The 57,671-nt window shown below is 43.4% G+C and carries 58 protein-coding genes and 2 tRNA genes (2 of these 60 running past the window's edge); 4 read left to right on the forward strand and 56 right to left on the reverse strand.

The window, feature by feature from the left end:
* The 13 genes from gltX to BLU58_RS09635 form a co-directional block, all read right to left on the reverse strand.
* A protein-coding gene (gltX, locus tag BLU58_RS09575) for a glutamate--tRNA ligase (protein ID WP_093291992.1) crosses the window boundary here: on the reverse strand, nt 1-1,014 show its 5' portion. Its footprint begins 447 nt before the window's first position; the window shows 1,014 of its 1,461 coding nt (coding positions 1-1,014); the start codon lies at nt 1,012-1,014; its stop codon lies beyond the left edge, outside the window.
* A 79-nt stretch (nt 1,015-1,093) separates the two neighbouring features.
* Entirely contained in the window at nt 1,094-1,570 is a 477-nt protein-coding gene (ispF, locus tag BLU58_RS09580; protein ID WP_093291993.1) for a 2-C-methyl-D-erythritol 2,4-cyclodiphosphate synthase, read from the reverse strand.
* Nucleotides 1,567-2,256, reverse strand: a complete 690-nt coding sequence (gene ispD / locus BLU58_RS09585) for a 2-C-methyl-D-erythritol 4-phosphate cytidylyltransferase (protein WP_176786594.1) — start codon at nt 2,254-2,256, stop codon at nt 1,567-1,569. Before ispD ends, ispF begins: the two co-directional genes overlap by 4 nt.
* An 80-nt stretch (nt 2,257-2,336) precedes the next feature.
* On the reverse strand, nt 2,337-3,431 hold the full coding sequence (locus BLU58_RS09590) for a PIN/TRAM domain-containing protein (RefSeq protein WP_093291995.1): 1,095 nt from the start codon (nt 3,429-3,431) through the stop codon (nt 2,337-2,339).
* 106 nt (nt 3,432-3,537) lie between these two features.
* Nucleotides 3,538-4,023 carry a CarD family transcriptional regulator gene (locus BLU58_RS09595; RefSeq protein WP_093291996.1) on the reverse strand — a complete coding sequence of 162 codons (486 nt, stop codon included), beginning with the start codon at nt 4,021-4,023 and terminating at the stop codon, nt 3,538-3,540.
* A gap of 236 nt (nt 4,024-4,259) precedes the next feature.
* On the reverse strand, nt 4,260-4,973 hold the full coding sequence (pssA, locus tag BLU58_RS09600; protein WP_093291997.1) for a CDP-diacylglycerol--serine O-phosphatidyltransferase: 714 nt from the start codon (nt 4,971-4,973) through the stop codon (nt 4,260-4,262).
* A gap of 83 nt (nt 4,974-5,056) precedes the next feature.
* Nucleotides 5,057-6,130, reverse strand: coding sequence for a DNA integrity scanning diadenylate cyclase DisA (gene disA, locus BLU58_RS09605; protein ID WP_093291998.1), 1,074 nt, complete (start codon nt 6,128-6,130; stop codon nt 5,057-5,059).
* Nucleotides 6,131-6,137: 7 nt separating this feature from the next.
* Entirely contained in the window at nt 6,138-7,511 is a 1,374-nt protein-coding gene (gene radA, locus BLU58_RS09610) for a DNA repair protein RadA (RefSeq protein WP_093292057.1), read from the reverse strand.
* 109 nt (nt 7,512-7,620) lie between these two features.
* Nucleotides 7,621-10,080: an ATP-dependent Clp protease ATP-binding subunit gene (locus BLU58_RS09615; protein ID WP_093291999.1), complete on the reverse strand. Its 2,460-nt coding sequence runs from the start codon at nt 10,078-10,080 to the stop codon at nt 7,621-7,623.
* A 16-nt stretch (nt 10,081-10,096) separates the two neighbouring features.
* A complete protein-coding gene (locus BLU58_RS09620) occupies nt 10,097-11,176 on the reverse strand; it encodes a protein arginine kinase (RefSeq protein ID WP_093292000.1) in 1,080 nt (359 codons plus the stop codon).
* A gap of 12 nt (nt 11,177-11,188) precedes the next feature.
* Nucleotides 11,189-11,722 carry a UvrB/UvrC motif-containing protein gene (locus tag BLU58_RS09625; protein WP_093292058.1) on the reverse strand — a complete coding sequence of 178 codons (534 nt, stop codon included), beginning with the start codon at nt 11,720-11,722 and terminating at the stop codon, nt 11,189-11,191.
* Between the two features lie 5 nt (nt 11,723-11,727).
* A complete protein-coding gene (locus BLU58_RS09630) occupies nt 11,728-12,198 on the reverse strand; it encodes a CtsR family transcriptional regulator (protein ID WP_072332925.1) in 471 nt (156 codons plus the stop codon).
* A 146-nt stretch (nt 12,199-12,344) separates the two neighbouring features.
* Nucleotides 12,345-13,052 carry an MgtC/SapB family protein gene (locus BLU58_RS09635; protein ID WP_093292001.1) on the reverse strand — a complete coding sequence of 236 codons (708 nt, stop codon included), beginning with the start codon at nt 13,050-13,052 and terminating at the stop codon, nt 12,345-12,347.
* Between the two features lie 164 nt (nt 13,053-13,216).
* On the opposite strand from BLU58_RS09635, the gene BLU58_RS09640 reads away from it, so the two are divergent.
* The 3 genes from BLU58_RS09640 (at nt 13,217) to BLU58_RS09650 (ending at nt 15,551) form a co-directional block, all read left to right on the forward strand.
* Nucleotides 13,217-14,038 (forward strand): sensor histidine kinase, encoded by an 822-nt coding sequence (locus BLU58_RS09640; RefSeq protein WP_176786595.1) that lies wholly within the window; start codon nt 13,217-13,219, stop codon nt 14,036-14,038.
* Nucleotide 14,039: 1 nt separating this feature from the next.
* Nucleotides 14,040-14,684, forward strand: a complete 645-nt coding sequence (locus BLU58_RS09645; protein ID WP_093292003.1) for a response regulator — start codon at nt 14,040-14,042, stop codon at nt 14,682-14,684.
* Nucleotides 14,685-14,801: 117 nt separating this feature from the next.
* A complete protein-coding gene (locus BLU58_RS09650; protein ID WP_093292004.1) occupies nt 14,802-15,551 on the forward strand; it encodes a FixH family protein in 750 nt (249 codons plus the stop codon).
* Between the two features lie 43 nt (nt 15,552-15,594).
* Here the strand turns inward: BLU58_RS09650 and BLU58_RS09655 are convergent, their stop codons facing one another.
* Nucleotides 15,595-16,698: a site-2 protease family protein gene (locus BLU58_RS09655; RefSeq protein ID WP_093292005.1), complete on the reverse strand. Its 1,104-nt coding sequence runs from the start codon at nt 16,696-16,698 to the stop codon at nt 15,595-15,597.
* Between the two features lie 109 nt (nt 16,699-16,807).
* Here BLU58_RS09655 and BLU58_RS09660 point away from each other — a divergent pair, with 109 nt between their 5' ends.
* Nucleotides 16,808-18,076 (forward strand): MFS transporter, encoded by a 1,269-nt coding sequence (locus BLU58_RS09660; protein ID WP_369813736.1) that lies wholly within the window; start codon nt 16,808-16,810, stop codon nt 18,074-18,076.
* Between the two features lie 41 nt (nt 18,077-18,117).
* Here the strand turns inward: BLU58_RS09660 and BLU58_RS09665 are convergent, their stop codons facing one another.
* The 42 genes from BLU58_RS09665 to metG all read right to left on the reverse strand — a co-directional run.
* Nucleotides 18,118-18,969, reverse strand: a complete 852-nt coding sequence (locus BLU58_RS09665) for a hypothetical protein (protein ID WP_093292007.1) — start codon at nt 18,967-18,969, stop codon at nt 18,118-18,120.
* A gap of 184 nt (nt 18,970-19,153) precedes the next feature.
* Nucleotides 19,154-20,677 carry an Hsp70 family protein gene (locus BLU58_RS09670; protein WP_093292008.1) on the reverse strand — a complete coding sequence of 508 codons (1,524 nt, stop codon included), beginning with the start codon at nt 20,675-20,677 and terminating at the stop codon, nt 19,154-19,156.
* Between the two features lie 35 nt (nt 20,678-20,712).
* Nucleotides 20,713-21,342 (reverse strand): nucleotide exchange factor GrpE, encoded by a 630-nt coding sequence (locus BLU58_RS09675; protein ID WP_072332951.1) that lies wholly within the window; start codon nt 21,340-21,342, stop codon nt 20,713-20,715.
* A 312-nt stretch (nt 21,343-21,654) separates the two neighbouring features.
* A complete protein-coding gene (lysS, locus tag BLU58_RS09680; protein WP_093292009.1) occupies nt 21,655-23,142 on the reverse strand; it encodes a lysine--tRNA ligase in 1,488 nt (495 codons plus the stop codon).
* A gap of 29 nt (nt 23,143-23,171) precedes the next feature.
* A complete protein-coding gene (gene dusB, locus BLU58_RS09685) occupies nt 23,172-24,176 on the reverse strand; it encodes a tRNA dihydrouridine synthase DusB (protein WP_093292010.1) in 1,005 nt (334 codons plus the stop codon).
* Nucleotides 24,154-24,702, reverse strand: a complete 549-nt coding sequence (gene folK / locus BLU58_RS09690) for a 2-amino-4-hydroxy-6-hydroxymethyldihydropteridine diphosphokinase (protein ID WP_093292011.1) — start codon at nt 24,700-24,702, stop codon at nt 24,154-24,156. Before folK ends, dusB begins: the two co-directional genes overlap by 23 nt.
* The gene (gene folB, locus BLU58_RS09695; protein ID WP_093292012.1) at nt 24,702-25,061 is read right to left on the reverse strand and encodes a dihydroneopterin aldolase; all 360 of its coding nucleotides are present in this window, start codon (nt 25,059-25,061) and stop codon (nt 24,702-24,704) included. The genes folK and folB overlap by 1 nt, the downstream gene beginning before the upstream one ends.
* 12 nt (nt 25,062-25,073) lie before the next feature.
* Nucleotides 25,074-25,898, reverse strand: coding sequence for a dihydropteroate synthase (folP, locus tag BLU58_RS09700; RefSeq protein ID WP_093292013.1), 825 nt, complete (start codon nt 25,896-25,898; stop codon nt 25,074-25,076).
* A gap of 12 nt (nt 25,899-25,910) precedes the next feature.
* A complete protein-coding gene (locus BLU58_RS09705) occupies nt 25,911-26,483 on the reverse strand; it encodes an anthranilate synthase component II (protein WP_093292014.1) in 573 nt (190 codons plus the stop codon).
* 170 nt (nt 26,484-26,653) lie between these two features.
* Nucleotides 26,654-27,577: a cysteine synthase A gene (cysK, locus tag BLU58_RS09710; RefSeq protein WP_093292015.1), complete on the reverse strand. Its 924-nt coding sequence runs from the start codon at nt 27,575-27,577 to the stop codon at nt 26,654-26,656.
* Between the two features lie 92 nt (nt 27,578-27,669).
* Nucleotides 27,670-28,551: an Hsp33 family molecular chaperone HslO gene (gene hslO / locus BLU58_RS09715; protein ID WP_093292016.1), complete on the reverse strand. Its 882-nt coding sequence runs from the start codon at nt 28,549-28,551 to the stop codon at nt 27,670-27,672.
* A gap of 73 nt (nt 28,552-28,624) precedes the next feature.
* Nucleotides 28,625-30,628: an ATP-dependent zinc metalloprotease FtsH gene (ftsH, locus tag BLU58_RS09720; RefSeq protein WP_093292017.1), complete on the reverse strand. Its 2,004-nt coding sequence runs from the start codon at nt 30,626-30,628 to the stop codon at nt 28,625-28,627.
* Nucleotides 30,629-30,713: 85 nt separating this feature from the next.
* Nucleotides 30,714-31,253 carry a hypoxanthine phosphoribosyltransferase gene (gene hpt / locus BLU58_RS09725; protein WP_072332985.1) on the reverse strand — a complete coding sequence of 180 codons (540 nt, stop codon included), beginning with the start codon at nt 31,251-31,253 and terminating at the stop codon, nt 30,714-30,716.
* Nucleotides 31,254-31,296: 43 nt separating this feature from the next.
* Nucleotides 31,297-32,724, reverse strand: a complete 1,428-nt coding sequence (gene tilS / locus BLU58_RS09730; RefSeq protein WP_093292018.1) for a tRNA lysidine(34) synthetase TilS — start codon at nt 32,722-32,724, stop codon at nt 31,297-31,299.
* Nucleotides 32,725-32,856: 132 nt separating this feature from the next.
* Nucleotides 32,857-35,319, reverse strand: coding sequence for a stage II sporulation protein E (gene spoIIE / locus BLU58_RS09735; RefSeq protein WP_093292019.1), 2,463 nt, complete (start codon nt 35,317-35,319; stop codon nt 32,857-32,859).
* 306 nt (nt 35,320-35,625) lie between these two features.
* On the reverse strand, nt 35,626-36,138 hold the full coding sequence (locus tag BLU58_RS09740; RefSeq protein WP_176786596.1) for a ribonuclease FAU-1 family protein: 513 nt from the start codon (nt 36,136-36,138) through the stop codon (nt 35,626-35,628).
* A gap of 107 nt (nt 36,139-36,245) precedes the next feature.
* Nucleotides 36,246-36,322: transfer RNA gene (locus BLU58_RS09745), tRNA-Met, on the reverse strand.
* A gap of 5 nt (nt 36,323-36,327) precedes the next feature.
* Nucleotides 36,328-36,402, reverse strand: a tRNA-Met gene (locus tag BLU58_RS09750).
* A 136-nt stretch (nt 36,403-36,538) separates the two neighbouring features.
* Nucleotides 36,539-36,925: an FtsB family cell division protein gene (locus tag BLU58_RS09755; protein ID WP_093292021.1), complete on the reverse strand. Its 387-nt coding sequence runs from the start codon at nt 36,923-36,925 to the stop codon at nt 36,539-36,541.
* Nucleotides 36,922-37,503, reverse strand: a complete 582-nt coding sequence (gene yabQ, locus BLU58_RS09760; protein WP_093292022.1) for a spore cortex biosynthesis protein YabQ — start codon at nt 37,501-37,503, stop codon at nt 36,922-36,924. Before yabQ ends, BLU58_RS09755 begins: the two co-directional genes overlap by 4 nt.
* Entirely contained in the window at nt 37,500-37,784 is a 285-nt protein-coding gene (yabP, locus tag BLU58_RS09765) for a sporulation protein YabP (RefSeq protein WP_093292023.1), read from the reverse strand. The genes yabQ and yabP overlap by 4 nt, the downstream gene beginning before the upstream one ends.
* 46 nt (nt 37,785-37,830) lie before the next feature.
* Nucleotides 37,831-38,127 (reverse strand): RNA-binding S4 domain-containing protein, encoded by a 297-nt coding sequence (locus BLU58_RS09770; RefSeq protein WP_093292024.1) that lies wholly within the window; start codon nt 38,125-38,127, stop codon nt 37,831-37,833.
* Between the two features lie 110 nt (nt 38,128-38,237).
* Nucleotides 38,238-39,698: a bifunctional methyltransferase/pyrophosphohydrolase YabN gene (gene mazG / locus BLU58_RS09775; protein ID WP_093292025.1), complete on the reverse strand. Its 1,461-nt coding sequence runs from the start codon at nt 39,696-39,698 to the stop codon at nt 38,238-38,240.
* 14 nt (nt 39,699-39,712) lie between these two features.
* Entirely contained in the window at nt 39,713-41,335 is a 1,623-nt protein-coding gene (locus BLU58_RS09780) for a putative polysaccharide biosynthesis protein (protein WP_093292026.1), read from the reverse strand.
* A 66-nt stretch (nt 41,336-41,401) separates the two neighbouring features.
* Entirely contained in the window at nt 41,402-41,944 is a 543-nt protein-coding gene (spoVT, locus tag BLU58_RS09785; RefSeq protein WP_093292027.1) for a stage V sporulation protein T, read from the reverse strand.
* A gap of 236 nt (nt 41,945-42,180) precedes the next feature.
* Nucleotides 42,181-43,146, reverse strand: coding sequence for a peptidylprolyl isomerase (locus BLU58_RS09790; protein ID WP_093292028.1), 966 nt, complete (start codon nt 43,144-43,146; stop codon nt 42,181-42,183).
* On the reverse strand, nt 43,124-46,672 hold the full coding sequence (gene mfd, locus BLU58_RS09795) for a transcription-repair coupling factor (protein ID WP_176786597.1): 3,549 nt from the start codon (nt 46,670-46,672) through the stop codon (nt 43,124-43,126). The genes BLU58_RS09790 and mfd overlap by 23 nt, the downstream gene beginning before the upstream one ends.
* A gap of 115 nt (nt 46,673-46,787) precedes the next feature.
* Complete coding sequence (locus BLU58_RS09800) at nt 46,788-47,018, reverse strand: anti-sigma-F factor Fin (protein ID WP_176786598.1); 231 nt, start codon at nt 47,016-47,018, stop codon at nt 46,788-46,790.
* Between the two features lie 68 nt (nt 47,019-47,086).
* The gene (gene pth / locus BLU58_RS09805) at nt 47,087-47,644 is read right to left on the reverse strand and encodes an aminoacyl-tRNA hydrolase (protein ID WP_093292031.1); all 558 of its coding nucleotides are present in this window, start codon (nt 47,642-47,644) and stop codon (nt 47,087-47,089) included.
* Nucleotides 47,645-47,714: 70 nt separating this feature from the next.
* On the reverse strand, nt 47,715-48,662 hold the full coding sequence (locus BLU58_RS09810; protein WP_093292032.1) for a ribose-phosphate diphosphokinase: 948 nt from the start codon (nt 48,660-48,662) through the stop codon (nt 47,715-47,717).
* A 25-nt stretch (nt 48,663-48,687) separates the two neighbouring features.
* A complete protein-coding gene (gene glmU / locus BLU58_RS09815; RefSeq protein WP_093292033.1) occupies nt 48,688-50,076 on the reverse strand; it encodes a bifunctional UDP-N-acetylglucosamine diphosphorylase/glucosamine-1-phosphate N-acetyltransferase GlmU in 1,389 nt (462 codons plus the stop codon).
* A 147-nt stretch (nt 50,077-50,223) separates the two neighbouring features.
* Entirely contained in the window at nt 50,224-50,526 is a 303-nt protein-coding gene (spoVG, locus tag BLU58_RS09820) for a septation regulator SpoVG (RefSeq protein ID WP_093292034.1), read from the reverse strand.
* A 128-nt stretch (nt 50,527-50,654) separates the two neighbouring features.
* Nucleotides 50,655-51,029, reverse strand: coding sequence for a RidA family protein (locus BLU58_RS09825; RefSeq protein ID WP_093292035.1), 375 nt, complete (start codon nt 51,027-51,029; stop codon nt 50,655-50,657).
* A gap of 30 nt (nt 51,030-51,059) precedes the next feature.
* Complete coding sequence (gene purR, locus BLU58_RS09830; protein WP_093292036.1) at nt 51,060-51,896, reverse strand: pur operon repressor; 837 nt, start codon at nt 51,894-51,896, stop codon at nt 51,060-51,062.
* A gap of 78 nt (nt 51,897-51,974) precedes the next feature.
* Nucleotides 51,975-52,832 carry a 4-(cytidine 5'-diphospho)-2-C-methyl-D-erythritol kinase gene (ispE, locus tag BLU58_RS09835; protein WP_093292037.1) on the reverse strand — a complete coding sequence of 286 codons (858 nt, stop codon included), beginning with the start codon at nt 52,830-52,832 and terminating at the stop codon, nt 51,975-51,977.
* Between the two features lie 168 nt (nt 52,833-53,000).
* On the reverse strand, nt 53,001-53,282 hold the full coding sequence (gene veg / locus BLU58_RS09840) for a biofilm formation stimulator Veg (protein WP_093292038.1): 282 nt from the start codon (nt 53,280-53,282) through the stop codon (nt 53,001-53,003).
* A 101-nt stretch (nt 53,283-53,383) separates the two neighbouring features.
* Nucleotides 53,384-53,857: a ribonuclease H-like YkuK family protein gene (locus BLU58_RS09845; RefSeq protein ID WP_072333053.1), complete on the reverse strand. Its 474-nt coding sequence runs from the start codon at nt 53,855-53,857 to the stop codon at nt 53,384-53,386.
* A 40-nt stretch (nt 53,858-53,897) separates the two neighbouring features.
* Nucleotides 53,898-54,776 (reverse strand): 16S rRNA (adenine(1518)-N(6)/adenine(1519)-N(6))-dimethyltransferase RsmA, encoded by an 879-nt coding sequence (rsmA, locus tag BLU58_RS09850; protein WP_093292039.1) that lies wholly within the window; start codon nt 54,774-54,776, stop codon nt 53,898-53,900.
* Entirely contained in the window at nt 54,766-55,311 is a 546-nt protein-coding gene (gene rnmV, locus BLU58_RS09855; RefSeq protein WP_093292059.1) for a ribonuclease M5, read from the reverse strand. The genes rsmA and rnmV overlap by 11 nt, the downstream gene beginning before the upstream one ends.
* 212 nt (nt 55,312-55,523) lie before the next feature.
* Nucleotides 55,524-56,297 (reverse strand): TatD family hydrolase, encoded by a 774-nt coding sequence (locus BLU58_RS09860; protein ID WP_093292040.1) that lies wholly within the window; start codon nt 56,295-56,297, stop codon nt 55,524-55,526.
* Nucleotides 56,298-56,340: 43 nt separating this feature from the next.
* Nucleotides 56,341-56,859, reverse strand: a complete 519-nt coding sequence (gene lepB / locus BLU58_RS09865; protein ID WP_176786599.1) for a signal peptidase I — start codon at nt 56,857-56,859, stop codon at nt 56,341-56,343.
* Nucleotides 56,860-56,885: 26 nt separating this feature from the next.
* Nucleotides 56,886-57,671 carry the final stretch of a methionine--tRNA ligase gene (metG, locus tag BLU58_RS09870; protein ID WP_093292042.1) on the reverse strand. It continues 1,212 nt past the right edge of the window, so only the last 786 of its 1,998 coding nucleotides appear in the window; the start codon falls outside the window, past its right edge; it ends in the stop codon at nt 56,886-56,888.

Below are 57,671 nucleotides of genomic sequence, written 5' to 3' on the forward strand. Positions count from 1 at the left end.
AAGATCCGTAATCCGTTCTAGGCTTGATTTCTTAATATAATAGTTATTCATCCACTTCAACTTAGCTGTATCAAATGTTGCAGGTGACTTCGATACTCTCTCTAAGGAGAAGAGGTCCGTTAATTCTTCCAGCGAAAAAATCTCTTCTTCCCCTTCAGGAGACCATCCCAGTAAGGCCAAGAAGTTCACAATTGCTTCCGGTAGGTAACCAAGATCACGATATTGGCTAATAAATTGGACGATCGACTCATCACGCTTACTCATTTTTTTCCCTTCATGATTAAGAATCAATGGGATATGGGCAAACTTCGGTGCTTCAAATCCGAGCGCCTGAGCGACACATAGCTGACGAGGCGTATTCGAAATATGTTCCTCCCCACGGATTACATGGGTGATGTTCATAAGCGCATCATCAATCACAACTGCGAAATTGTAAGTAGGACGACCATCTGGACGAACGATGATAAAATCACCAATTCCATTGGAATCAAACTCGACATCACCACGCACGTAATCAGAAAATGCTAGCGTTTGATCTTGCGGAACAGCCAAACGAATACTAGGCACACGTCCCTCTGCTTGATATGCCGTAATTTGCTCCTCACTCAGATGACGATCCCAACCGCTAAACTTCGGCGCCTCACCACGGGCCAATTGCTCTTCACGCTCTTGTTCTAACTCAGCTTGGTTTGCATAGCTATAGTAAGCTTTCCCCTCTGCTACCAGTCGATTCGCATAGTCTGTATAGAAATCAAGACGTTGCATACAACGATACGGCTCATGTGGTCCGCCCTTTTCCGTCGACTCATCCGCAATGACACCTAGCCATTCTAAGCCGTTCATTTGCTCTAGATCTGCGCCTTCTATATTACGCTCTGTATCCGTATCCTCGATTCGTAGGATAAATTGTCCGCCATTCTTTTTGGCGAATAAGTAGCTAAATAAGGCGGTACGTGCTCCGCCGATATGTAGGTAACCAGTAGGGCTTGGTGCGTATCGAGTACGAACTGTCATAGATTTTTCTCTCCTCATAGTAAATTAATCAGTTAATTTCGTTTTATAGAATCCGCTCAGGCCTAGATCACTATCTAAACTACCTCTTCTCAAGCAACACAACCGCCATTGAGGCAATCCCTTCACCACGACCAGCAAACCCTAACCGCTCCGTCGTAGTCGCCTTCACATTCACCTGCTCCAACTCCGACTCAAGCAACTCTGCAATACGCCTTTGCATAGACGGAATATGAGGAGCCATCTTCGGCCTCTGTGCAATGATCGTTGCATCTACATTTCCCAGCCGATAACCCTTCGCCTTCACCAATTCCCATACATGAGTCAATAACTCAGCACTATCTGCACCTTTATAAGCCGGATCTGTATCAGGAAAATGCTTTCCTATATCACCTAAAGCAACTGCACCTAAAATAGCATCTGTAATCGTATGTAATAACACATCTGCATCAGAGTGACCAACCAGGCCCTTTTCGTACGGAATCTGAACTCCCCCTAAAATAAGAGGGTATCCTTCTGCCAACTGATGCACATCAAAGCCTTGTCCAATCCGAATCATACTTCTACTCTCCTAATCTCCCATATTTTCTCGGCAAGCACAAGGTCTTCAGGAGTCGTGATTTTAATATTATTATATTCACCCTCTACTACTTTAACGGGAAATCCTAATTGCTCGATCAACATCGAATCATCCGTCGCCCATTCTGGGTACTCAAGGGCTTTTTGATGAGCTTGTATAATTAAATCCCTACTAAATCCTTGCGGTGTCTGTACCGAGATCAATTCACTACGCGCCGGAGTATTCGTTACCCAGCCATCACTATTTATCTGTTTAATCGTATCTTTTACCGGCACTCCTAAGATCACTGCCTTAGTCGCTTTTACCTCTTTTATCAAGCGATCTAGGGCTTCATGGGTGACAAACGGACGCACAGCATCGTGAATAAAAACCCAATCACTTTGGCAGTATTGCAATCCCTTATACACACTTTCTTGTCTTTCTCTTCCGCCTTCCACAATCGCCTTCACCTTAGCAAATCCATATGGCCTAAGCATTTCTTCTGTTCCACGTACCTCTTCTTTTTTCATGACCAAAATGATCTCATCCACCTGAGGATGCGTCTCAAAAAGTCGAAGCGTGTGAACCAAAATAGGTTGTCCATCTAGTAAGAGAAACGGTTTACTAACCTTGCTACCCATACGCTTTCCTTGGCCAGCAGCAGGAATGACCACTCCAACACTCATGATCTATTTCTCCTCTTATATAAATAAAACAGTGCCCGTTGGCATCCGAAGACACCATACGGGCTATTGTTTATTTCTTATTATAACGCACGCTCTAGGAGTTTGGGCTTAGCAAAAATCATTCTGCCTGCCGAAGTTTGGAGTACACTCGTTACAAGGACATCAATATGATCCCCTATATACTCCCGGCCACCCTCGATGACAATCATCGTTCCATCATCTAGATAGGCGACTCCTTGGCCATGTTCTTTTCCGTCTTTAATCACTTGAACGTTAATCTCTTCACCTGGCAACACAACTGGTTTTACTGCATTAGCTAAGTCATTGATATTTAGTACGCTAACACCTTGTAGCTCGCATACTTTGTTCAAGTTAAAATCATTGGTTACCACTTTACCTGATAGTACTTTAGCCAACTTCACTAATTTGCTATCCACTTCCGTAACATCCTCAAAATCACCTTCATAGATTAATACTTTCATATTAAGCTCTTTTTGGATCTTATTGAGGATATCAAGTCCCCGACGACCACGGTTTCTCTTCAGTACATCAGAGGAATCCGCAATGTGTTGCAGCTCTTCCAGAATGAAACTAGGAATGACGATCGTTCCATCTAGAAAGCCCGTCCGACATATATCAGCGATCCGTCCATCGATAATGACGCTGGTATCCAAAATTTTGTGTTCCACGATATCTTGATTCTCTTTTTTAGCTTGTTTCTCTCTTCCTTGCCGGCCAAACGTAATGATCGTAATAAGCTCATCCTTTTTCTTATAGCCGACACTAAAACCAAGATACCCAAACAAAATCGATACAATAATCGGTAAAACTCGTTCAACTCCTGGGATTGAAAGCTCAGAAATTGGTTGTTGAATTAAAAACGCAATAAGAAGACCCATAATTAAGCCAAATACACCAAATAATCCATCCGCCGCTGGAATCTTTACAAGGTGTTCTTCAAACCACTTAATCCAGCTAATAACACTTTCTGAAACACGAATCGCTACTACAAATAAGAGTGCAGCCCCAATAAAAGCACCAACATAACCTGAAAACGGAACTTCTCCAAAATTCAGAGGAGATTCTTGAAGCACCCGAAAAAACTTCGGACCGAGTACCCAACCCGCGGATGCTCCTAGGAGTGTGAATGCTAATTGTACAAAACGATTCATCATGGGGCTTCACCTCCCCTCTCACATCAAATCTAGTATTCAGTATAGACAAATTAATGAAATACAAACCTATTGGACCTTCATAAAAAAATAAGGATGAAAATGTAAGCTATGTGTGGGATGAAATAATGTCATCAATAAGTTCAAAAACCTGTTCGGCTTGTAAATCCCTAGCCAGTGCTAACTCGCTAATTAAAATTTGTCTTGCATTGTCTAGCATTTTTTTCTCACCTGTGGAAAGTCCTTTCTCCTCATCACGAAACATCAAGGAACGAACAACTTCCGCAACTTCATAGATGTCTCCGCTTTTCATCTTGTCCATATTGGCACGAAAACGGCGGTTCCAGCTGGTTGTTTCTTCTTCTTCGAAATTTTTCATACGATCTAATACTTTATCTACCGTACTTTCGTCGACAACCTCACGCAAACCGATACTATTGATACTCTGCAAAGGAACCATCACTTTCAGATCTCCAATTGGCATACGCATCACATAGTATTGTTTACGCTCCCCTAAGATCTCGCGCTCTTCAATGGATTCAATAATCCCAGCGCCGTGCATCGGGTAAACCACCTTGTCACCAATATTGAACAAATAGATCCACCCCCAGAGACAATATCTATTTCCAAGATATCACAACTGAAAGAAACTGTCAACGGATTTTAAAACGAATATCTTAGCACATAACTTTTATGGGAGTCAATATCTTTTTGCATAATAAATAGATTGTCAAAAATAAATGAGAATTCAATATATCTAATAGAACCCCTCTAGACAAAGAGAAACAACCCAAACCATCCTAGTATGAGTTGTTTCTTTGTCAATACTATTTATTCTTCAACTGGTTCATCATGCTCTTCCGTACGTTTTTTCCGTTCAAGTGTCTTCTTAACACCGTATAATGCATAGATACCTAACGGAATAAAGATCACCTTTGGAAGCTCTTTCGGGTAATAGATAGCTGCTATTCCAACGGCAATCAAAAAGAGGGGAGCAATCCAATAAACACTTTTTGGAATCGTTGTTTTCTTGAAAGCCGGATAACGGATCTGACTTACCATCAGATAAGACAGGAATAAGGTAGCAACCAACAAAATCACTGGGCTATCTACATACGTCTTATAGAGCGCCAATGTAGCTAAAATTCCACCCGCCGCAGTAATCGGAAGTCCAATAAAGTAGCCTGGTGCTCCAGGATGAACGTTAAATCGAGCAAGGCGCAATGCTCCGCAAATAGGGAAAATCGCAGTTACAACCCAGCCTCCGAAGCCCATAGGTTGTAGAACGGATACATACATAATAACAGCAGGAGCAACACCGAATGTAATAAGATCTGATAATGAGTCCAATTGCTTTCCGAATTCACTTTGTGCATTTAGCATACGAGCTACCCGACCATCCAAACCGTCTAACAACATCCCAATAATGACCATGATGGCGGCATATTCCCAATATTTCTCTTCATGAATCGCCAACAAAATCGCCATGATACCGAGGAATAAGTTCCCAACGGTCAAACAGTTAGGTAATGATTTTGTAAACATACAGGGAACCCCCTATTAGATTAAGTCCCTATACAGGACCTTTTCATTTTCGTTCATTTGTATAATGTTTCATTGTAAGGTATTTAGATATGTCTGTCAATAAAGACCTGTTCTTGTATCCTCCGCAAGCCTTCTTGAATCGCCCTTGCTCGAACATCTCCAATTCCTTCCACATCATCCAATTCATCGATTGTTGCCATCATAATTTTAGGTAATTTCCCAAAACGAAATGTAAGTTTCTGGATAATACTGCATGGCAGTCTAGGGATTTTGTTTAAAATCCGATATCCTCTAGGTGCAACCGTTCCTTCTTGAAGATTGGTGTTACCTGGATAGCCTAGAATCCGTACAATATGGATTTGTTCTAACAAGTCATCGCTCGACAGGTGCTTTAAATCCTCAAACACCCTCGTTGGCGTTTGGATAACGGGGTCTTTGGCATAGTCTTTGATCAACCATTCTGCTTCTTCTTCCACATGGGAAACCAACTCTTCTAGTTGCATATGGATCAGCCGGCCTTCCGATCCTAACTCATTGATATAGCTCTGAATCTCTCGTTTGATCCTGAGAACCATCTCAATCCGTTGGATCACCAGAGCTACGTCATTTAGTGTGACCAACTCTTCAAACTCAAGCGCACTTAAATTAGTTGTAGCTTGATCTAGCACTGATTTATATTTTTCTAATGTTTGTATCGCTTGATTTGCTTTTGTCAAGATCACACGAATATCTCTCAAGGCATATCGAACACTACCTTTATAAACAGTAATGGTATTACGGCGCTGGGAGATAGATACGACAAGCTTACCCGTCTGTCTCGCCGTTCGTTGCGCCGTTCGATGACGAATTCCCGTCTCTGTAGAAGGCATCGAAGAACTGGGAACTAGCTGTGCATTTGCATAATGAATCCGCTTCACATCACTGCTTAAAATAATCGCACCATCCATTTTACATAGTTCATACAGATGTGCAGCAGTAAAAGGGCTATCTATATGGAATCCACCATCCACCAGCTCCTTTACAGAATCATCATATCCCACTACAATCAGTGCCCCTGTCTTAGCACCTAGCACATTGTCTAATCCTTCTCGAAAGGCAGTTCCCGGGGCAAGTAGTTTTAGTGCCCCACTTAAAATCGAATCAAATTCTTTACTCAATGATTGTCTACCCCCCCATCGCTTCTTTTAAAGCCTCCGTCACACTATTGACACCAATTAGCTGGACACCCGAAGGTGATGTTAGACCTCGTAAGTTCTTACTTGGTAGTATTACCTTTTCGAAGCCCAAATTAACAGCCTCTGCTACCCGTTGTTCGATTCTAGATACTGCCCGAACTTCACCTGTAAGTCCTACTTCTCCAATAAATAATTCACTCACTCCGGTAGGTCGATCACGGAAACTAGATGCCAGCGCTACGGCAATCGCTAAGTCCACCGCAGGTTCATCTAAGCGAACACCCCCCACCACGTTTACAAACGCGTCTTGATTCTGCAAAAACATACCAATTCTTTTTTCAAGAACAGCCATAATCATCGTCAAACGCTGATGATCGATGCCGGAGGCTGAACGTTTCGGAGTAGCAAAACTCGTAGGTGTTACTAATGCTTGTAATTCCACCAAAACAGGTCTAGTTCCCTCTACGCTTGCTGTAACGGCTGTACCCGGAACCCCCACGGGCCTCCCTGCTAAAAACACTTCAGATGGGTTATCAATTTCCTCTAATCCAAGCTCTTTCATTTCAAATACACCGATCTCATTGGTAGAACCAAAACGGTTTTTAACAGCCCGGAGTACCCTATATGTATGATGGCGCTCTCCCTCAAAGTACAGAACGCAATCCACCATGTGTTCCAACATCCGCGGGCCTGCAATAGCTCCTGATTTCGTAACATGACCCACAATGATAATGGCCACACCTTGTTCCTTCGCCCAGCGCATGAGTTGTCCTGTACATTCACGTACTTGAGCCACACTTCCAGGAGCAGAAGTTACTTCTGGATGATACATCGTTTGAATGGAATCGATCACAACAAGCTTGGGATTCGTTTCCCCTATTAATTCTTCAATCGCTGTAAGATCCGTCTCGGAAGCCACATATAATTCTTCGTGTAATGAATTCAAACGCTCAGCCCGCATACGAATTTGTTCAAGGGATTCCTCACCTGTGACATACAGGATGGAAGTACCCGATCGCGCTAATCGATACGTGGATTGTAGTAAGAGAGTCGATTTCCCAATCCCAGGATCTCCCCCGACTAAGATCAGCGAACCTGGAACAAGTCCTCCTCCAAGTACGCGATTTAATTCTCGCATACCGGTGTCCGTACGATCAGTAGATAATTTTTCCACTTGAGTAATTCGCGAGGCCTTCTCACGCTTCGCTTTTGGTTTGATATTCGTCCCAGGAATCCGCAGAGAAGTATTTTCGCGCTCCTCCACCATCGAGTTCCACTCTTCACATCCCGGGCAGCGCCCCATCCACTTTGCTGACTCATAACCGCACTCTTGACAAATAAATCGAGTCTTAACTTTTGCCAAAGGATTCACCTCAAAGCTCAAATGGAATTCATCCCTCATTATAGCAAATAAGGCATTCATCGGTTAGAAAAAAAGAACAGCCCCAATCCCTCAAGGCTGTTCTAATCGTTTAAGATTGTTTAGACTTGGTTGACTTAGCTGCTGATTTAATGGTTCCTTTTTCCACAACTAAGGCCCCATCTTTCAAATCAATTTGGACCGTATCCCCTCGCCCGATATGACCACGAAGCAACTCTTCCGATAAACGATCTTCGATATGCTTTTGGATCGCACGACGGAGTGGACGAGCGCCGTACTGTGGATCAAATCCTTCTTTTGCAAGGTAACTTTTTGCTGCTTGTGAAAGAGTAAAATCGATCTCTTGCTCCTTCAAACGGCCGCGAAGCTCTTCTGCCATCAAGCTTACGATCTCTTGAAGATGTTCTTCTTTGAGAGAATGGAACACAATCAAATCATCAATCCGGTTTAAGAACTCTGGACGGAAGCTTTTCTTCAACTGTTCCATGACGTTATTCTTCATTTGTTCATACTCGTCTTTGCTCGTATCACCAGTCGCAAACCCTAAGCGGGTGTTTTTAATCGTAGAGGCTCCGACATTTGAAGTCATAATAATAACGGTATTACGGAAGTCTACTGTACGACCTTTTCCATCCGTAAGCCGACCATCTTCTAACACCTGCAACAAGACATTGAATACTTCTGGATGGGCTTTTTCAATCTCATCAAAAAGTACAACTGAGTACGGTTTCCGGCGTACTTTTTCGGTTAGTTGACCACCTTCGTCATACCCTACATATCCCGGTGGAGATCCAACCAAACGGCTAGTAGTATGCTTCTCCATATACTCCGACATATCGATCCGAATCATTGCATTTTCATCACCAAACATTGATTCTGCGAGCGCGCGAGCCAATTCTGTTTTCCCTACCCCAGTAGGTCCAAGGAAGATAAAGGAACCGATGGGACGCTTAGGATCTTTCAATCCAGCACGAGCTCGGCGAATCGCACGGGCAACTGACTTCACGGCTTCCTCTTGACCAATCACACGATTATGCAGGATCGATTCCATATTTAGCAAACGAGCCGATTCTTCCTCGGCCAACTTGACGACCGGAATCCCTGTCCAGCTCGCCACGATATGAGCAATATCATTCCCCGTTACTTCCGAGTCTGATCGACCTTGGTCCTGCTTCCAGCGATTACGGGTCGATTCTAACTCTTCACGAAGTTTCTGCTCACGATCACGGAGGGAAGCTGCTTTTTCAAACTCTTGACTCTGAACAGCGGCGTCTTTTTCTTTCTTTACATCTATCATCTTCTTCTCTAGCTCTTTTAAATCAGGCGGAACGGTATAAGAGGATAGACGTACCTTCGAAGCGGCCTCGTCAACAAGATCAATCGCTTTATCAGGTAGATAACGATCTGTAATATAACGATCCGAAAGCTTCACAGCTTGCTCAATCGCTTCATCTGTAATCTTGACACGATGGTGAGCTTCATAGCGATCGCGCAGTCCTTTTAAGATTAAAACCGCTTCTTCCGCTGTAGGTTCATCCACTGTAATCGGTTGGAAACGACGCTCTAATGCCGCATCCTTTTCGATATATTTCCGGTACTCATCTAAAGTGGTTGCACCAATACATTGCAACTCGCCACGGGCCAGAGCTGGTTTTAAAATATTGGAAGCATCAATTGCTCCTTCCGCTCCGCCAGCACCAATCAACGTATGCAATTCATCAATAAACAGGATAATATTCCCTGCTTGGCGAATTTCGTCCATAATCTTCTTCAAACGATCCTCAAATTCACCGCGATACTTGGTACCTGCCACAACCGTACCCATATCTAGTGTCATAACTCGTTTTCCTCGGAGTGTTTCCGGAATTTCTCCAGCCACTATTCGCTGAGCCAAGCCTTCTGCTACTGCTGTTTTCCCAACACCAGGTTCCCCTATAAGCACAGGATTGTTTTTCGTACGACGTGATAAAACTTGGACTACGCGTTCAATTTCTTTCCCCCTACCAATTACAGGGTCTAGATGTCCATCCCGGGCAATAGCTGTAAGATCACGCGCAAGTCCATCTAAGGTAGGTGTATTGACACTCGCCACATGACCTCCCCCACCAACTGATTCATTACTCCCCAAAAGCTGTAGAACTTGTTGACGTGCTTTATTTAAACTTACACCCAAATTATTTAGTACCCTTGCGGCTACCCCTTCCCCTTCCCGGATCAAACCAAGGAGAATATGTTCTGTCCCCACATAGGTATGGCCTAACTTTCTTGCTTCATCCATGGATAGCTCAATCACTTTTTTGGCACGAGGAGTATAAGCAATATTGGTAGGTTGATTTGTCCCTCTACCGATTAGATTCTCCACTTCCTTTTGAATCTTCTCGAGTCCCAGTCCTAAAGCAACTAGAGCTTTTGCTGCGATTCCCTCTCCCTCACGTAGCAAACCAAGTAAGATATGCTCCGTACCAATGTTGCTATGACCTAGCCGTACTGCTTCGTCTTGAGCTAGTGCCAATACTTTTTGCGCTCGTTCTGTTAATCGACCAAACATCATAAGCTAACACCTCTTTTTAGTCTGTTTGTTTTTCCATACGTAGACGTTCTCGAATGAAATCAGCCCTCTGAATATCACGTTCTTCGGGATTCAAGCGCTCTCCTGCATATTGTTGTAAAAAACCTGGTTGAATCATCACCATTAACTCATTCATGACATTAGAGCCAACATCTTGAATCATGCCTAAATCAATCCCTAGTCGCACATCAGACAATCGCTTCATCGCCTCTTTAGAGTCCATGATCCGTGAGTAGGCTAAAATCCCGAGCGAGCGATATACACGATCCTCTAGTTGAATAATCGAAATACTGGTAAGCCTATTCCGAGCCGATTGCTCATGCTCGATCATCTGTAGCACGACTCCAACTAAATTCTCAATAATCTCTTCCTCTGATTGGCCTAACGTGACTTGATTAGACACTTGATACAATTGTCCCAATGCTTCACTACCTTCGCCGTAGATCCCTCGAACTGCTAAACCTACTTGCATAATAGCTGGTATCAGGCGGTTTAACTGTTGTGTCATCGCAAGTGCCGGTAAGTGAACCATGACCGATGCCCGAATCCCTGTACCTACATTGGTCGGACAATTCGTCATATATCCAACTTGATCGTCAAAGGCAAAGGAAAGTTCTTTTTCTAGTAAATTATCAATACTACTCGCTAGTTCCCACGCTTTTTCAAGTTGCAATCCTGGATATAACACCTGGATACGCAAATGGTCTTCCTCGTTAATCATAATCGAGAGTGATTCATCTTGGCTGATAATCGCCGCTCCATGCCTAGACTCCTCAGCCAGACTCGGGCTAATTAGATGTTTTTCCACCAAAACCCGCTTCTCTAAATCCGTCAAGTTTTCCATACGAATCAGTTCAGCAGATTGCAAAATAGGTTGGTGCTTCTTTATTTTTTTCCAAGCCTTTTCAATCGTTTTAACTACTTTTTCTCCTTGAGACGTGCCCGCCATCATCGGAAATGGAAGTTCGGTTAGATTTCTAGCGATCCTCACCCGACTACTAAAAACAATGTCAGATTGAGGCCCCTTCACTTTCATCCATTCACTCGTTGCACGTTGGATAAAGTTTTCTAATGACATCAGGTCCCCCTCCTACTCTGTTTCCAATTGTTTTTGCAGGGCTCGAATCTGATCGCGAATCTGAGCTGCTTCTTCAAAAGCTTCTTCATGGATTTTGCGATGCAATTGTTCCTTTAGCTTCTCTAAATTATGGCGCATGCGGATTTTTCCTTTGGCACGTTCAGGTACCTTACCATTATGTTTCGTGTTACCATGGACCTTCCGCATTAATGGATCTAGCCACTGCTGAAATGTTGCGTAGCAATCGCTACAACCAAAGCGTCCCATTTTTGAAAACTGATTATATGTTAGACCACATGATGGACAACGAAGTACTTGCGGTGAATGACTCGCATCATCTTGGGGATTCCCCATCTGCGTAATCGGCTCAAAATTCAAAAGACCAGACAATAGATGGTGGAACGAGAAACCGTGATCAAAACCAGGCATCTGTTCCCCTTTCTCCTGTGCACATAATTCACACAGGTGGTATTCTGTCTTCTGTCCATTCACTACCTTTTTGTAATGAATCGTAGCCGACCTTTTTCCGCATTCAGGACAGAGCACATCCATCACTCTCCTTTGTTTGCGAATAATATTGTAATCATCATCCTCATCATGCGCGCTCGCAACTGATCGCGCATGATGAGAGGCAGTTGAATCAAATCGCGTGAAATCATACTTTTCATCAAGTGAGCTTCCCTTGGAGTCATAAAACCCTCTTCAATCAGGCGGTGTATCACATGCTCGGCAGTCACTTGGGGAATCGAATCTCCAATCCGTTCCAATAGCTCGATATAGTACCTTTGACTATCCAACACAGGAACCTTCTTAATCCGAATGTAACCGCCTCCACCACGCTTACTCTCGACGAGGAAGCCCTTTTCCAAGGTAAAGCGAGTACTAATGACGTAGTTAATTTGCGAAGGAACGCACTGAAATGAATCAGCCAGCTCACTCCGCTTGATTTCCACGACACCCAGTTCGCTATCAACGAGCATCTGCTTTAGATAGTGTTCAATGATGTCTGAAATACTACTCATCGGAAAACCTCCTGCTGACTTTGACTATCTTTGACCTTCTGATTTTATTATATCGTTTTCCTCTGATAATGCCAATCATTTTTTATATCTACTCCACCCAATCTTCCTCTACAGTTTTCCCACGAATAGCAGGGCTTCATACCTACTCAAATGATCCTTCTCACCTCATGAACTCCATCTATTTCTTGTAGATCTCCGATCACATTGGTCAAACTTTCTTCACTTGAATCACTCAAACGAAGCGTAATGGTCAGACGAAATTCGTTTAATGATCCTTCCTCTTCATCTACACGTAGCTTTTTTAGTTGAATCTCCTTCCCCGCAAAATAAGTGGCTAAGTTACCGATGATTCTCCCTCGATCTTCTCCTTGTACGATAATTTCAAACCGATACAGGCAACGTTTTTTCACCATATATTTCTCAATACGATTTAATAACTCTAAACTAACCAAGACTAACAATGTGGTAATCACGGCCGCGAAATAAAAACCTGATCCCACAGCTAACCCAATCGCAGCTATGACCCACAGGGATGCCGCCGTCGTAAGCCCACTTACGGTTACCCCCTGTCTCAAGATCGTTCCAGCACCAAGAAAACCGATGCCACTTACTACTTGAGCGCTTAAACGTGCAGGATCGAACAAGAAACGACGATCCACTTCAATAAATGGGACAAAGGCATAGATCGAAATCAGCATAATTAACGCGGAACCGACACTTACTAAGATATGAGTCCGAAAACCAGCTGGATGATTATTTACCTCCCGTTCCCATCCAACAAGTCCACCAAGAATTGCAGCAACCATGAGTCGTAATACCATTTCCCACTCTGAAATATACCAAATACTGGACAATATAATCCCTCCTAAGGGCTATAGATTTATAATGAAATTCGTCATAACATGAGAATGTTTAGGACGATTCGAAGCTGTTGTTGAAAGAAGACCTATTGTTATAAAGCGTTATATGATTTCATGGTATGCTAAATGATTATCCTTATGGTACAAGAGGTGTGTGTATGTCATACAAGAGTATCCGTTGGTCGATTTTACTGTTGCCCACAATCGTGATCGGTCTTTGGGAGTATATCCGTCATGATTTTTTGTTATCCCATATCTCGATGGAAATGGGAAACTGGCTCTCTCCCTTGATCGTGCTTTTCGTCACTTTAACAGTCTCGCGATTATTATTTGCCCGATATGAACAACTGAAAAAACGCTTAGAGAACGAACTTGCCGAAAAAGCGGTCCTACAGGAACGGGAACGAATCGCAAGGGAATTACATGATGGAATCGCCCAGACTTTATTTTTATGCTCCGTCCAACTCGATTTACTCGAAAAACAACAGCCTAATCTCGAATGGAGCCCCATTCGAAACAACTTACATCAAATTCATAACTATGTACGCCACTCCATCGCTACATTAAAAGAAGGGACCCAATTAATTCCGATGACGTGGAGTCAGCAAATAGATGAACTCGTAAGCGAATTTGAGAAAAAGATGGGGATTCCCGTATCTGTTCAATTAAAGATTCATGAGGATTCCTTCACTTTAAAAGAACAGACAGAGCTCATCGCCATCATCCAAGAGGCCTTTACTAACGTATACAAGCATGCTGGACAAGCGACTTATGTTTTTCTTCACATCCGACCTACCACTCACGGATGGCGTCTTGAAATAGAGGATGACGGTCAGGGATATCAGACAGATCCCTTGGAACACGCCGATCGATTTGGCTGTAAAATGATGCGAGATCGTGCAGAAGAACTAGGAGCTACATTCTCCATCACGCACGAAATGGGAAAAACCAAAGTGTGGGTTGAAAAAGGAGTCTCTTAAAATGAGCAAATACCGAGTTTTAATTGGTGATGACCATGAACACGCTAGAGCCGCCATCAAAATCATTTTAGGAAGCGATCCTGCTTTTCATGTGATTGGGGAAGCAACAAACGGAAAAGAAATAATCCATCTTTGTAAAGAGTTATTACCCGACCTTGTATTAATGGATATCAATATGCCCGTACTAAATGGATTAGACGCAACCCGAATACTAAAAGCAGAACTACCTCATATCAAAATCGTCATGGTCACAGTATCGGACGATGTAGCCGATCTATTTGAAGCACTAAAAAAAGGGGCACAAGGCTACTTGCTAAAGAACTTAAACCCTTCGATATGGTTAGACTATTTACATGCCATCATGAAAGATGATGCCCCTATTTCCAAGGAAATAGCAAAAAGGATTTTAACTGAGTTTATGGGCCAGACGAAAACACAGCAAGAACATCGCTTAACATCTCGGGAACAGGAAATCCTATCGTTAGTGGCACTAGGAAATAGCAACAAGGATATTGCTCACTTGCTCACCATTTCGGAGTATACGGTGAAAAATCATTTGAAGAATATTATGCAAAAATTGCATGTTAGTAATCGAGTGCAGTTGACTCGATTTGCGTTTGAGCAGGGGTACATGAATACTCAATAGATGCTTTTAGACTGATCGGTCGACTTTAGGGCTTTTGTCTCTCATTTTATGATCTGAAATAGTCTGTTAGTTAGTTATAAATCATATCACTACTATTTTGAAAGGGAGTTTTTTATTATGAAAAAGAAAATGAAGTTATTGATCTCGTCTATCTGTGTTGTGGCTATTGTGTCGTTGGTAAGTGGATGTGGCGGTACGAAACCAACAGAGAATCAGAACAAACAGACTCAAGCGACTGGAGAACTATCTGTTTCATTCCGAGCAAATCCAGATAAATCAAATACGGGTGACCCTGTAACTTTCCAAGCAAATGTTAAGCAAGGGGAGAACGGGGTAACAAATGCGAAGGTGGAGTTTGAAGTTTGGAAAGGGACAAGCACAGATCATAAACAATACCCTGCAAAGCATATATCGAACGGAGATTACACAGCTAGTGACTCCTTTAAGGATGCAGGCACTTATCATGTAATCGTTCATGTATATACCGACAAGGATCATAAGATGGCCGAAGGAACGTTTCAAGTAGGAGAGCAAAAAGCGGAAGAGCATGGTCACCAACACGGAGAGCAAAAAGCCAGCCTTCATATCATGCTTCCAGATTCGATCGAAAAGGGTAAGTCATTTTCACTAATGGGCCATGTGATGGATGCAAAGGGCAAGCCGTTAACAGGCGCTAACGTGAAGTTTGAAATCTGGAAAGAAGGCGATAAGAAGCACCAATTTATCGATGTTTCGGAAGGTAAAGCTGGAGAATACACGAAGGACTATAGCTTTGCTGAGTCAGGTAAGTATCATGTACAACTGCATGTAGAAAAACCCTCTATCAAGTTACACGAGCATGTGGAGAAGACCGTTTCGGTCAAATAAACTCACGAACCCCCTGATAATCAATTTATCAGGGGGTTCCCTCTTACCTAACCTCCGGTACCATCGCTTGGGTAATCCACATCATATAGAGCAACAATGTAGCAAGCCCTAGGTAAGAAACACCATATAGGAGTCTATGTTTTTTAGAAACGTCATAATATCTCTTATCCTCAGGGGAATTCGCCTCATGCTCCTGATAAAAGGGACGATACTCCATTTCAATGACAAACTCTATTTTTCCATCATCCGTCATGAGAGTACGTATTAAGTGAACCCGTTTTATCTCAGCATGTAGGTCTGGTATGGTTGCAATTCGCCCTAAGCTAGGGTAAAACACATCTAAAAAAGCTCTCTTGCTTGCACGATCTGTATAGTAGCGATAATCAAGCTCTCGCCTGTGTAATTCACTTGGTATGTATGCTCCTACTTCTTCAAATCGATGTGGGTCCAACTTTACGGATAGCATCTCGATTCTCGATCTTTGTTGCCTCATCGGTTTCTTCTTTCTTACATACTTTGCATATAATTGATATACAAACATCACATAAATGATTGACAGTAAAATGCTTCTCAGATAGATAATCAACACTAGGCCCATTATTAAACCGAGCACCCAGAACCAGCGCGAAATCGCAACCACGATTCGTCCACCATCTAGTGGATGAATGGGAACGAGGTTAAACACATTTAAGAAAAAACCAATATAAGCAATCATGTAATAGAAGGAATCACCTGTCACATAACCAAGTATCCAACAGCCCAGCGCTCCAACTGTTCCTAGTAAAGGTCCACCCAAAGCGATAAAAGCTTCCGTTTCTGCATCCCGTGGTTGCTTTTTCATCGTAATAAATGCACCTACAAAGGGGATAAAAGCAGGAGCAGATACAGGCAACCCTCTTTGTTTAGCAGCTAATACATGTCCAATCTCATGAATCAAAATCATCATAACGAAACCAAAGGCCACTTGAAAAGGAGCAATCAACGTATATGCCCAAATCGAGAGGATCATCGAAAGAAGGGTAGGTAAAAATTTTCCTACTTTCAGGAGTGGAAAAAGTACTTTTAACTTGGAACCAAACGTAATGAGCAAAAGCGCCAAACTAGCTAACCATGTTCCGATCGAAGATTTCTTTTTCTTCGGATCCATTTGAATCCCCCATTCCTATTTAACTATCGTTCTCAGGGTTATGATACACTAAATAAAATCGCTTTCATCTTACATTATACAAGGAGGAATTATTCTGAATCGTAAAGTCATCCGTAGTTGGGCTCTTTATGACTGGGCCAACTCGGCATTTGCCACAACCATTATCGCTGCTGTAATGCCAACGTTTTTTTCCGATACAGCGGCCGAGGGGCTGGACCCAGGAACAGCGACTGCTTACTGGGGATACACAGATTCAATTGCCTCCCTATTCGTCTTACTCTTATCCCCAATCTTGGGAGCTATCGCAGATGCTAGTGGTTCTAAAAAAATATTTCTACGTTTCTTTACTTATATCGGTGCTATCTCTTGTCTACTCATGTTTACCATTGGAGCAGGCAATTGGATTTGGGCCTCTTTACTCATATGTATCGGAACGATCGCCTTTTCTGGAGCAAATGTTTTCTATGATGCATTTTTAACTGATATCGCCCCACCAGAAAAAAGGGATTACGTATCGAGTGTCGGCTACTCCTATGGCTATGTTGGTGGGGGAATCCTCCTCGCGGCCCAACTGTATTTTATCTTAAATGCCGAGATGTTTGGGGTCACCACTACCACTGCTACCCAAATTTCACTGGCTTCCGTTGGAGTCTGGTGGTTTCTGTTTGCCATCCCGCTATTTCGAAATGTCCCTGAAAAAAAGATAGCTTCCGAAAAAAGAAGTGCTTGGCAATGGACACGAATTGGGTTTCAAGATGTTCGTCACACACTTAGTAAAATAACAAAATACCCAGAACTAATAAAGTTTCTGATCGCATTTTGGTTTTTCAATGATGGAATTAATACGATTATTAAAATGGCTACCATCTATGGAAAAGAAATCGGCATCGGGACCACACACCTTATCACTGCTCTTCTCCTAACCCAATTTATCGGCTTCCCGAGTACCTTGTTATTTGGAAAGATAGCGGAGAAAGTAGGGTCTAAAATCACTCTATTTATTACGCTATTTACCTATCTCATCTTAGTTTGTATCGGATATTACATGCAATCGGCTATGCATTTCTATATCCTTGCTGGATTAGTTGGACTCGTCCAAGGAGGAAGCCAAGCCATTAGCCGCTCGATCTTTAGTCGTATGGTTCCAGTCTACCATAATACGGAATTTTTCGGTTTCTTTAGTCTAACTGGTAAATGCGCCTCTATCCTGGGCCCATTTGTTTTTGCTTTAGTTGGTCAATTAAGCGGTTCGAGTCGATTAGGCATTTTGTCTCTCGTGTTCTTCTTCGTCGTTGGGATTATTCTGCTATTTAGAGTAAACATAGCAAAAGGCGAGAAGGAAGCACTTGATGACGAAGCACCCCTTTTGAACGTGTAACATGACAATGACGAAAAAACCAAGTATAACCCATAGTAGGGCTATACTTGGTTTAAATCATGTTCTAACTCCTTCATCAATTCCATCACTACTTCTGTTTTATGATTCACTACTTGATCCATCACCGCTTCTTTCTCTTCCTGTGACAGGGATGCCCCCTTGCTAAATAAATGAGTCACAGTCGAATCCTCAAGCAGCTCTTTGGACAAGCCAGTGGCAATTTGCTTCTGGACAGATTTTAAGTCTCGTAATACGCCGCGCCAGTTAAATTTCCAAATGGGGGTATGACGATACAAATACTCTACCACGACACGCTCATCTTGAGTCGTTTTATTGTAGGTTAAGATCTGTTTCTGAAAAAGCTGTGCAACGGATATATGTAAAGCCTTTAACTTCATCAAGTTACTAGGGGTAATTTCATGGTTTCGATACATGTTACTCGCTAGCTGGTTTAACTCCTCGTTAGCCTTTTCTAAATCGCCTTGTTGCACAAATAATACATGTGATGTCTGGGTGACACGTTGAAACTCTTCTTTTGGGAAAAGGTCCATGTGTTCTTCATAATGATTCTTTATCTCTTCTAACATCTGTACCAAGCTTTGATACATCTCTTGCTCGCCTGTAAGAAGCACATATAATAAATCATTGGATTTTTTGAGGCTTTCATATTGCAATACGCGTTCGACAACGGGCTCTACTTCCTCGAAAAATGGCACAGAACCATCTTCTCGTACCACCAAGACTTTCCCTGAAGGATGGAATCGTCCAAAATAGTAAGCCCCTTCATGACCCTCTACAGGAATCTTAGATTCAAAGATCTCTGGCTGTTCTTCTGGTAACGTTTCTTTAAACAGATTCACTATAAAAGTAGGAATCATGCTAGTGTCTTGCATTTCATTTCCTCGCTTCCAAGTTTATCCTCAACAAATTTCCATGCCCCCATCATACCATTTCATTTTCTCTATGATCTATTTAAATTCCTTTTTTTTGTCACATTTCACTCTATCATCATCCTCTTAAAGCAAAAAAGGGACTTAACTAGAAAATCTAGTCAAAACCCTTTTTTGCTTCGAAACATCAACTTATAGCAAGTTGTGCCACCCGTTGTTGCTTCTCCATTACTTCCTCATCTGTCAGGTTAGAAGTACGTTCAATATTAATTTCGCCAAGCAGAGCACCCGCTGTTGAGTCGATGACGGATACATGGATAATTCCATCACTATCGTACTCAAATATCACTTCTAAGGGAGCACCCTTCGCATAATTAGGAAGCTCAATCATCCCATCCCCTACAACCTTTACAAAGTCGAGGTCGCTACTCTCTCCTTCTGTTACTTGAATATGAAGTTGGGTTTGATCATCTACTGTAGTCGTATAATGACCGCTTACCCGGGCAGGAATGACAGTATCTTTTTTCAGTACAATCGAGTTTACTTCCGCTCCATTTTCATCTAATGCAACCACACCCAAGCTATGCGAATTCACATCTTGAACTTCGACAGCAGGAAAAGCCTTGAGCAAATTAGGATCAGAAAGCCCCGCTTTCATATGTAAGAGGGTTCCTTGGATCGAGGCACCCATCGCCACAACCTCGTCCGGATTCACATCTAGCGACGGGCGGATTCCTGTCACACGCTCGATGAGAGCTGGCACAGACCTCATACGGGTAGAGCCTCCGACCATCAAGACACGGTCAATATCTTTCCATTGGAGGCCTGCGTCAGCTAGCACTTGTTCCATGATGACACGGGTCAATTGCAACAAAGAACTCGTTAACTCATCAAATTTTTGACGGGTGAGGGTAATAGATGCATTATGACCCCCGACCGAGATAAATACATTGGTACGCTCTCTGGAAGATAACGTTTTTTTCGCAATCTCCGCTTTATCCCGAAGATCTTGCTCATACATCGGATCCTCTAATAGGTCAATATCACTTTGTGCACGGAATTCTTCATTTAGATAATTCATAACCTCATTGTCAAAGTCACAACCACCTAGATTTTTTGCTCCACCCGTAGATAAAACCCGAAGCCCTTCTGGTGATAACCTCATGATCGTCACATCGAACGTTCCACCTCCGAGGTCATATACCATGATCGTTTGACGTTGATCCATTTTATCTAATCCATAAGCAAGAGCAGCCGCAGTCGGCTCATTGATGATTCGCAATACATTTAAGCCGGCAATCTTGCCTGCATCTTGTGTCGCTTTACGCTGGGCATCATCGAAATAGGCAGGAACGGTAATAACTGCATCTGTTATCTTTTCTCCTGTGAGTGTCTCTGCATCTTCCTTTAGTCGGCGTAAGATGATGGCAGATATCTCTTCAGGTGAATACACTTCTTTCTGTTCGGTAATAAAGCGCCAGTTCTTGTCCCCTACCTGACGCTTTACAAACTGGATCACATTAAAAGGGCTTGCCACTGCTGATCGTTTCGCGATACTACCTACGATAGGGTCTTCCCCATCAAATAAAACAACCGAAGGGGTGATACGTTCTCCCTCTCGGTTCACCAAGATTTCGGGCTTGCCAAACTTGTTCACAACGGAAATGGCGGAATATGTTGTTCCTAAGTCGATCCCTACTACTCTACCCAATGACTTCACTCCTTCAGGGAAGATGGTTCTGTTACTTATACACGATGTTTCTTTATAATCACTTTTGCAGGTCGCAGAATGACCTCTTTATAGCGGAATCCGTTACGGACTACTGCTGCAATCTCATTGTCTTCTTCTTGTACCTCAGTTGGTACCACTTGAACGACTTCTTGATAACGAGGATCAAATGTAATCGATTCTAAGAAAATAGGTTCTACTCCACGTCTATAGAGGATCTCCATTAACTCTCCATTTAACGATTTAAGTAACTCAGCTACTTCGGGTGAGAGGCTTCCATTCTCCGCACCATCTTTATAGATCATTTCCATCCGATCATGCAATAAGATCAAATCTATGTAAAGCGGCCTCAGATTCGTTAATTCTTGATCCTGCTTCATCGAATCCATCTCTTGATATAATCGTTCAAATGCTTGTTCTTTTGTTTTATCGTACGTTAGCCGCTTTTCAACTAAACGAACGAGCGAAGTAAAGTTTGATTGCAAACTAGATAAGAAAGAGAGAACCTGTTGCTGTTGACGATCAACGGGTTTTCCCTCTACATCGCCGGTCCGTTCGCGCATCTGCGGTAAATTCATGCGTTTTGGTTGTTGTGGTAGTTGGGAACCTTGTCCAAATAATCTTCGGTTCTCTTTTTTGGGACCCATACTTGTTCCTCCCTTTGTGCACTAGTTTACATAGATCTATTATAACAGCCTATTTCATAAAAAGTGCTTGGAAAAATGAAACCTAATAAAACTAACATCTTCCATCCCACGAAATTTCTTCTATTTATAGCCACTAACCCAATAAAAGTAATGTGAAAAATACGTCAACTCTATCTATTCCTATTCGTAACTCCATTTTTTCTTCTATTTTATTCGCAAAACGCCCCAGTTGGCAACCACTCTATCAATCTACAAATGTGTTTAGTAAGAATAAAAAGCACGAAAGACCATAATCCCCGTGCTTTTTATTTTCTATTCTTGCGTGTCGCGCATATGCGGAAAGAGCAACACATCACGAATCGATGGTGAATCAGTCAAAAGCATAACTAAGCGATCCATTCCGATTCCTAAACCACCTGTTGGAGGCATCCCGTACTCCATCGCTTCCAAGTAATCTTCATCCATAGGATGCGCTTCGTCGTTACCAGCCGCTTTTTCACTCACTTGAGCTTCGAAACGCTGACGTTGATCAATCGGGTCATTTAGCTCTGTAAAGGCGTTTGCATGTTCACGCCCAACGATGAACAGTTCAAAACGATCCGTAAATCGTGGGTCATCTACATTTTTCTTAGCCAATGGGGAGATCGCTACTGGATGTCCCGTTACGAAGGTAGGTTGAATCAATAAGTGCTCGATCTTTTGCTCAAAGAATTCATTTACAACATGTCCAAATGACATCGTAGGTTCTACATGCACACCATGTTCCTTTGCAATGGCACGAGCTTCTTCATCCGTCATCTGTGCCATGAAATCGACTCCTACATGTTCTTGAATCAGATCTGTCATCGATTTCCGCGTCCAACCTACGGAGAGATCGATTTCTTCCCCCTGGTAGTTGACTTTCGTTGTACCACAAACTTCTAGAGCGATATGCGCAATCATATTTTCGGTTAGGTCCATGATATCGTGATAATCTGCATACGCTTCATATAATTCCAGCATCGTAAACTCAGGGTTATGACGTGTAGAAACTCCTTCATTCCGGTATGCTCGTCCAATCTCGTATACTTTTTCTAATCCGCCTACAATAAGCCGTTTTAACGGAAGCTCTAATGCGATCCTCATATAAAGCGTCATATCCAGAGTATTATGGTGCGTTACAAAGGGACGAGCACTCGCTCCGCCAGCAATCCGATGCAAGGTAGGTGTTTCTACTTCCAGATAGCCATGGTTATTTAGATAGTTACGCATGGAGCTAATCACTTGGCTACGAGCAATAAACGTATCTTTAACCTCCGGATTCATAATCAAATCTAGATAACGTTTCCGGTAACGTTGCTCTACATCTTTAAGCCCATGATATTTTTCAGGTAGTGGGCGAAGAGATTTACTCAAGAAAGAAACCTCTTGTGCGCGAACACTTAATTCTCCGCGATTTGTCTTCATCATAATACCGTGAATCCCGATATAGTCCCCTATGTCCGCCGTTTGGAACGTCTCATACTGCTCATCACCTACTACATCAAGGCGTACGTAGATTTGTACACGTCCGGTTTGATCTTGAAGATGAGCAAAAGAAGCTTTCCCCTGTACCCGCTTTGCCATAAGACGCCCTGCAATGGCTACCTTCTCTTCCCGCTGGGCCAGCTCTTCTTTACTAAATGGTTCAAACCGGCTTGTCACATCCGCTGCATGATGAGTGCGAATAAATTTCTGACCAAACGGATCTACTCCACGATCACGTAGATTTTGTAGTTTCTCACGACGTACTTGCAACAACTCATTCAATTCCTCTTGCACTTGAACTTCAACTCCCCTTAACCCTCTTATTAAACAGCCTTCGCTTCTATATCAGCTTCGCTTTTCTCTACTTGCTCCGCAAAACCTACTAATAAATTCGCCATACCATCTCTTGTTTCTTGCTCATTTACTGCATCCTTGATGATATTCGAGTTACGCAGCCCTTTTAGGTACCACGCAGCATGTTTACGCATCTCACGAACTGCCACCGACTCACCCCGTAGCGCGACCAAACGATCCATATGAAGAATAGCAATCCTCATCTTCTCGCTTGCGCTTGGGTCTGGAGCGAGTGTTCCATTAGTCAAATATTCAACCGTACGGTAAAGCATCCACGGATTCCCCAGAGCCGCACGTCCGATCATCACACCGTCACAGCCCGTTAAGTCTAACATCTTACGCGCGTCTTCTGGTGATGCCACGTCTCCGTTTCCGATAACCGGAATCGAAACAGCTTGCTTCACATCGCGGATAATATTCCAATCGGCTTTTCCTTTGTACATCTGCACACGAGTACGGCCATGTACGGCTATACCTGAGCCACCTGCGCGCTCCACTGCTTGGGCATTTTCAATCGCATAAATATGATCTTCATCCCAACCAATGCGCATCTTTACCGTAACCGGCTTATCGACCACTTCTACTACCGCGGAGACCATTTCATAGATTTTATTTGGATCTAGAAGCCACTTCGCTCCTGAATCATTGTTTACGACTTTCGGTACAGGGCACCCCATATTAATATCAATGATATCTGCATTCGTACATTGGTCAACCACTTTCGCCGCTCCCACTAGGGTCTCACGATCTCCGCCTACGATTTGTAAACTAAGAGGCTTCTCTCGTTCATCGACAAACAACATTTCTTTCGTCCGTTTATTACCATGTAAGATCGCCTTATCACTTACCATCTCTGCACAGACGAGACCGGCTCCAAACTCTTTTGCGATCAGGCGAAAGGCAGGATTACACACCCCAGCCATTGGCGCTAAAACAACTTGATTCTTCAACTCAACATTTCCGATTTTCCACATTTGTTTTTTCCTCCTCCCTTTTCGTAAGCATAGGTTCTAGCTTGAGGATTCCCCGAGGATTTCCTATTTGTTTTACCCAATCACCCAGAGATTCACTGGTTCCTGGTATCAAAAAACGTTCTGTATCCCCCACGACCTCTGCCAATGGAAGAACCACAAATGAACGATCTTTCATCTTCGGGTGTGGGACTTCTAAATTTTCTTTTTGGATCAACAGCTGATCATAAAGTAAAATATCTATATCAATCGTACGAGGTCCGTAGCGGATCACCCTCACACGTTTCAATTCTTGTTCTACTTCCTGACATCGCCTAAGAAGTGCTTCTGCCGATAAAGTCGTTTCTAACTCTGCTACCATATTATAAAAATCGGGCTGATTAAGATAGTCCACTGGATCAGAGCGATAGATCGAGGAGCATGTTCGAACTTGTATATCAGGTGTGTCTTGAATCAGCCTTATGGCTTGCTTTAACTGCCGAACAGGGTCTCCTATATTGGCACCTAATCCTACATATGCACGTACCATTATCGCTTCCCCCGTCTAATCTCAACCCCAACCGATTGATAATACCCCGGAATGGGCGGATCTGGCTTCGTAACACGAACCACAACCTCATCAAGTGGATACCCAGATAACAGACGAGTAGCGATTTCTTCAGCAAGCTTCTCCACTAATTTAAACGGAGCCCCTTCGACAATCTGCTGAACCGTTTCGTACACTTTACCATAATCGACTGTGAGCGTTAAATCATCCGTGTATCCCGCTTCTTGTAAGGAGAGAAACAACTTTAGATCGATCTGAAAGCGTTGGCCTAGTTTATTTTCTTCTGGAAACGCTCCATGATAACCATAAAACAGCATTTTCTCGAAAAATATATGATCCATTCTCGTCTCCTCCTAGTCAAGGGGCGTGTACACCAAAGTATCCATCATTCGGCAGAATCGTACCGTTTCTTGGACATCGTGGACTCTCATGATCTGGCAGCCTTTTTGAATTCCAAAACCAACCGTAGCCAGTGTTCCCTCTACTCTTTCATCAGGGGGAAGATCTAAGATTTTCCCAATCATCGATTTACGGGATGTCCCCAGTAGTACAGGGTATCCCATCTCCACCAATTGATCTACATGTTGCATGACCTGCACATTTTCCTGCAAGTTCTTAGCAAAGCCAATACCGGGGTCTAGCCAGATCCGCTCTGGCTTCACTCCTGCTCGCATCACAAGCTGGATCGAATCTTGTAGATCCTTTTTCACATCTGCTATTAAATCTTGATACTCTGGAACCTCACGATTATGCATCAGGATTACCGGGACATCTAGCTCAGACATCACGCTTGCCATTAACGGATCTTTTTTCGCTCCCCAGACATCATTGATGATATGGGCGCCAGATTGAATCGCTTCCTTCGCAACTTGTGCCTTATACGTATCAATCGAAACAGGAATATCAAGCTCAGATGTAATTCGTTTTACAACCGGAATCACACGCGCTAATTCTTCATCCAATGAGACTGTCTCAGCTCCAGGCCTAGTCGATTCCCCACCGATATCAAGCAAGTCAGCCCCCTCGTCAACCAGTTTCTTCGCATGCAGGAGAGCACGTTCCACTGTTTGATAGTGACCCCCATCCGAAAAAGAATCCGGAGTCACATTTAGAATTCCCATGACCAATGTTCGTTTTCCGATAGGCAACTCTCGGTTCCCCACCCGGAATCCCTTCATAGTAACTGCCTCCTACTTGACATAAGTCTGAAGAAAATTAGCAAGCATCTGCTTGCCAGACTCACTTAAGATTGATTCAGGATGAAACTGAACACCCTCGATAGCAAAAGTACGATGCCGAATCCCCATAATCTCTTTCTCTAATGTCTCAGCCGTAATCTCGAGATCCATCGGGAGTGCATGACGTGCTACCATCAGCGAGTGGTAGCGGGTCGCGATAATCGGGTTTGGTAAATGAGAAAATACCCCTTTTCCATCATGAAATATCTCTGACACCTTCCCATGCATTGGCCTCTTGGCTCGGACCACATTTCCTCCGAAGACTTCTGCTATCGCCTGGTGGCCCAAACATACACCGAGTATCGGAATTTTTCCAGCAAAGGTACGAATCACTTCCATCGAAATCCCGGCCTCCTCTGGAGATCCCGGGCCAGGTGAGATAATGATTGCCGATAAAGAACGCTCTTCTAATTCTTCTATTGTGACTTGATCGTTTCGTACAACCCACAAGACTTCGCCCAGATCACCAAAATACTGGACCAAATTGTACGTAAACGAATCATAGTTATCGATCATACAAATCATTATTTCGCTCATCTCAACTCAAATATAATGTCTTCCTATTCTAGCATAAAAACGAGAATGGTTCATCTTTCGTTCTTGACAAACTGGGTGGATTCTGTTCTAGGTGTCAATAAAAAAGGACACGTATGAAACCAACTATGGTTGATACGTATCCCTTTTCTAGATTTCCCCTATTCAAACTGATATAGCGGTGTGGTTAAATACCTCTCCCCACTACTCGGAATAACAGCCACAACCTTCTTCCCGGCACCGAGGCGACGTGCTACTCTCAAGGCAGCTGATACCGCAGCCCCTGAAGAAATTCCTCCTAAAACTCCTTCTTCACGAGCTAATTTGCGAGCAAATTCGAACGCATCTTCAATATCAACTTGCATAACCTCATCGTAAATCTCGGTGTTTAAAATCTTCGGAACGAAACCAGCCCCAATCCCTTGGATTTTATGTGGACCCGGCTTACCACCAGATAAGACAGGAGAAGCGGATGGCTCTACCGCAACGACTTGAACATGTGGAATTTTTTCTTTTAAAACCGTTCCCACACCCGTAATCGTCCCTCCTGTTCCAACACCTGCTACAAAAGCATCCAATTCTCCATCAACCTGTTCCAATAACTCGAGTGCTGTGGTTTCAATATGCACTTTTACATTATCCATATTATTAAATTGTTGAGGCATAAAGTATTCTGGATTTGCTTCCGCTAGCTCCGTTGCTTTTACAATGGCGCCCCGCATGCCTTCCGCTCCGGGTGTCAAAATGATTTCCGCTCCATAGGCTCGAAGTAAATTACGGCGCTCCATGCTCATCGTATCTGGCATAACAAGAATAGCAGGATATCCCTTCGCTGCCGCTACCATAGCGAGTCCAATTCCGGTATTACCACTAGTCGGCTCAATAATCACACTCCCTGGCTTTAGTTCACCACGCTTCTCTGCTTCCTCGATCATGCTTTTGGCGATTCGGTCTTTTACACTTCCACCTGGGTTAAAGAATTCTAATTTCAAATATATATCTGCATCGGCTTTTCCTACGATATGGTTTAGTTTTACAAGGGGAGTAGAGCCGATTAGGTCTAGAATGCTATTTGCCACTTTCATTATTTGTCCTCCTATTTCCGAGTAAGGATAGGGATTTTATTGCCTTTATCTTATCAAGTTTAGAGTGAACCATCAATTAAATATGTTATCCATTAATCTAGGCCCGAAATCCCCTCCAGTATCTCCTCAAGCTCTTCCTTCGAAAAGTGATACTTAGAATTGCAGAAATGACAAACCACCTCTGCTTTTCCATCCTGCTCGATGATATCTTGTAGCTCCTTTTTCCCTAAGCTCGCTAACATCGATTTAGTCTTCTCCAGAGAACACGAACATCGGAACTCGATGGTTTTACGACCCAAGATTTCAGCATCGTCCCCGAGCAGACGATACAACATATCTTCAGGAGTTAACCCGCTTTCGAGCAGAGAAGTCACAGATGGTATCTCCATGATTCGCTTCTCTAATTCATTGATGGACTCATCACTCGCACCAGGCAAAACCTGAATCATATAGCCACCCGCAACGAGAATTTGATCCCGATTGACGATTACACCTAGCCCAATCGAAGAAGGTACTTGTTCTGAAGTGGAGTAGTAGTAAGTAAAGTCTTCTGCTAACTCTCCCGATACAATAGGGGCTGATCCTCGGTAAGGCTCCCGCATCCCAATATCTCTCATGATGTAAATATACCCTTGTCCTATCCCACCCGATACGTCAATTTTTCCATTTTCTTTTAACGGAATCATCACATCAGGTTGATCGACATAACCACGCACATGCCCCTCACCATTGGCCACGACCATGACCTCACCAAGCGGCCCATCGCCTTTTACTTGAATGGTTACTACATCTTTTTTGTTCTTTAACTCTAAACCCATGAGCGCACCCATCGTGGCCGTTCTTCCGAGGGCCGCACTTGCTGTAGGGAATGTAACATGCTTTCTTTGTAACTCTTGAACTAACTGAGTTGTATTCGCAGCAAAGCCACGGAAACCGCCATCTTTTGATATGGCTCTTACTACATAATCGGACATAAAAGAGATGCCTCCCTAAAAATGTTTCTTACTCTCGTACAAAAAAAAGAGGCGAATCACTCGCCCCCCTTTTTTATTTTGGATCGTCTTTCTTCTCATCTTTTTCATCTACATCAGTTGGCTTCACATCATCCAAGTCATTAGGAGTTTCTGGAGCTTCGTCAACTTTTTCCTCAATCGAAGGCTCTACATCCAACTCTTCTTTCCCTTGGATATTCACTTTCACATCATCGTCTACAGGCTTATCGTCAATCTTACCTGTATCGAGTAACTGCTTGATTTGCTCTTCATCCAGCGTTTCTCTAGACAATAGTGTTTGGGCTAGGAGCTCTAACTGATCTCTACGCTCATTTAAAATATCCATCGCACGCTTATAACATGTACGAATGAGTTCCTGCATCTCTGAGTCAATTTCATACGCCACTTGATCACTGTAGTTCTGCTCATGACCAATATCGCGTCCTAGGAACACCTGCCCTTGAGAACGACCAAACTGCATGGTGGCTAAGCGATCACTCATACCATATTCCGTAATCATCGACCGCACGATTGCCGTGGCCTTTTCGAAGTCATTGCTAGCGCCTGTACTAACTTCACCAAAGATAATTTCTTCCGCCACACGTCCCCCCAAGATCCCTGTCACGCGATCAAGGAGTTCTCCCTTCGTAGCAAGATAGCGATCTTCTTTTGGTAAGGACATCACATATCCACCTGCTTGCCCACGCGGTACAATCGTTACTTTGTGGACAATATCTGCATTTGGTACGTAATATCCGACAATAGCATGACCTGCTTCATGATACGCAACGATTTTACGTTCTTTCTCGCTAACCACACGGCTCTTCTTAGCAGGACCTGCAATCACACGGTCAACCGCTTCGTCGACTTCATCCATGGTAATTTTCTTCTTATTTTCACGAGCCGCAAGAAGTGCCGCTTCGTTTAACAAGTTCTCTAAATCTGCACCAGAGAAGCCCGTTGTACGCTGAGCAATCACTTTCAATTTTACGCTTTCAGCTATTGGCTTGTTGCGAGCATGTACCTTTAGAATCGCTTCACGACCTTTAACATCTGGACGACTCACGAGGATTTGTCGGTCAAAACGACCTGGTCGTAACAAAGCAGGATCCAAGATATCAGGACGGTTCGTCGCTGCTATCATAATGATTCCAGAATTGCCATCAAATCCATCCATCTCAACGAGTAACTGGTTCAATGTCTGCTCACGCTCATCGTGACCGCCGCCTAAACCCGCTCCACGTTGACGACCTACCGCATCGATCTCGTCGATGAAGATAATACAAGGCGCATTTTTCTTCGCCTGTTCAAATAGATCACGAACACGGGAAGCACCCACCCCTACAAACATCTCAACAAAGTCCGAACCACTGATGGAGAAGAAAGGCACTTTGGCTTCTCCAGCCACGGCCCGTGCAAGGAGGGTTTTTCCTGTCCCTGGAGGCCCTACAAGAAGTACGCCCTTCGGAATCCGTGCACCCATCGCGACAAAACGACGATTATCTTTGAGGAAGTCAACAATCTCAACAAGCTCTTGCTTTTCCTCATCAGCACCTGCCACATCGTGAAATGTGACACGCTTCTTCTCATCGTTATATAATCTAGCCTTACTCTTACCAAAGTTCATAACTCGATTGCCGCCACCCTGGGCGTTGTTCAGTAAGAAGAAAAACAGTAAGAGAACAATAACTAAAGGAATAATCGTAGAAAGCGCAGTAACCCAAATCGACTCTTGCTTTGGAGGACTTGTCGTATACGATATCTGATTCGTTTCCAGTAACTTAACGATGTCACTCTCCATCATAGGAGTCTGAGTTGAATACATCTTCGTTTTCTTTGGATCTTTTGGGTCTTTCATCTTACCATCAATACGGTAAGTAAATCCCTCAGGCAGAAGTTTCGCATCGATAATCTGCTTCTGCTCTATTTTTTGTTTAAACTGAGTGGTGTTAAGCTGCTCCAGGTCATTCCCAGAGTTAGCCACCAAATTTACGACCCCAATGGTCACAAGGATGAGAATTGCATATAGTATTCCATTCCTAAGGAAGAAGTTTTTCATCCCTGGCCTCCTCTCGATCCACTTTTTTCATTTTACCATAGCCATTTGAAACGAAACAATAGTTGGTCAAAAAAGATCAAACTAACTAAGAAGAATATACTTCTTCCTTCAAAATACCGATGTACGGTAGGTTGCGATAAATCTCACGATAATCTAGACCATACCCAATGACGAATTCGTCAGGGATTTCATATCCACAATAATCAGGGACCAAGTCCACTTTGCGTCGAGCTGGTTTATTCAGTAACGTAACAACTTTTACTGACTTTGCGTTACGCCCTTTTAACAACTCGATTAGATAGCTTAATGTTAGGCCCGTATCAATAATATCTTCCATAATCAAGACGTCTCTTCCTTCTACCGAAGAGTCTAGATCTTTCAGGATTCGTACCACTCCTGAAGATTTAGTAGACGCACCATAGCTCGATACTGCCATAAAATCCATCTCAAGCGGAATGCTTATCGCGCGTGTTAAATCAGCCATAAACGGAGCTGCCCCTTTTAATATGCCCACACAAAGCGGAAGCGTATTAGCATATTCGTCCGATAAGAGCTTCCCTAATTCCTTTACTTTGGATTGGATCTTCTCCTCTGAAATCAATACTTCTTTCACATCTTGATGCATGAATGGCCCCCCTAAAACAATCATTTATGTATACCCAGCAAAATCATTCTAACATTTTATAAGAATGCCATCGTAAATACAAATAGTAGCTCGTCTGATTTGTAACAGGAGCCATGGCAGACCTTCTCACACCCGGAATCCATAAGACTTGGTCATCTATGTGAACAACAGGGATTAGATCCCTCAAATGTCTAGGGATTTGTTTCTCGATCATGAGCTCTTTTACCTTTTTTGTACCGTGAAGGCCGAAACAACTCATTCGATCGCCCGCCTTTCGAGGACGAACAAAAAACGAACTAGTGGGCACCTGTTCATAATCAAAAACCGCAGATGGTAGCGAAAAGAACCATTCCTCTGGCGGAGGCTGGTCAAACAAACAAGCTTCTATTGCACCAAGAGATGGATGGTACTCCGTCTTTCCTGGTATATTCAATTTTAATTCTTCCCATGTCAGTGTGGTTGCTTCGTCCTTGCTGGATTGTTTCAGAATTGTGACGATCTCATAGCTTTTCCGTACTATAATCCCTTTCTCCAAATGGATTTCACCACTAGGAGCAGGTGATGAGATCCAATGACGAATCTGTTCGATACGAGAATATGTAATTTCTACATCTGACAACCATTCCAGACTACTTAATATTAGTTTAACTACTCTACGCTGTAAAGCAATAGATAGATCCTGAAACCTCTTACGAGACCATGACACTTGCCTATGATCTTGTGACAACGAAATTCCCTCTAACGCCTTATTCTCCCATTCTTTCCAAACTTCTTCTTCTTCAAGCATACGGGCACCTAACTGTGAGATGGTTTCTTTTACCTTCGGATTCATCTTTTCTAGCTCTGGGAAGATTTGAAGACGTAAGAAGTTACGCGTATATTCCTTTGAGAGATTACTTTGATCGGTTCGAGGCATAAGGTGCTGCTGATTACAGTATGTATCAATCATCTTTCTGGAGCTGGATAAGAGGGGGCGAATCAGCTCCAGATCGTCCCACTTCCTTCGGATCGGAATTCCAATCAAACCCGAAGAATGAGTTCCGCGAATCAATCTCATTAAAATCGTCTCAGCTTGATCATCTTGATGGTGTCCCAAAGCAACATAGCCAAATGATTCCCTCTTTGCTACCTTAGCAAGCGCCTCGTACCGAAGCCTTCTCGCGATATCTTGTTTATTTCCACCCTCTTGACGCAAAGCTCCCCTCACATCCACCCACTCAACCCAGCAAGAAACCCCTAACTGGGAACAAATCTCTTTTACATACTGCTCATCTAACAAGCTTTCTTCTCCGCGCAACTGGTGATTCACATGAATCACGCCCATCCTCCAGTTGTACTCCTGTGAGAGGTCTTTCAAAATATGTAACAATGCGATTGAATCAGGTCCTCCAGAAACGGCCACTAAAATGGAGGCATATTCTGGAATCCTTAATTCCTGTTGCATGACACGATCAACCATTTCTCTCAACATTGCAACCACACCTCCCGTTCTGTCACCTAATTTCAAGATAAAACAGTCCAAAAGCCCCTAGATCACTCTAGGGACTCCTTCACTCACTTATACTACTGATGTTATGTCTTTTCTCAAAAAGAAGCAAATCCCCTAGCTGTTCGGTACTTCCTGTGGACGTTCGATCGGTCGCACATTCGATAGGCGAATCGTAGACCATTCGGATGTGTGCTTCTCTACTTTGGATACTAGAACCGTCATATCATCTGGAATCTCTCCCTGACGATATCGGACAATCTTTTCTAGCAGACAATCGGCAAAGTCCTGTGGATCTTTGGTATCGATTTCGTTAATGATCTTGGTGATAAACGCATCCTTATTCACCGTATTATGTGCCGCATCATAGATTCCATCTGTCATCATCACGATCAGATCACCTGCTTGTAATTGCGTTTCAATCGGTTCTACATCAATCTCCTTCAAAATCCCAATCGGCGGATTAGAAGCAGAAAGTTTTAGGACCTTTTTCCCCCGTTTGATAAATCCGGGGGTTGAACCGATCTTCATAAACCGACCCTTTGCCGAATTCAAATCGATCATCGCCAAATCTATCGTAGCAAACACTTCATCAGACGTTCGCAAACTTAGGATCGAATTGATTGTCTCGACAGCTCGTTCTTCATTCATGCCCGCTTGGAGCAACCGGCGTAGTAACTTCAACGCTGCATTGCTCTCCTCTTGTGCTCTTTGACCATTCCCCATGCCATCACTTAATGCCACTGCAAACCGGCCCGTCCCCAAGTTCATGTAACAGTAGCTATCACCGGATACCATCGCTCCTCCCTTGGCTGCGTTGGCTACACCCGATTTCAACTCAAAACGCTGTGCAGATCCAAGGGTAATAATCGCTCCTTGTGTACCGTCCTGTACCACTTTCCGATATACGCTGATCGGCTCCCCTAACACTTCAGTCATCAAAGGGGCAATTAGTTTTTTACATTCATCAAACAAATCCTGATGAGGAAGGAAAACTTCTATCTCTACTTTCCCCTCCGCTAGATTTAAAATTTCGACTCGCTGAAACTGTATCCCTAATTCATCCAGAGCCGCGTGAATCTGTTCTTCTTGAGCGTGCATCACTTGTGTCTCGATACGAATCTCCGTCGCCAGCTTGTCCATCACTTCCGCCATACCCGTCAATTGATCCCCCACCAATCTCCGAGTATCTTTAATCTTGTCTCGCCAATACAGTGTGTGCTCATAATGCGCATACTGATCCTGAAAGCTACGAACAACCTGATCCGGCCTAATACAATATTCATCCCAAGCTTGTGGGATCGGCACATGATTCCGTGCCCCTACCTGTTCAACGACGGTCATCAGACTCGTCATCCCTTGATAGGTTTTCATGATATTGCCTTCCCAACATTGCTGAAATTGGGCGCACCCCATACAACTATGTTCCATCGTGGTCGTAACAAATTGATGGACTTGATCCTCATCTTCTCGCTGTTGCTTCGTCATATCTTCCCGAAAACTACTCGCCAGTTCATAAAATAGATTCGTAAAATGCTCCACTTTAGCCGCTGTCACATCACGCAAGCGCCTAACGTAGTCCTGTTGTTCCATCTGATTCTCCCACGTACCTGGAACAAACTTAGCCACTGTGTGAAACAAACGATCCGGTGTTAAGAAAAAGAGTAGCAGTGCTAGCAGTGTTTCTTGCATCGATATCCACAGGTTCGGTGGGGGAGCTCCGTACAAGCTTAGAATGGTTGTGCCGAGTAAAAAACCGATCGCAACCCCTAGCCTCTTCCCCTCCTTAAACAATCCAGCCAATAAGCCCGCAAATGCTAATAAACTAATCTGCAGAACCGATTTTGGATTCGATAGATGGAGAATCAAACCCGTCACAACCCCCATCGACGAACCCAGCATCGACCCACCGACAATGGCTAGAACAAGAATCAAGTAACGTGAAACGATATTTACAATCTCTAAGTCCGCGATCGCCCAGCCCAGCGTCCCTGTCATCACGGAGCCTAATAGAATCACCAAGCAGACCATTTCCTCGTGCTTTAAGCCGGCTTTATTCCGCTTTACCGTGAAAACCGGGAGCGCCTGAACAAAAATGAAGGTAAGAATAAAACTGATCAAAATGTCTACTCCAGCTAATAAATACTGATAATTGGTAAAGGTATCAAAATACCAGATGGCTACCATATTTCCAAGCATGCTACTGGTTAACACGATCATGGGAGCTGAATACAACGTCGCCTTGCCAAACGTTTGAAACAACTTATACACACCGAGCAACAAAACAAGATAGGCGGTAATCTTCCCCGCATGAATCATCGAGATGGTAGTGGCTCCCACGATGAGAGATGCCATCACAACTGGCCATTGCTTCCTACTGAGAAAAAGCATCACCGCTAGATACGCCAAAGCAAATGGGGAAACAGATTCCAATATTAACGCTCTACCCAATAAAAAGCCCATCACCATAATCGGTACATTCCATGAGATGAGTCTCTTATGAACTCGATGCGATCCGCTTCTTATCTTTTTCATCGGTGACTTCCAAATATGTTTGATCCGTGTCATCATTTCCATCATTTGGCTTTGCACCCCCGTTTAACAGTTTGTGTCACTCATTATAAACAGAGGAAATCAGATAAGTTTGTCAAAATCACACCCGGTCAAGAAAAAAGTTATCGACACACTCTGCCAAAGAACCATGTCAGGGGTTTCAAGCCCTTGAAGAAGAATGTATGTCAAAACGAAAGAAACCCTAACCTGTACATCGGGTGTACAAGCTAGGGTTTTATCGTCACATCTTGTCAAATCAAAAAGATGTCGCTGTTCGTCCGACAAATCTTCTTATTACTCGTCTTTCATAAAAGAAGATTTGTCGAGTTTCATCTACACACGTCTTTTACTTGGTGCAGGGGGTACTGGGAACATCTTCGCATCTTGGATAAACGGAGGGATCAGTTTACCCTCTGTCTGTAACCGAATCATTTGATCCAATGTTCGCAGTGCGTGAACCTGTTGCCGTTTCTTCAAATGCCCTTTTTCTAAGGAATCCGCAAACTCATCTATATCAATCAAGTCATAATGGCCGTCTGGATGTACAATTAGATCAAACAAAAGGTCAACCATAACGTAACGTAATCGCCCTGTCTGGTGCATTTGCATCACATCACAATAATAGTAAAGAAACTCCCCGTTCCGATGAAAAACTTTTGAAATCGTATATCCTTTGCGAACAAAGTAGTAAGTAAGGAAAATTCGTTTTCCATCTGGATTTGCATATTGTGTTGCAAAACAATACCTCCCGCGCCAGTCACGGACTAGTTCGGTGTATGTCTTGTTAATGGTGGTAAACTTAATTTTTTTAATTATGACATCCACACGAACTCCTACTTCCTTCATATGTATTTTACATCCACATGAAATCATTTCATTTTTTAAAGTCATGAAAAAAAGACGGAATCCGTTCCCTTTTCAGGGAGCTTCCCGCCTTCTCCTCTCTTACCATTTGGTAGCGGCGAAGGGGCTCGAACCCCTGACCTCACGGGTATGAACCGTACGCTCTAGCCAGCTGAGCTACACCGCCATATTTGGTTGCGGGGACAGGACTCGAACCTGCGACCTTCGGGTTATGAGCCCGACGAGCTACCACTGCTCCACCCCGCGACATTATTATATCTTCTAACAACATGCTTAATTCTATTACATATAAAGCACCATTGTCAACTGTTTATCTAAACTTTTTCTCTAGGGGATTCCTTAGGTAAAATAAAACTCCCATGGGGCGGGAGTTGATTACGATCTATTCGGATTCCAATTCAAAATTTTGTTCGTTCTTCTTGCCATAGCCTAGACGATGGGCTTGCTCTAGTAGATATTTTGGGTCCTCTAGTCTTTGCAAATCCTGGTCCAATCGCTGGGATTCCTGTCTAAGTTTCTCCAGCTCTTGGGACTTCTTTGCCAATATATCTTCACGATCCCAAATTTTCATCTGCTGGATCACAAGCTGTACTCCGAACCAAATAAAAAATAGGATCGCACTTACTAGCCAGATGAGCCGGCGTCGTTTTGCTTTTGGATGAAGTTTCCGAATGGGAGTACGTGCCTGAGTTGCGAAATCTAGATCTGGTGTGTCAGTTGTTGGTTGACGAAAGGTAAGTACTTTCGAATTATTACGATGTTGAGTCATTCTAAATCATCCTTTTTCTTACGCTGTCTCCATTTTTCTATCCATTTCTTCCCCAGCAGGACTCCTCGATTGATATAAGGACGTACATGAGGTTCGATTCGCTTCGTAATCGGTCTACATAGCCATAGAAGGGGCCTACAGAAAATCTGGAGCATCTTCCAAAAAAGTTGAAGTACGAACAAAAGAAGTTTGCGGATGAGCCCGATCGTAAACAGAATAGGGCGAATCACAATCACCTGGGTGGCTTTGATATGAAATTGAATAATCCATTCTACCACACGGATACATATCTCAATTAGACGTGTCGTGACTTTGCTTAACCATTGATAGTAGAGAAAAACTCCCAATATAATGGCCAGAAAAATATAGAAACGAAGTTCTCCCCAGTTACTCCAGAAGAGTACACTAAAAACTAAGCCACTACAAACAAACCAATAAAGCAAGTCAATCAACGACACTGCCCAACCACGTATGTGGAAGCGTCCTTTCAATACCCGATAGGTATCTAAGATAACACCTAAACAAAAGCCAGAACCTAGCATGAGAAGCATGGTCAGATACTGAGTATGTAGGGTCACTTAAATAACCTGCCTAACAAGTTTTTTTGCCGTTCGGATGGGGGTGTATTCGTATCTAGATAACTAATATCATCAAACTGCCCTTCAATCGTTACCATTCCAGACATGAGGTCTAGGTTTTTGATATGAAGCTCACGTCCCCGGATTCCCAAGTAACCGCAATCCGTCCCTAGCAAAAATTCCTCGCTATCAAAGCTTTCAACGCCAACTACCCCGCTCACTTCAAGCATGTTTCGATTTTTACAGATAATTTCATGAGGTCGTTGTCTTCGTTCCTCCATCTAACACGCCCCCTTTATGGTACATCTTATGGGGGGGAGGACAAGATTAGAACCCGCCTTCTCCTTCCGTATCAATCCGACCGGAATCAGCTACTTGTTCTTCTTTAACGATCTCATACATCGTATCTGCTTCTTCTTTCCTCACATGTTCAAGCAAGCGCAGTACATTTGCTGTCACCACTTTTTGGCCAAAACGAATGGATATTTCATCCCCTACAGCCACAACCGTCCCTGCTTTCACCACTTTTCCGTTTACTTTCACTCGTCCTTGATCGCATACCTCTTTGGCTAAGGTTCTTCTCTTAACCAAACGAGATACTTTTAAAAACTTATCTAAACGCATCTATATGTCTCCCCCATATTCGTCTTTCGCATGTGTGGAGGGATAACAGAGTTGTTCTGTTTACCTACTTAAAATCCTGCCAAACATGCGTTTGGTGTAGTAAGCGATCATCAAACATTTTTTGCCTCATTCCACCAAGCATCTAGCTGTTCCATCGATATCTCTTGAATAGACTGCCCTAGCTCATTTGCTTTTTCCTCCAAATAAGAGAACCGATACAGGAATTTTTGATTGGCACGAATTAGTGCTAGTTCTGGATCGACTTGTAGCCATCGTGCTAGTGAGCCGAGAGCAAATAGCAAGTCTCCCAATTCCTCTTCCCGTTCTGCTTGGTTTTCCGCTTGTACCACCTCAGCCAATTCCTCACGCACTTTTAATAAAACACCTTCCACGGAGTCCCAATCAAAACCGATCTTAGCCGCTTTTTTCTGCATCTCAAATGACTTTAAAAGGGTTGGATACTCTTTTGGGATTCCTGACAAGATCGACTCATCTTCTTGTCCATATTCCCCACGTTCCTGCTTTTTAATCTCTTGCCAATTCGAAATCACTTGATCCGAATCCGTTACCTCTGTTTCTCCAAACACGTGCGGATGTCGTCTGATCATTTTTTCTGTTAGATTCTCAATCACATCACGAATGTCAAACGTTCCCTCATCTCGTCCGATTTGGGCATGAAGGAGTACTTGAAGCAACACATCCCCTAGCTCATCCGCTAACGAATCCTCATCTCCATTATGGATCGCTTCGATCGCTTCATATGCTTCCTCAATCAAATAAGGGCGCAGGCTCTCATGTGTCTGTTTACGATCCCAAGGGCAGCCGTCAGGACTACGCAGGGTTTCAATCACTTCCACCAAATAATCAAACTGTCTGTATAACGAACTCTCTTGACGTACAGGAGGCACATATACCGTTGATAAATCCGTAAACAAATCCGCATGATCTAACTCGTACAGAGGAACTTCCACGACCTTTTCTAAGCTTGGAATCCCTAGAGCCGTACCGATTATGACATTGTGATCAGCTGGATATACCTCCATGAGGCTTAACTTCACATCAGACGCAATGAATCGATCATATACCTGTCCCACCAATATATGCATACGCGGATTCAATTGATGTGCCTTTACATCATTTCCGTCCACCATTTGAAATCCTTCGATCGGGTCAATCTGTAGTCTTGCAAAAGCCGCATCTAAGAAGCTCCCTCCACCCATGATTTCTACGTCGATTTCTGCCTCCGTCTGCTCTTGTAACAAGATCTGAACCGTACGCTCCGCCACCATCGGGTGTCCTGGAACTGCGTACACCACTTGCCGATGCTCTTTCGCTAATCCGATTAATTGGGATGCGATTTCTTCATACACTTCTTCAAATTGGTGATGCTTTTCATACACCTCATCAAACGAATGAAAGGAAGCCCCTTGGTTCTTCATCCAGTCCACAACTGGATGCTTTACGGTTCGAAGCCAAATCACAGGGGCATTCTGTAATAAATTCCACGTCCCGATATTTAAGCTTGTTTCATCCCCAAATCCTAAACCTACGATCGTAATAGTCTGTTTCATCACTCACACCACCTTTATCTTCTTAGCCAACGAAATTTATGAACCATTGATTGCAGTTTTGGGAGTTGTTCTAAGTCCTCATCTGAAATGAGATGAAAACGAAACAGCGCAAAGATATAGACCAAGACCCCAACTATTACCGTAACAAGAGAGATAAACGTCATGCTCACCCGACCATGGGCCTCACCAAATCCCAAGCGAAGCATCTCGAGGACTCCTTTCGTGCTAACAACTAACAAGAGAATCGTGAGTACACTGCCCCAGATCTGAGCCCCTTTGTTCCCCATTTTACCAGTAAACTGCTGCAGGCAGGCTCGCAGAGTCAGATATGTAGAAAGCGCATAAGCCATTACGGAAGCCCAAGCCGCCCCCTCTATCCCCAGATGTGGAATCAGATTATAATTCAATCCAATCTTCAGAATCGAACCCAAAAACAAGAAAAGAACGGGTAAGTATAGCTTCCCAAAACCCTGCAGAACCCCAACTGATGTAATCCCTAATGTAGAAAAAAAGGCGGAAAAAGCGAGTATCGCGAGCGCAGTAGAGCCCGCGGAATCCTCAAATAACATCACATTTACCGGCTCAGCTATCATAAACAATCCGATAGAAGCAGGCAATCCTAACATCCACGTAACCCGTAGTGCTAGGCGGGCTCGTTTCTCTGCCTTCTCCACTTCACCGCGTGCTCGCAGATCCGCTATCGATGGCACAAGCGATAATGAAATAGCCGCCGCAAAAAAAGATGCAAACTGAATAAGAGGTTGTCCACGATCGTAAATCCCCTTCTGAGCAATCGCAAAGGCTTCCCCCTTCTCCTGTTCTAAAATATTGGCCACTGTAAAGGAGTCCACTAATTGATATAGTGGTAATACCAGTGATCCCAGACAAATCGGGAACGCAATCAGAAATACCTCTTTTAATACTTCTCGTTTCCTTTTTAAAGGTTGTCTTATTTTAACACCTGCTCCCGCTGTCCGTTCAACCCCCTTCTTTCTCATATAGACCAGAAGGACGATAAAACCTGCTACCGCACCCGTAAAAGATCCAAACACAGCACCAGCCCCGGCATAAACCGGACCATATCCCAGCGTAATCATCAAGTAGGACAGAATCAGGATCGTAAAAACGCGCACAAACTGCTCAATCACTTGCGAGACAGCTGTTGGCATCATATCTTGATAACCTTGAAAATATCCTCTTGCCGCAGCCATTACCGGGATGACTAAGAGTGCAAACGAAACCGTTTCAATCGGCAGAGTCAACATCGCTTCATTCCCCATCCACTGCGCAAACCAAGGTGCCCCAAAAAATAAAAGGGAGAAAAAGAACACACCCGTTATGAGTAGACCCATTGATGATACATAATATACTTGCTTGGCACCTACCTCATCCCCTACCGCAACCCGCTCTGATACCACCTTCGAGATCGCAAGCGGAAATCCAGCAGTCGCCAATATAATCAAAGTGCTAAATAACGGATACACTTGCTGGTACACATACATGCCTTCATTACCTGTTATATTTTGATAAGGAATCCGATATATAGCCCCTAGTATTTTACAAACAAGCCCCGCCAAGCCTAGAATCGTGGCTCCTTTGATAAATGACTTCTCCACAATCTCCGCTCCGCCTTTCATTGTACATGTCCTCCATTATACACAAAAAAACACCCTATCCGTTTAGATAAGGGCGTTTCTCCAATCCTATTGTTCCATTTGCTTCCCAAGAAACGATGCGGCAGTACCTGCTAATTTCGCTTCCATATCACCAATCCTTGTACCATCCTTCTTGGAGATTAAAATCACAGCTCCAATAGGATCTCCACCTGCAATAATAGGGACGATAATATAAGATTGATACTCTTCGGGACTCCCTTTTAAAATTTCAACTGTACTTTGTGAAGTATCTGATTGGGGACGTCGATGCTCCATCGCTAACTCCACTATTTCACCTATAGGCTTCTCCAAATATTCTTTTTTGGATGCTCCTGCTACTGCAATCACGCTATCTCGATCACAGATCAGCGTAGTATGTTGCAAGTTTTCATACAAAGCTTCTGTATACTCTTGTGCAAAGTTACTAAGTTCACCGATGGGTGAGTATTTTTTTAAAATTACCTCTCCATCACGATCGACGAATATTTCCAAAGGATCTCCTTCACGGATTCGAAGGGTACGGCGTATTTCCTTGGGAATAACCACACGCCCGAGATCATCGATCCGGCGAACGATGCCGGTTGCTTTCATAGAAAATATTGCCTCTCTTTCCTATAAAGATTCAATCATTCCTTGACTTACCATCTTACGACCATAGTATGAGACTGCCTTCCATTATTTATTCCAAAAGGTTCAATGTATAAATATCAAAAAAGTGATTCTGTATAAATAAAAAAACGCCTCTACGAATGAAGCATCTAGAGACGTTTTTTCATCTAATCAAAAGCTGTAAAGCGGATGCTTTTTTAGCTGTTTGCGCAGATCCATTATAAGATTTTTACCTTAAAGTCCTTCATGAACTTTTCAAAAGCAGGCCCCGCATACTCGGCGCGCTTCTGCTCATCCTTAACATCCTTCAACTTCTTGGTAGCACGCTCTGTTACCTTAATAACATGATACCCATAGTCTGTTTTGACCGGATCACTAATCTTGTTTAACGGGAGAGTTTCGACTGCCTTTTTAAATTCAGGTACAAATTGAGCCGGAGATCCTTCATAAGAGCCTGCATTTTCCTTCGAACCAGGATCGTCGGAGTATTCCTTCGCAAGCGCCTTAAAGTCCCCACCCTTTTCTAGCTTCTGCTTTACTTCTAAAGCACGTTTCTTCGCTTCTTCATCTGTTCTTTTCTTACCATCTGGAAGCTCAAGACCGATCAAGATGTGATTTAACTTCGCATCCTCGTAATCGAAGTTATTATAGATATACTCTTCACGTTGTGCAAGTAATCCAAGGATTTCTTTGAGGTCCTCACGTGTAGTGCCTCTTTCTTTTAAAACCTCATCCACCGTTTTCGCTTTACTTCCAAATTGTTGGTACATCTTCAAGACATTCGGTTCATCCTTCTTGAAGTCTTCTTCAGCTTTTTTCGCAAAATCGCCTTTTTTACTTGGATCTTTCTCAGCTATAAAATGAAAGCTCGCAAAATTTTTCAGCATCTCTTCCTTTGCTTTCGGATCAGAAAGTCCCTGAACACCTTGAGGTTGTAAGAAGGCAAACACGTTCAAGAAAGCATTAAACTTTCCTTCTACCACTTTCCCACCTTCATATTCAGCAAGAACCTTGGGACTCTTGGTATCAAAAGGTTTAAACTCTGGGAGCTTCTGTTCTTGCCCTGTTGCATCTGGTTTCTTTTCGGTTTCTTTTTTAGACGTACACGCTGCTGCTAATGATGATAAGACAAGTGCAAGAGCAATCATTCCTGCAACCCACCTACGCTTTCGGAACTGTGACATTTGATTCGGCCCCTCTCATTTTAGGTACTGTCTCATATTGTATCAGAAACTGTTCAATCATTTCTAGAACAGCACGAGTAGACAGACCTGCCATCTTAAATGTTATCCCAATCTTTTGCCCTGCGGCAAGCCGAATCCGACCTGGGAAGTTCTGGGCAATCTTAAATAACTTCTGGCCATCGATTCGTTGATTCTCTGCTTCCCGTAATCGCAAGGTAATCTCTGTACCTTTTTGCTCGATACTCTCCATCCCATACCGAATCGCATAAGCACGGATTTTAGCCACTTTAAGTAAGTTTTGTACAGGTTCCGGTAAATCACCAAAGCGATCTTCCATCTCCTCTTCTAACTCTACCACTGCAGCCAGTTCCGTAACAGCACGAATCTTTTTATATAACTCAATTTTTTGTTTCTCATCGCGAATGTAATCGGTAGGCAAATATGCATCTACACTCATCTCAATTTGAATCTCTTTCTCTTCGACCGGTGTCTTCCCTTGAATTTCAGCGACAGCTTCTTTTAGCATCTGGCTATACAGTTCAAAACCAACTGTAGCAATGTGTCCGTGCTGTTCAGCCCCGAGCAGATTCCCTGCCCCACGGATCGATAGATCTCGCATCGCAATCTTAAATCCAGACCCGAGCTCCGTAAACTCCTTAATCGCTTGTAGGCGCTTTTCAGCCGTTTCCGATAAGATTTTGTCCCTCTGGTACGTGAAATAAGCATACGCGATCCGATTGGAACGGCCCACACGGCCACGTAACTGGTACAACTGTGATAGTCCCATCTTATCTGCATCATGAATAATAAGCGTATTCACGTTCGGAATATCGACTCCAGTCTCAATAATCGTCGTACTCACCAAAACATCATACTCACCATCGAGGAAATCAAGCATCGTTTTTTCTAGTTCATTTTCATTCATCTGACCATGAGCGATCGCCACTCGTGCTTCTGGCACTAACATGCGAATCTGTTCAGCCATCTGATCGATATTGTGAACTTGATTATATAGGAAATACACCTGTCCATCGCGCGCCATCTCACGCTCAATCGCTTCCCGTACTAAGGCGCCTGAATACTCCAACACATATGTCTGCACAGGGAACCGGTTCTCTGGCGGAGTTTCAATCACAGAGAGATCCCTTACCCCCATCATCGCCATATGAAGTGTACGAGGAATCGGGGTAGCTGTAAGAGTTAAAACATCAATATTATGTTTGAGTTGCTTAATCTTTTCTTTGTGTTTGACACCGAATCGTTGTTCTTCATCAATAATAAGGAGGCCGAGATCTTTATACTGAATCTCCTTAGAAAGTAGCCGATGCGTTCCGATGACGATATCAACGACCCCATTCTTCAATCCGTCCAATGTTTCTTTCTGTTCTTTCCGTGAACGAAAACGACTCATCACACGAACTTGCACAGGGAAATCGGCAAATCTCTCTCGAAACGTTTCATAATGCTGTTGTGCCAAAATCGTCGTCGGAACGAGTAGAGCCACCTGTTTTCCATCCATTGCCGCCTTAAAAGCCGCCCGCACTGCCACTTCTGTCTTCCCATATCCAACGTCTCCACATAAAAGCCGATCCATTGATTGACTGCTTTGCATATCCTTCTTAATCTCTTCAATCGAACGCAGTTGGTCAGGGGTCTCCTCATAAGGAAACATCGCTTCAAAATCCCGTTGTAACGATGAGTCTTTAGGAAAGGAATATCCTTTTGCTTCTTGACGTTGTGCGTATAACTCGATTAAATCCTGCGCGATATCTTGTACCGAAGTACGAACTTTATTCTTTACCTTGCTCCATTCACTACCACCTAAACTATAAACCTTAGGTGTTTTCTCTTCCGCACCTACATACTTTTGAACGAGATCAATCTGTTCAACAGGTACATAGAGCTTATCATTACTCGCATATTGAATATGAAGATAGTCTTTATGAAGTCCGCCCACATTTAGCGTTTCAATCCCTATATAGCGGCCAATCCCGTGATTCACATGTACAACATAGTCACCAGGCTTTAAATCCTGATAATCCTTAATTTTTTCAGCGTGATCCAGCTTAGTCGAGCGACGAGGGCGCCGTTGCTTTTGCGTAAACACTTCACTCTCTGTAATCACAACTAGTCGCATCGAACCTAGTTCAAACCCACTTTGGAGGGCATGCAAACGGACAACCGGCTTACCTGGCAAAGAAGGTTGTTCTGAATTATCCCGGTGCACATCCATTCCATAATCAGAGAGAACTCGTTCCAATCGATCAAGACGCTCTTCACTACTCGCAGTAAAAATGACCCGATAATTCGCTTTGACGAACCGGTCCCATTCTGCCTTTAAAACATGCATCTGACCATGAAACTGTTGCATCCCTTTACAAATGAATTGGACGATATTTTGGGGTTGTGCACCTGGAATCTGTCTCATAAATAAAGAGAGATAAACCCTGGAATGCTTCGTATGCGAAACCACTTCTTCAAACGAAAGCGAGACTTTTAACTGGGGCAGAAACTCTCCTTGCTGCAATAAAGCCGTCTGCCATTCTCCTTCCTCGCGCTCCATCTGACGAGCACTTTCCCCAATCCGCATCGGCTCATCTAACACAATATATGTATCCGCAGGCATGTAATCGATTAAACTATGGTAGTCTGGGTAGATCTGCGAAACATACTTATAAATCCCCGTCACCATCATCCCTTGACGAAGCTGTTCAACATCCCAACCAATCTGCTCCTTCAGTTTCTCTCTCAAGGTTTCATCTTGCACTTTTTTCAATCGCGCTTGTAATATTTCATCTACTCGCTCAGCAGACTGTCTCAGTATATCTTGACTCGCAAATAGCTCTCGAGCAGGAGGAACCGTAATCGCATTCACTTTTTCCACAGATCGCTGTGTGCTTACGTGAAACGTGCGGATCGAATCTACTTCATCATCAAACCACTCAATCCGAACGGGATCTACAAAGGGTACTGGATAAATATCCACAATCCCACCACGAACACTAAATTCCCCACGCTTTTCTACCAAGTCAACGCGTTCATAACCTACATTCACCAATCGCTCCACCAACGGATCGATCGGCAAATTTGCCCCCACTTCCATCTCAATATGGCTTTTTTCAAAAAGCTTCTTCGAGGGAAATAATTTCCGAAGTCCCGAAAAAGGAACCACTAAAACCCCACGAAACCTTTTCGAAAGTTTTGATAATACATCAATCCGTTCAGGCAGTGTATCATGACTTGCCAACGCAATTTCCGTTGTCACCAATTCATTTGCTGGATATAGAAGAACTTCATCTTTTGGTAGTAGCTCTTGAAGGTCTTCCACCATTTTTTGTGCTTGATTCAAATTATGCGCAACCAAAAGAAGCGGGCGTTTCGTCTTTTGGTAGAGCGCCGCTATGTATACGCAACGTGCCGTACCCGTTAAACCAGTTACCAGCTGTTCTCTAAAGCCCTGTTCCAGTCCAGCTACGGTTGACTGGAAATCTCGATCTTGTTCCATCAGATAGACGAGCGGTCCCACAGTGTTCCTCCTCATATTCCATCGAATCTAGAAAAAAGAAGCCTCAGCTTACAATCGCCAAGACTATTTTTTTGGATTTATCTGAAAATCAATTCATGACCCATCACCCCAGCCATTACGAATAGAGGTGGGGTAATACGGTTCGTTCTGGATACTGGTCAAAAACCTGCTGACATGTGTCGCAGGTTACCCAGATCCGATTCGTACCATCTTCATCATTGGTTATTATATCCTGCCATTCTTCTGGGGTCAACCGATCCAACCCCAGTTGTACATCAGACACCTGACTCTGCTCAAAGCGTCCTTGAACCAACTGACAATGTGGGCAAATATATTCCCAAGCCAAGTAGATCTCCCCCTTAAGGAAATCAATTTGGTCTTAGTATTGCCGTTCGTAAAAGATGTATTCTGGTCTCATCCATTAAACCGATTCATGGCTATTAAAAATGACTCCTCCACCCATGTCTCCACAGCTTGGGATGCACGATCAGCAGCATCCTCAGCAAAGGGCAACTCTTCCTTCGAAAACGGTGATAATACATAGTCTGGCACAGCAAGGGAAATCGGTCTTCCAATCCCAAGACGAATTCGTTTGAACTGATCTGTTCCCAAATGGGCGATGGTCGACTTCATCCCGTTATGACCTCCTGCACTCCCTTTCGTACGTAGGCGCACTTCTCCGAGAGGTAGATCCATCTCGTCATAGATGATAACTAGATCCTCGATACCCATCTTGAGCCAATCGATAGCGGGCCGAATCGATTCACCGGATAAATTCATATAAGTCATCGGTTTTAGTAGGATTACTTTCTCTCCACATACCATCCCTTCCCCGATGATTCCCTTCCATTTCTCCTTGTTTAACGGGATTCCCCAGCGCTCACTTAATCGGTCAATTGCCCAGAAACCAATATTATGACGTGTAGACTCGTATTTCTTTCCTGGATTCCCTAGTCCTACGATTAACTTCATGTTCCACTCCCTCATTTCTCTATGTAAAAAATAGCACAACCCCTCTAAGAAGTTGTGCTCTTAACCAAACTTAGTCGAATAGCTTACTTACTGATTGCTCATGATGAACACGCATGATTGCTTCACCTATTAACGGGGCAACCGATAGGACTTTCGTTTTGTCTAACCTTTTATCATCTGGGAGTGGGATGGTGTCCGTTACAACCATCTCCGTAATACTCGCTTCACGGATGCGAGAAATCGCCGGACCCGAAAACACAGGATGCGTACAGCAAGCAAACACTTCTTTCGCACCTTGGTCCAAGATTGCATTAGCCGCAAGTGTAATCGTTCCTGCCGTATCGATTAAATCATCAATAATAATCGCTGTCTTCCCTCTTACATCACCCACAATATTCATCACTTCGGACACATTAGGCTCTGGACGACGCTTATCAATAATCGCGATCGGAGCTCCTAGACGCTCTGCTAGGCGACGAGCACGAATCACACCCCCATGATCTGGAGAAACCACGACAATATCCTCGAGATTTTTACTCTGAAAATATTCTGCTAAAATCGGCACGCCCAGCAGATGATCGACAGGGATATTAAAAAAGCCCTGAATTTGGGTAGCATGTAGATCCATCGTAATGACCCGATTTGCACCTGCTGTTTCAATTAAATTTGCCACCAGCTTCGCAGTAATCGGATCACGAGCACGCGCTTTACGATCCTGTCTCGCGTAGCCATAATAAGGTAGTACAACATTAATCGTCCCCGCAGATGCCCGCTTTAGTGCATCTACCATCACTAACATTTCCATAAGGTTTTGATTGACAGGGTTACATGTAGATTGGATTACATATACATCCGATCCTCGAACACTTTCATTCAACTTAATATGGATTTCTCCATCGCTAAATTTTCCAACTTGAGCATCTCCAAGAGGAATACCAATATGATCACAAATTTTCTGTGCCAAATCTGGGTTTGAGTTACAACTAAATATCTGTAAACGCGAGCGATTAACTGACATGTGATGAGTGCCTCCGAATTCCTGCTTACTTGTTACTATCTTTAATCTTTTCCATAAGGAGCTTAGCGTAGCCTTCTTTCGTTACCTGACGCTGTCTTGCAATCGCAAATGAATCTTCTGGAACACGATCTGTAATCGTTGAACCTGCCGCTACATAAGAACCCTTCTCAAGCGTAACAGGTGCCACTAAATTCACGTTACAACCAACAAATGAATCCGCTTTAATCGTCGTTTTATGCTTTCTAATTCCATCATAGTTTACTGTTACCACACCACAAGCAATATTTACATTCTCGCCAACCTCAGCATCCCCTACATATGCTAAATGGGACACCTTCGTTCCCGATCCGAGTTCAGCCTTCTTCAAATCTACAAAACAGCCTACTTTTACATCCTCCGCTAGTTTTGTACCTGAACGTACGTATACAAAAGGCCCTACACTTACATTCTTCTCAATTGAGCTCTCATGTAACACAGTATAGGATATACGACTAGAGTCGGCTACAGACACATCTTTCAAGTCCGCACCAGGTCCAATTCGGCAGGATTCCCCAATCACCGTTTGGCCACGTAAAAAACAACCCGGTTCGATAACGGTATCCTCACCGATGATGACATCTGCTTCTATATAGGTATTCTCAGGATGAACAATCGTAACCCCATTTAGCATGTGCCCGCGAAGGATTCGCTCACGCATTAACTTCTCTGCTTCCGCTAACTGCAGTCGATCGTTTACACCCATCGCTTCATTTACATCTTGAATCACTTGTGCACTAATTCGCTCCCCGCCTTCACGTAGAATCGTAAGGGCATCAGGAAGATAGTACTCACCTTGCGCATTATCATTGTTTACTTTTTCTAGAGCAGCAAACAATTTCTGATTATCAAAACAGAAAGTACCTGTATTTATTTCTTGAATGAGCAATTCATCATCCGTAGCATCTTTATGTTCAACGATACGCTCTACACTACCATCTTCATAACGGACGACCCGTCCATAACCGGTAGCATCTTGCATATGAGCCGTTAAAACCGTTGCCGCAGCTCCTGATTCTTGATGTGTCTCAACAAGTTTTTGTAGGGTTTCTCTCGTAAAAAGAGGGTGATCTCCATTTAAAACAATCGTTGTGCCTTGTAAGTCTTGGAGTAAAGGCTTTGCTTGCATAACTGCATGAGCCGTACCAAGTTGTTGTTCTTGCTGGGCAAATAATACTTCCGAAGATAATTTCGCTTTTACTGTTTCTCCTAAATAACCAACTACCATAATGGTCTTCGACGTACCTATCGCATGTAATTGATCAATCACGTGCTGTACCATCGGCTTCCCGCAAACAGGGTGAAGAACTTTGTGCGTTTTGGACTTCATTCTTGTACCTTTCCCTGCTGCTAAGATCACCGCAAAGAGATTCTGCATACTCGATTTATGCCCCCGTTTCCTAGCAAACTTCCTCCCTGAATATATCCCAAAGTATACATGATTGCAACCAACGAATCCTAGTCCGCTTAGACGACAAAAAATCATCCTTATCTAGGATGATTTTTTGGATCATATCTATACAATTTATGCATCTATGATCACTGCACTCGGAACAGGGACCATATCCACCGGATCTTCCGTCCGATTATACACTTCCAAAACAGCCGCTTCGATCTTTTCACGGCTCGAAGGGGAGATTGGATGTGCAATATCACGGAAATCTCCATCCGGGGTACGTTTACTTGGCATTGCTACAAACATTCCATTATTTCCATCAATCACGCGGATATCATGTACTACAAATTCACTATCGATCGTAATGGAAGCAATCGCACGCATTCTACCTTCTCGATTTACTTTTCTAAGACGCACATCTGTTATTTGCATCCTCATACACCACCCATTTCCAAAGATGACATAGTTCTACATTTCGAGATCGATTGTTTATTTCCTGCTAAAAAATGGGATTCAGGTAAAATTTTTTCTCCATATTCGGATGCAAATACGATGTTGTGCTATTTCTTAACCGCAATTACTTCCATTTCGATCAAGACATCCTTAGGCAGACGTGCTACTTCCACACAAGAACGGGCAGGGCGATGATCCGTAAAGTATTCTGCATAAATCTCATTAATCGTTTGGAACTGATTCATATCTTTAATAAAAAGCGTCGTCTTCACTACTTGGGTTAGTCCCACCCCTGCTTCTTGCAGAACCGCTTCCACATTTCGCAAGACTTGGTGCGTTTGCTCCACGATTCCACCTGCAACCAGTTCTCCTTTAGCCGTTAATGGAATCTGCCCTGATGTAAAAATCATATCGCCTACAACCATCCCCTGCACATAAGGGCCTATTGCTTGAGGCGCATGATTCGTTTCAATTTTTTGCATATTCTTCTCCACCTCTCTGTTCGATTCTGTTTACTCAACAAATTTATCCTTAAACACATTTCCAATCCCGACTCGAAGGGTACGATCCCGCTCATGAATCTCCGACACACTGATCAAAGAAACAAAATCGTCCACGAATCGTCCGGGAACATGAGCCTCAGCTAGCACTCCCACACCAACCACCGTTGCTTCAAACTCGAGACATAGATCTTTCAAGCCACGAACCGTTCCGCCAGCCTTCATAAAATCATCAATGATCAATACACGCGATCCTTGAGGCAGGCTTCTCTTAGATAAAGAAAGAGGCTTTAGCTTTCCACTCGATCCGGAAACAGTGTTAACCGTTACAACAGATCCTTCCGTAACCCGGTAATCATAACGGGCAATGACGACTGGGACACGTAAATAGTTTGCTACAGCATAAGCTAATGGAATTCCTTTAATCTCGACTGTCAAAATGGCATCGATCTTAACACCAGCAAATAAAGTGGCCCAAATCCGGCCTACTCTACTTAGCAATGTGGGATCCCCCAAAAGATCAGACATATATAAGAAGCCGCCTGGTAAAATTCGCTCTGGTTTCTCCAATTCCTCACATAGTTTTACTAAAATTTCCTCTGTGCGTGCCAAATCCAGTTTTGGGATATAGCGAACTCCACCCGCGGCTCCTGCTACTGTCTCTAATTCACCGCTGCCTTCACTACGAAAAACTTCATCAATAATCGTTAGATCTTCACTGATCGATGACTTAGCAGACTGATATCTCTTTGCAAACGTTGTCAGTGGGATTAGTGTATAGGGCTGAGCAAGTAATTGATTCGTTAAATCAACTAGTCTCGCGCTCCGCTTCCATTTCTCTTTTTCCATCCATAATACCTCCGGAAATCCGAATATCATGACGGAAATATACCATTATGTACGGGTTTAATCAAGTGTAGACTCAAATTAAGCCCCTAACATTCGTACGGCAAAAACCTGATCACAAAAGCCACGAAGACCATTTACTATTCTCTTAGCTCGTGATTCCTTTCGAACCAAACCAAACACCGTAGGGCCACTTCCGGACATTAAGACCCCGTCGGCACCGAATTGCTCCATCTTTTGTTTGATCTTATAAACTTCAGGATATAAGCCGATCGTAACAGGCTCTAGTACATTTCCTAGATTCGCAATTACCTTTTCATATGAGCTGGCATGCAGTGCATCAACCATTGCTCTCGTATTTGGATGTGTCGTGATTTCGTCCACTTGAAGTTTTCCAAACACATCTCCTGTTGAAACGCCATGCGTTGGCTTTGCAAGCACCACCCAACAACTAGGGGGAGGTAGAATAGGTGTTAAAATCTCCCCTCTACCTTCTGCAAGAGCTGTATCCCCATAGATACAAAACGGTACATCCGAACCGATTTCAGCCCCGATCTCGGCCAATTCTTCCAATGAAAGACCTAGATTCCATAAACGATTACATCCTCGCAGAGTCGCTGCCGCATCGCTACTCCCTCCAGCGAGTCCTGCCGCTACTGGAATATGCTTATAAATTTTTATCTTCACACCGCGATCAATACCTGTTTTTTGTTGTAGTAACTTCGCCGCAAGGTATGCCAGATTCCGCTCATCTTGCGGAACGAGGCCTGATGTACTTTCAAGCATAACTCCTGAGTAAGGTAGATCCATAAGGTCGATTCGGTCAGCCAAATCAACAGTTGTCATCACCATCTCTAAATCGTGATAGCCATCTGGGCGTTTACGGAGTGCATCTAATGTTAGATTGATCTTAGCGGGTGCTTTTTCTGATGTGTACATTTCTCTTCCCCCCAGCACCTTGTTCATTTCTCTTCCGAAGTATCTGATCCTCCTATTGTACCATGGTATTCCCATACTCGAAATGAAAAAAGAAAAGCCGAGGATTACTCCCCAGCTACCCTAAGCCCATCTATGTAAAAAAAACAAGACCATAGAGGTCTTGTCCGATTATTGAGTAGCTCTGATGTACTTAACTGGAACGAGTTGGTCATTTTGAAAAACTCTCAACTCTACTGATTCCGTCAGTATATCCGCATAACTGTATGAAACGCGTTCAAAGGCGTGTTGATCTTCATCTAACTTCACAATAAAAACGGAAGGGTATGTTTCTTCTAATATACCCGTACGTTCAATGGTCTTACGGCGTCCACTGTTCGCTTTTAATCGGATTCTTTCTCCAATAAAGCTGTCCAGAGTTAGCTTGATTTCAGATAGAGCATTTTTGCCCATAAATTCGACCACCTCACTTGTAGAAGATTATATAACAAGCGAGGCTCGAAGTCAAATCAGGTATTATAGCAGTCCGTAATTCCTTTTGTCAATCATATTTTTTATCGTGTAAATCGATCGGCTACAGCGGAAGCCGCATAGGATTCCGGCTTAATTTTCGCTTGATATCCAACTGCCGTCACCCATCCAACTACTTCTTGAATCACCTTACGCGTCTCGCCCTGTTGTCCAATATCCAAATGTATTTCCATCTGTATATCAGAAAACATACGGAAGAATCCATGCTCTTTCAATAGATCCACACAAGTCAAACTATACTCGGTTTCACGATAGATCCGATAACGTAATTCCTTCATCTGACTATGTGTTCGCTTTGTATAGAAGAAAAGCGCCCCTTTTCCAACCCTTTGTATAATAATCGCTGTTACAAAGACAGTCTCTTTATAACGGGTCATCGAGTCGGTCCCTATCATCAACTTATACTCCGAGTTAGGATCTTCCCGCACATACTTCTGAATCTCAGACATCATTTCCTCGAAGCTACATTTACCCCTTCGTGGATGATAAAAATGCACAAGTATCCCTCCAGATTTGAGTCAAGGAACTCGAATCACACTACCTTCCTTGAGAAAAATGCTCCCATGCTTCTGTTAACGTTGCAAATTCAGCTAGATGTAGGGTTTCTCCTCTTCTTTGTGGATCGATTCCCGCTTGATTCAGAAAGTCTGCCACATCTGATTTCGCTAAATGAGAAAAAAGCTGGGAATGGAGTGTGTTTAATAGTGTTTTTCGACGCTGGGCAAAGGATGCTCTTACTATTTTAAAGAATAGACTTTCATTCGACACATTCACAGCAGGCGCCTCTCGTCTCGATAACTTCACAACAGCAGAATCCACATTGGGCCTCGGCACAAATACATGGCTTGGGACCCTGGTAACGAGGGAAGTTTCTGTGTAATATTGGACCAAAACACTAAGCGAGCCGTAGTCTTTGGTCCCTGGTTTCGCTACTAGACGATCGGCAACCTCTTTTTGAATCATGATTACGATATTTTGGAGAGGAAGTCTCTCTTCTAATAAACGAATCAAAATAGGTGAAGTAACATAGTAAGGAAGATTTGCCACAACGTGAATACTATTACATTCCCCAAAGTTTTCCGAAATAATCTCATGAAAGTCTACCTTCAAGGCGTCACCATGCATCACTTCCACATTTGACTGCTTCTCAAAGATTTCTCTCAGTACAGGAATGAGACGTTGATCTAACTCTACAGCCACCACTTTCTTAGCACGCTCACTTAAACGTTCCGTAAGAGCACCGATCCCCGGACCAATTTCAATCACACCTGCATGTTCATCTAAGTCCGCCGCATCCACAATTCGTTCTAACACACGATCATCGGTTAAAAAGTTTTGGCCTAAGCTTTTTTTTAAGCCCAGTTTATATTTGGCGAGAATTTGCTTCGTATTTTGTGAAATCGTTCTATGTGACATCCCCTAGTTCCTCTCTTACCTGTAACCAGGCACTAATCAGTTCTTCTTTGGAAACCTGCAAAGCATGAAGCCGCTGATAGAAGTTTTTGGCATTTGCAAATCCGATCCCTAAACGATCCGCTACTTTCTGACGTAAGCGGCTCGAATCAGGTAACCCTGTGAATCCCATATCGATATAGTCTTCCCAAGAAATGGACTCTACTTGCTCATACCCTATCTCACTTCTCACATGGAGCAATGCTTCGCGAATATCCTCACATGTTGCATGCTCAATCCCTATCTTCTTACGACCCCTTGCCTTATCTTGTGGTAAGAAAGCATGTTTCACTCCAGGCACTTCTTGCGATATCACTCGACGAATTCGTTCCCCTGCATAATCAGGGTCAGTAAATATTATGACGCCCCTCTTGGATTGGGCACGGCGCACTTGATCCATTACTTCTTTTCCAATCGCTGAGCCTCTGGTTTCAATGGTGTCTGCTTTCACAGCACGTTTAATAGTAACCGTATCATTTCTGCCTTCTACTACGATCATTTCATGTATTTGAAGCTCTGACAATGTCTTTACACAACCTTTACAAAACGAGGATGAACGGATGGATATAACAAAATGGTGTGGGTATCACGGAGCGGACAGTTCTTGCTTCCCTGCAGGATCAGTATTGAGCGGTGGTCGAACAGTCTCTTCCAGCTCGGATCATAGTAATATGCAACAACTGTACTTTTCTCTTTTATCTTGTGATACGTTCACACCGAAACTCGAAACAACCTCATCGCATTATCTGTTGTAATCCGCGCAAGCTCCTCTACGGGAATCCCTCGAAGCTCAGCGATCTGCTCCGCAACAAGCCTCACATAGCCGGTTTCGTTCCTTTTCCCTCTGTACGGATGCGGAGCTAGATAAGGACAGTCCGTCTCTAATAACAAGCGATCCTCCGGCACCAAACGAGCAATCTCTTTAGGTAGCTTTGCATTTTTAAAGGTAACAGGACCTCCCAGTCCTATATAAAAATTCATTTCGAGAGCAGCTTCCATAATGGCCTCATCTCCCCCGAAACAGTGCAATACACCCCCTACTTCTTCCGCATGTTCAGACTGGAGGATGCGAATCACATCTTCGTGCGCATCACGATCATGAATGATAATAGGCAGTTGTACTTCACGTGCAAGTCGGATCTGTTCTTTAAAAACATGCGCTTGTACCTCTTTCGGAGAAGTATCCCAGTGATAGTCTAACCCCATCTCGCCCAATGCTATCACTTTTGGATGCGCGGCTAATTTACGTAGATAAGCAAGATCCTCTTCTTGGTAGGTAATTGCATCTGTCGGATGCCAACCCACCGCACTATAAATAAAATCATATTTCTCCGCTAACTCGATAGAAGACTTAATCGTCTCTCTGTTAAAGCCTACATTTAACATCCAGCTAACCCCGTATTCTTCTTTCGCACGGCGGATCACTTCTTCTCGATCTTGATCAAATTGTTTATCGTTCAGGTGTGTATGTGTGTCAAAAATCATGTTTATCACCCTCCCTAACGGAAAAACAGCCCCAGGCGGACCGTTATGGTTCGAGTAGTTGCATTTGGCTAAATGGCATTAGAACAAGTTCAGCTCGGCCGACAATCTCTTTTTCATCGACCGGACCAATGGCACGACTATCCTCGCTATGAGGACGATTATCGCCTAATACATAAATTTCTCCTTTAGGCACGACCACTTCTTCAAAAGAGGTACTGGGATCTATTTGATTTGCAATGTACGACTCGCCTACTTCTTTTTCGTTACGAAATAACTTCCCATTGGTAATTTTAATATGATCACCAGGTAGGCCAATCACTCGTTTAATGAAATCCTTCTCCTTCGAAGAGTGGAAAACGACGATTTCTCCATATTTAGGCTCTTTGATCTTATAAATAAACTTGTTGACGATCAAAAGCTCGTTCCCCTTCAATGTCGGATACATCGATTCACCTTTTACTTGATAAGGTGCGAAAAAAATATATCGACAGATAAGTAAAATCGCCGTAGCCACCAAAGCCGCCATGAGCCATTCACGAAGTGTCCTATTCTCCCCTGCCATCATGATCCTCCTGCTCTTACACCCTTTTATTTTACACGTGTCCCATTCGGAATATCAGCAGAGACCGTAGAAAGCACTAATCTCTCTCCTTCTTTCGCCGCTAGGATCATGCCTTCTGATTCCTCACCCCGTAATTTTACTGGTTTTAGATTGGTAACCACAATCACCTTCGTACCCACAATCTCCTGTGGTTGATAAAACTCAGCAATTCCAGAGACTACTTGACGTTTCTGAGTTCCAAGATCTAGTTGCAACTTAAGAAGACGATTTGCCCCTTTTACTGGCTCTGCCTCGAGAATCTCGCCCACTTTTAACTCTACCTTCATAAATTCATCAATGCTGATGAAGTCATCCTGTTTTTGTACTTCCACTACCTCTTGCTTCGTTCCTGCTCCAGATTCCGCCTGATCGATTCCTTTATGCAAAGCTGCTGTATCTTTCATCATTTGAACGATTGCCTCCACTTCCAATTTTCCGTCTAAACGCGGAAAGATTGGATTTTGTTTATGAATCGGTACACCCGAACAAAGCTCTCCAAACTGGTAAATACTTTCCCACTTCTTCTCTTCCTCTGTCTGAATTCCGATCTGCTCCCAGATGAAAAGGGGCGTTTTTACTAAGAATGGTTGGATACAAACACTTACAATCCGAACTACTTCTAGTAAAGAGTATAGTACAGAGCCTAATACAGAGTGATTAGCAGGGTCTTTCGCTAGATTCCACGGAGCATTATTCTCGATGTACTTGTTCCCTGCACGCACTACCTCCCACACCGAAGATAGAGCCACTGAAAACTGGAGATTCTCCATCGC

The organism is Thermoactinomyces sp. DSM 45892, assembly GCF_900107305.1.
Classification (GTDB): Bacteria; Bacillota; Bacilli; order Thermoactinomycetales; family Thermoactinomycetaceae; genus Baia.

Bases quoted from the DNA above. Each gene is read 5' to 3' on its own strand.
- pth (WP_093292031.1), bottom strand. From the start codon at position 47,644: ATGAAGTTAATCGTAGGACTAGGGAATCCAGGAAAGAAATACGAGTCT.
- BLU58_RS09645 (WP_093292003.1), top strand. From the start codon at position 14,040: ATGAGCAAATACCGAGTTTTAATTGGTGATGACCATGAACACGCTAGA.
- BLU58_RS09650 (WP_093292004.1), top strand. From the start codon at position 14,802: ATGAAAAAGAAAATGAAGTTATTGATCTCGTCTATCTGTGTTGTGGCT.
- yabP (WP_093292023.1), bottom strand. From the start codon at position 37,784: ATGGAGGAACGAAGACAACGACCTCATGAAATTATCTGTAAAAATCGA.
- BLU58_RS09665 (WP_093292007.1), bottom strand. From the start codon at position 18,969: ATGCAAGACACTAGCATGATTCCTACTTTTATAGTGAATCTGTTTAAA.
- mazG (WP_093292025.1), bottom strand. From the start codon at position 39,698: ATGAAACAGACTATTACGATCGTAGGTTTAGGATTTGGGGATGAAACA.
- folP (WP_093292013.1), bottom strand. From the start codon at position 25,898: ATGAAGGGATTCCGGGTGGGGAACCGAGAGTTGCCTATCGGAAAACGA.
- veg (WP_093292038.1), bottom strand. From the start codon at position 53,282: ATGGGCAAAAATGCTCTATCTGAAATCAAGCTAACTCTGGACAGCTTT.
- ispD (WP_176786594.1), bottom strand. From the start codon at position 2,256: ATGAGTGTTGGAGTGGTCATTCCTGCTGCTGGCCAAGGAAAGCGTATG.
- BLU58_RS09675 (WP_072332951.1), bottom strand. From the start codon at position 21,342: ATGGGTCCCAAAAAAGAGAACCGAAGATTATTTGGACAAGGTTCCCAA.
- tilS (WP_093292018.1), bottom strand. From the start codon at position 32,724: ATGTTGAGAGAAATGGTTGATCGTGTCATGCAACAGGAATTAAGGATT.
- ftsH (WP_093292017.1), bottom strand. From the start codon at position 30,628: ATGAAAAACTTCTTCCTTAGGAATGGAATACTATATGCAATTCTCATC.
- BLU58_RS09755 (WP_093292021.1), bottom strand. From the start codon at position 36,925: ATGACTCAACATCGTAATAATTCGAAAGTACTTACCTTTCGTCAACCA.
- BLU58_RS09705 (WP_093292014.1), bottom strand. From the start codon at position 26,483: ATGATTTGTATGATCGATAACTATGATTCGTTTACGTACAATTTGGTC.
- folB (WP_093292012.1), bottom strand. From the start codon at position 25,061: ATGGATCATATATTTTTCGAGAAAATGCTGTTTTATGGTTATCATGGA.
- spoVT (WP_093292027.1), bottom strand. From the start codon at position 41,944: ATGAAAGCAACCGGCATCGTTCGCCGGATCGATGATCTCGGGCGTGTG.
- BLU58_RS09810 (WP_093292032.1), bottom strand. From the start codon at position 48,662: ATGTCAGTTAATCGCTCGCGTTTACAGATATTTAGTTGTAACTCAAAC.
- BLU58_RS09780 (WP_093292026.1), bottom strand. From the start codon at position 41,335: ATGAAAGGCGGAGCGGAGATTGTGGAGAAGTCATTTATCAAAGGAGCC.
- BLU58_RS09630 (WP_072332925.1), bottom strand. From the start codon at position 12,198: ATGAGTAGTATTTCAGACATCATTGAACACTATCTAAAGCAGATGCTC.
- BLU58_RS09790 (WP_093292028.1), bottom strand. From the start codon at position 43,146: ATGTCACAGTTCCGAAAGCGTAGGTGGGTTGCAGGAATGATTGCTCTT.
- rsmA (WP_093292039.1), bottom strand. From the start codon at position 54,776: ATGTCACATAGAACGATTTCACAAAATACGAAGCAAATTCTCGCCAAA.
- spoVG (WP_093292034.1), bottom strand. From the start codon at position 50,526: ATGCAAATAACAGATGTGCGTCTTAGAAAAGTAAATCGAGAAGGTAGA.
- cysK (WP_093292015.1), bottom strand. From the start codon at position 27,577: ATGAAAGTGGCAAATAGCATTCTAGACCTAATCGGCTCTACTCCCCTT.
- BLU58_RS09770 (WP_093292024.1), bottom strand. From the start codon at position 38,127: ATGCGTTTAGATAAGTTTTTAAAAGTATCTCGTTTGGTTAAGAGAAGA.
- ispE (WP_093292037.1), bottom strand. From the start codon at position 52,832: ATGTACACATCAGAAAAAGCACCCGCTAAGATCAATCTAACATTAGAT.
- ispF (WP_093291993.1), bottom strand. From the start codon at position 1,570: ATGATTCGGATTGGACAAGGCTTTGATGTGCATCAGTTGGCAGAAGGA.
- hpt (WP_072332985.1), bottom strand. From the start codon at position 31,253: ATGCATCAAGATGTGAAAGAAGTATTGATTTCAGAGGAGAAGATCCAA.
- glmU (WP_093292033.1), bottom strand. From the start codon at position 50,076: ATGCAGAATCTCTTTGCGGTGATCTTAGCAGCAGGGAAAGGTACAAGA.
- dusB (WP_093292010.1), bottom strand. From the start codon at position 24,176: ATGTGGAAAATCGGAAATGTTGAGTTGAAGAATCAAGTTGTTTTAGCG.
- BLU58_RS09860 (WP_093292040.1), bottom strand. From the start codon at position 56,297: ATGATTTTTGACACACATACACACCTGAACGATAAACAATTTGATCAA.
- lepB (WP_176786599.1), bottom strand. From the start codon at position 56,859: ATGGCAGGGGAGAATAGGACACTTCGTGAATGGCTCATGGCGGCTTTG.
- BLU58_RS09615 (WP_093291999.1), bottom strand. From the start codon at position 10,080: ATGATGTTTGGTCGATTAACAGAACGAGCGCAAAAAGTATTGGCACTA.
- BLU58_RS09740 (WP_176786596.1), bottom strand. From the start codon at position 36,138: ATGAAGGAAGTAGGAGTTCGTGTGGATGTCATAATTAAAAAAATTAAG.
- purR (WP_093292036.1), bottom strand. From the start codon at position 51,896: ATGGAAAAAGAGAAATGGAAGCGGAGCGCGAGACTAGTTGATTTAACG.
- BLU58_RS09640 (WP_176786595.1), top strand. From the start codon at position 13,217: ATGTCATACAAGAGTATCCGTTGGTCGATTTTACTGTTGCCCACAATC.
- rnmV (WP_093292059.1), bottom strand. From the start codon at position 55,311: ATGATCGTAGTAGAAGGCAGAAATGATACGGTTACTATTAAACGTGCT.
- folK (WP_093292011.1), bottom strand. From the start codon at position 24,702: ATGGTACGTGCATATGTAGGATTAGGTGCCAATATAGGAGACCCTGTT.
- BLU58_RS09620 (WP_093292000.1), bottom strand. From the start codon at position 11,176: ATGTCATTAGAAAACTTTATCCAACGTGCAACGAGTGAATGGATGAAA.
- BLU58_RS09655 (WP_093292005.1), bottom strand. From the start codon at position 16,698: ATGGATCCGAAGAAAAAGAAATCTTCGATCGGAACATGGTTAGCTAGT.
- pssA (WP_093291997.1), bottom strand. From the start codon at position 4,973: ATGTTTACAAAATCATTACCTAACTGTTTGACCGTTGGGAACTTATTC.
- hslO (WP_093292016.1), bottom strand. From the start codon at position 28,551: ATGTCCGATTATGTAGTAAGAGCCATATCAAAAGATGGCGGTTTCCGT.
- BLU58_RS09590 (WP_093291995.1), bottom strand. From the start codon at position 3,431: ATGATGAATCGTTTTGTACAATTAGCATTCACACTCCTAGGAGCATCC.
- spoIIE (WP_093292019.1), bottom strand. From the start codon at position 35,319: ATGATGGAAATGATGACACGGATCAAACATATTTGGAAGTCACCGATG.
- BLU58_RS09825 (WP_093292035.1), bottom strand. From the start codon at position 51,029: ATGCAAAAAATTGAAACGAATCATGCGCCTCAAGCAATAGGCCCTTAT.